The organism is Hydrogenoanaerobacterium saccharovorans (assembly GCF_003814745.1).
Classification (GTDB): domain Bacteria; phylum Bacillota; class Clostridia; order Oscillospirales; family Ruminococcaceae; genus Hydrogenoanaerobacterium; species Hydrogenoanaerobacterium saccharovorans.
On sequence record NZ_RKRD01000002.1, the window covers coordinates 57,672 to 114,461 of the forward strand.

Annotated in this window: 62 protein-coding genes, 1 tRNA gene and 1 other annotated feature (1 of these 64 cut by a window edge); of the genes, 41 read left to right on the forward strand and 22 right to left on the reverse strand. The window is 45.8% G+C overall.

The genetic code is table 11. The features are described from left to right. Positions 1-88: 88 nt before the first annotated feature. The 4 genes from EDD70_RS10320 to rpmH form a co-directional block, all read right to left on the reverse strand. On the reverse strand, positions 89-1,174 hold the full coding sequence (locus EDD70_RS10320) for a YidC/Oxa1 family membrane protein insertase (RefSeq protein WP_092754859.1): 1,086 nt from the start codon (positions 1,172-1,174) through the stop codon (positions 89-91). Between the two features lie 167 nt (positions 1,175-1,341). After that, positions 1,342-1,584, reverse strand: coding sequence for a membrane protein insertion efficiency factor YidD (gene yidD / locus EDD70_RS10325; RefSeq protein WP_092754861.1), 243 nt, complete (start codon positions 1,582-1,584; stop codon positions 1,342-1,344). Further along, positions 1,581-1,931, reverse strand: coding sequence for a ribonuclease P protein component (gene rnpA / locus EDD70_RS10330; protein ID WP_092754864.1), 351 nt, complete (start codon positions 1,929-1,931; stop codon positions 1,581-1,583). The genes yidD and rnpA overlap by 4 nt, the downstream gene beginning before the upstream one ends. Before the next feature lie 63 nt (positions 1,932-1,994). Then, positions 1,995-2,129 carry a 50S ribosomal protein L34 gene (gene rpmH, locus EDD70_RS10335; RefSeq protein ID WP_092754867.1) on the reverse strand — a complete coding sequence of 45 codons (135 nt, stop codon included), beginning with the start codon at positions 2,127-2,129 and terminating at the stop codon, positions 1,995-1,997. A gap of 469 nt (positions 2,130-2,598) precedes the next feature. Here rpmH and dnaA point away from each other — a divergent pair, with 469 nt between their 5' ends. The 9 genes from dnaA (at position 2,599) to EDD70_RS10380 (ending at position 12,987) form a co-directional block, all read left to right on the forward strand. Further along, the gene (dnaA, locus tag EDD70_RS10340) at positions 2,599-3,945 is read left to right on the forward strand and encodes a chromosomal replication initiator protein DnaA (protein ID WP_092754872.1); all 1,347 of its coding nucleotides are present in this window, start codon (positions 2,599-2,601) and stop codon (positions 3,943-3,945) included. 342 nt (positions 3,946-4,287) lie between these two features. Further along, positions 4,288-5,403 carry a DNA polymerase III subunit beta gene (dnaN, locus tag EDD70_RS10345; protein ID WP_242943148.1) on the forward strand — a complete coding sequence of 372 codons (1,116 nt, stop codon included), beginning with the start codon at positions 4,288-4,290 and terminating at the stop codon, positions 5,401-5,403. Between the two features lie 68 nt (positions 5,404-5,471). After that, the gene (gene yaaA, locus EDD70_RS10350) at positions 5,472-5,696 is read left to right on the forward strand and encodes a S4 domain-containing protein YaaA (RefSeq protein ID WP_092754878.1); all 225 of its coding nucleotides are present in this window, start codon (positions 5,472-5,474) and stop codon (positions 5,694-5,696) included. Continuing rightward, entirely contained in the window at positions 5,686-6,792 is a 1,107-nt protein-coding gene (gene recF / locus EDD70_RS10355; protein ID WP_162840890.1) for a DNA replication/repair protein RecF, read from the forward strand. Before yaaA ends, recF begins: the two co-directional genes overlap by 11 nt. A gap of 18 nt (positions 6,793-6,810) precedes the next feature. Further along, positions 6,811-7,080 carry an extracellular matrix regulator RemB gene (gene remB / locus EDD70_RS10360; protein WP_092754884.1) on the forward strand — a complete coding sequence of 90 codons (270 nt, stop codon included), beginning with the start codon at positions 6,811-6,813 and terminating at the stop codon, positions 7,078-7,080. A gap of 23 nt (positions 7,081-7,103) precedes the next feature. Next, on the forward strand, positions 7,104-9,077 hold the full coding sequence (gene gyrB / locus EDD70_RS10365) for a DNA topoisomerase (ATP-hydrolyzing) subunit B (protein ID WP_092754887.1): 1,974 nt from the start codon (positions 7,104-7,106) through the stop codon (positions 9,075-9,077). Between the two features lie 15 nt (positions 9,078-9,092). After that, positions 9,093-9,602 (forward strand): YcxB family protein, encoded by a 510-nt coding sequence (locus tag EDD70_RS10370; protein WP_092754890.1) that lies wholly within the window; start codon positions 9,093-9,095, stop codon positions 9,600-9,602. A gap of 120 nt (positions 9,603-9,722) precedes the next feature. Then, positions 9,723-12,284 (forward strand): DNA gyrase subunit A, encoded by a 2,562-nt coding sequence (gene gyrA, locus EDD70_RS10375; protein WP_092754893.1) that lies wholly within the window; start codon positions 9,723-9,725, stop codon positions 12,282-12,284. A gap of 238 nt (positions 12,285-12,522) precedes the next feature. Then, positions 12,523-12,987 (forward strand): DUF2189 domain-containing protein, encoded by a 465-nt coding sequence (locus tag EDD70_RS10380; protein WP_092754896.1) that lies wholly within the window; start codon positions 12,523-12,525, stop codon positions 12,985-12,987. A 178-nt stretch (positions 12,988-13,165) separates the two neighbouring features. Here EDD70_RS10380 and EDD70_RS10385 read toward each other — a convergent pair whose 3' ends face one another. The 3 genes from EDD70_RS10385 to EDD70_RS10395 form a co-directional block, all read right to left on the reverse strand. Beyond that, positions 13,166-13,834 carry a hypothetical protein gene (locus EDD70_RS10385; protein ID WP_092754899.1) on the reverse strand — a complete coding sequence of 223 codons (669 nt, stop codon included), beginning with the start codon at positions 13,832-13,834 and terminating at the stop codon, positions 13,166-13,168. 74 nt (positions 13,835-13,908) lie between these two features. Then, positions 13,909-14,466 (reverse strand): TetR/AcrR family transcriptional regulator, encoded by a 558-nt coding sequence (locus EDD70_RS10390; RefSeq protein WP_092754902.1) that lies wholly within the window; start codon positions 14,464-14,466, stop codon positions 13,909-13,911. A 202-nt stretch (positions 14,467-14,668) separates the two neighbouring features. Then, a complete protein-coding gene (locus EDD70_RS10395) occupies positions 14,669-15,028 on the reverse strand; it encodes a NusG domain II-containing protein (protein ID WP_162840891.1) in 360 nt (119 codons plus the stop codon). Between the two features lie 166 nt (positions 15,029-15,194). Here EDD70_RS10395 and spoVAC point away from each other — a divergent pair, with 166 nt between their 5' ends. The 3 genes from spoVAC (at position 15,195) to spoVAE (ending at position 17,127) form a co-directional block, all read left to right on the forward strand. Then, positions 15,195-15,638 carry a stage V sporulation protein AC gene (gene spoVAC / locus EDD70_RS10400; RefSeq protein WP_092754908.1) on the forward strand — a complete coding sequence of 148 codons (444 nt, stop codon included), beginning with the start codon at positions 15,195-15,197 and terminating at the stop codon, positions 15,636-15,638. Positions 15,639-15,724: 86 nt separating this feature from the next. Continuing rightward, positions 15,725-16,759: a stage V sporulation protein AD gene (spoVAD, locus tag EDD70_RS10405; RefSeq protein ID WP_092754911.1), complete on the forward strand. Its 1,035-nt coding sequence runs from the start codon at positions 15,725-15,727 to the stop codon at positions 16,757-16,759. Beyond that, the gene (gene spoVAE, locus EDD70_RS10410; RefSeq protein ID WP_092754914.1) at positions 16,759-17,127 is read left to right on the forward strand and encodes a stage V sporulation protein AE; all 369 of its coding nucleotides are present in this window, start codon (positions 16,759-16,761) and stop codon (positions 17,125-17,127) included. The genes spoVAD and spoVAE overlap by 1 nt, the downstream gene beginning before the upstream one ends. Positions 17,128-17,133: 6 nt before the next feature. On the opposite strand, the gene EDD70_RS10415 is transcribed toward spoVAE, so the two are convergent. Next, positions 17,134-17,337 carry a helix-turn-helix domain-containing protein gene (locus EDD70_RS10415; protein ID WP_092754917.1) on the reverse strand — a complete coding sequence of 68 codons (204 nt, stop codon included), beginning with the start codon at positions 17,335-17,337 and terminating at the stop codon, positions 17,134-17,136. 89 nt (positions 17,338-17,426) lie between these two features. Between EDD70_RS10415 and EDD70_RS14930 the strand changes: the two genes are divergently transcribed. After that, positions 17,427-17,576, forward strand: coding sequence for a hypothetical protein (locus EDD70_RS14930; protein ID WP_162840892.1), 150 nt, complete (start codon positions 17,427-17,429; stop codon positions 17,574-17,576). Positions 17,577-17,627: 51 nt separating this feature from the next. Here the strand turns inward: EDD70_RS14930 and EDD70_RS14935 are convergent, their stop codons facing one another. Continuing rightward, positions 17,628-17,780 carry a hypothetical protein gene (locus tag EDD70_RS14935; protein ID WP_162840893.1) on the reverse strand — a complete coding sequence of 51 codons (153 nt, stop codon included), beginning with the start codon at positions 17,778-17,780 and terminating at the stop codon, positions 17,628-17,630. A gap of 175 nt (positions 17,781-17,955) precedes the next feature. Next, a complete protein-coding gene (gene rpsT, locus EDD70_RS10420; protein WP_092754920.1) occupies positions 17,956-18,216 on the reverse strand; it encodes a 30S ribosomal protein S20 in 261 nt (86 codons plus the stop codon). Positions 18,217-18,394: 178 nt separating this feature from the next. Between rpsT and gpr the strand changes: the two genes are divergently transcribed. From gpr to hemW, 6 genes are all read left to right on the forward strand, one after another. Further along, the gene (gene gpr, locus EDD70_RS10425; protein WP_092754923.1) at positions 18,395-19,288 is read left to right on the forward strand and encodes a GPR endopeptidase; all 894 of its coding nucleotides are present in this window, start codon (positions 18,395-18,397) and stop codon (positions 19,286-19,288) included. Positions 19,289-19,385: 97 nt separating this feature from the next. Beyond that, the gene (spoIIP, locus tag EDD70_RS10430; RefSeq protein WP_092754926.1) at positions 19,386-20,540 is read left to right on the forward strand and encodes a stage II sporulation protein P; all 1,155 of its coding nucleotides are present in this window, start codon (positions 19,386-19,388) and stop codon (positions 20,538-20,540) included. Positions 20,541-20,554: 14 nt separating this feature from the next. Further along, positions 20,555-20,881: a hypothetical protein gene (locus EDD70_RS10435; protein WP_092754929.1), complete on the forward strand. Its 327-nt coding sequence runs from the start codon at positions 20,555-20,557 to the stop codon at positions 20,879-20,881. 312 nt (positions 20,882-21,193) lie between these two features. Beyond that, positions 21,194-23,002: a translation elongation factor 4 gene (gene lepA / locus EDD70_RS10440; protein WP_092754932.1), complete on the forward strand. Its 1,809-nt coding sequence runs from the start codon at positions 21,194-21,196 to the stop codon at positions 23,000-23,002. An 86-nt stretch (positions 23,003-23,088) separates the two neighbouring features. Beyond that, positions 23,089-23,607: a signal peptidase I gene (gene lepB / locus EDD70_RS10445; protein ID WP_092754935.1), complete on the forward strand. Its 519-nt coding sequence runs from the start codon at positions 23,089-23,091 to the stop codon at positions 23,605-23,607. Beyond that, a complete protein-coding gene (gene hemW / locus EDD70_RS10450; RefSeq protein WP_242943149.1) occupies positions 23,604-24,728 on the forward strand; it encodes a radical SAM family heme chaperone HemW in 1,125 nt (374 codons plus the stop codon). Before lepB ends, hemW begins: the two co-directional genes overlap by 4 nt. 148 nt (positions 24,729-24,876) lie before the next feature. Here the strand turns inward: hemW and EDD70_RS14940 are convergent, their stop codons facing one another. Next, positions 24,877-25,017 (reverse strand): hypothetical protein, encoded by a 141-nt coding sequence (locus tag EDD70_RS14940; RefSeq protein ID WP_162840894.1) that lies wholly within the window; start codon positions 25,015-25,017, stop codon positions 24,877-24,879. 114 nt (positions 25,018-25,131) lie between these two features. On the opposite strand from EDD70_RS14940, the gene EDD70_RS14945 reads away from it, so the two are divergent. The 10 genes from EDD70_RS14945 to EDD70_RS10495 all read left to right on the forward strand — a co-directional run bounded on the left by EDD70_RS14945 (position 25,132) and on the right by EDD70_RS10495 (position 33,838). Then, positions 25,132-25,296 carry a hypothetical protein gene (locus EDD70_RS14945; RefSeq protein WP_162840895.1) on the forward strand — a complete coding sequence of 55 codons (165 nt, stop codon included), beginning with the start codon at positions 25,132-25,134 and terminating at the stop codon, positions 25,294-25,296. A 22-nt stretch (positions 25,297-25,318) separates the two neighbouring features. Then, positions 25,319-25,525, forward strand: a complete 207-nt coding sequence (locus EDD70_RS10455; protein WP_341465130.1) for a helix-turn-helix domain-containing protein — start codon at positions 25,319-25,321, stop codon at positions 25,523-25,525. A 147-nt stretch (positions 25,526-25,672) separates the two neighbouring features. Next, entirely contained in the window at positions 25,673-26,704 is a 1,032-nt protein-coding gene (gene hrcA / locus EDD70_RS10460; RefSeq protein ID WP_092754940.1) for a heat-inducible transcriptional repressor HrcA, read from the forward strand. Positions 26,705-26,775: 71 nt separating this feature from the next. Beyond that, a complete protein-coding gene (gene grpE / locus EDD70_RS10465; RefSeq protein WP_092754943.1) occupies positions 26,776-27,339 on the forward strand; it encodes a nucleotide exchange factor GrpE in 564 nt (187 codons plus the stop codon). Between the two features lie 100 nt (positions 27,340-27,439). After that, positions 27,440-29,281 carry a molecular chaperone DnaK gene (gene dnaK / locus EDD70_RS10470; protein ID WP_092754946.1) on the forward strand — a complete coding sequence of 614 codons (1,842 nt, stop codon included), beginning with the start codon at positions 27,440-27,442 and terminating at the stop codon, positions 29,279-29,281. Positions 29,282-29,399: 118 nt separating this feature from the next. After that, positions 29,400-30,560, forward strand: a complete 1,161-nt coding sequence (gene dnaJ / locus EDD70_RS10475; protein WP_092754949.1) for a molecular chaperone DnaJ — start codon at positions 29,400-29,402, stop codon at positions 30,558-30,560. 3 nt (positions 30,561-30,563) lie between these two features. Then, on the forward strand, positions 30,564-31,481 hold the full coding sequence (gene prmA / locus EDD70_RS10480; RefSeq protein WP_092755743.1) for a 50S ribosomal protein L11 methyltransferase: 918 nt from the start codon (positions 30,564-30,566) through the stop codon (positions 31,479-31,481). 48 nt (positions 31,482-31,529) lie between these two features. Further along, positions 31,530-32,258 carry a 16S rRNA (uracil(1498)-N(3))-methyltransferase gene (locus EDD70_RS10485; protein ID WP_092754952.1) on the forward strand — a complete coding sequence of 243 codons (729 nt, stop codon included), beginning with the start codon at positions 31,530-31,532 and terminating at the stop codon, positions 32,256-32,258. A 102-nt stretch (positions 32,259-32,360) separates the two neighbouring features. Then, complete coding sequence (locus EDD70_RS10490; RefSeq protein ID WP_092754955.1) at positions 32,361-33,278, forward strand: M15 family metallopeptidase; 918 nt, start codon at positions 32,361-32,363, stop codon at positions 33,276-33,278. Positions 33,279-33,289: 11 nt separating this feature from the next. Continuing rightward, complete coding sequence (locus EDD70_RS10495; protein ID WP_092754958.1) at positions 33,290-33,838, forward strand: hypothetical protein; 549 nt, start codon at positions 33,290-33,292, stop codon at positions 33,836-33,838. A 125-nt stretch (positions 33,839-33,963) separates the two neighbouring features. Here EDD70_RS10495 and EDD70_RS10500 read toward each other — a convergent pair whose 3' ends face one another. Both EDD70_RS10500 and EDD70_RS10505 read right to left on the reverse strand, forming a co-directional pair. Beyond that, positions 33,964-35,340, reverse strand: a complete 1,377-nt coding sequence (locus EDD70_RS10500) for a TrkH family potassium uptake protein (protein WP_162840896.1) — start codon at positions 35,338-35,340, stop codon at positions 33,964-33,966. Between the two features lie 87 nt (positions 35,341-35,427). Further along, positions 35,428-35,841 carry a bis(5'-nucleosyl)-tetraphosphatase gene (locus EDD70_RS10505; RefSeq protein ID WP_092754964.1) on the reverse strand — a complete coding sequence of 138 codons (414 nt, stop codon included), beginning with the start codon at positions 35,839-35,841 and terminating at the stop codon, positions 35,428-35,430. Positions 35,842-36,046: 205 nt separating this feature from the next. On the opposite strand from EDD70_RS10505, the gene EDD70_RS10510 reads away from it, so the two are divergent. The 5 genes from EDD70_RS10510 (at position 36,047) to tadA (ending at position 40,091) form a co-directional block, all read left to right on the forward strand. Next, a tRNA-Arg gene (locus EDD70_RS10510) sits at positions 36,047-36,123 on the forward strand. Positions 36,124-36,211: 88 nt separating this feature from the next. Beyond that, positions 36,212-36,589: a nuclear transport factor 2 family protein gene (locus EDD70_RS10515; protein ID WP_341465126.1), complete on the forward strand. Its 378-nt coding sequence runs from the start codon at positions 36,212-36,214 to the stop codon at positions 36,587-36,589. Between the two features lie 124 nt (positions 36,590-36,713). Then, positions 36,714-36,969, forward strand: a binding site (T-box leader). 80 nt (positions 36,970-37,049) lie between these two features. Continuing rightward, positions 37,050-38,429: a TrpB-like pyridoxal phosphate-dependent enzyme gene (locus EDD70_RS10520; protein ID WP_092754969.1), complete on the forward strand. Its 1,380-nt coding sequence runs from the start codon at positions 37,050-37,052 to the stop codon at positions 38,427-38,429. Between the two features lie 143 nt (positions 38,430-38,572). Then, the gene (locus EDD70_RS10525) at positions 38,573-39,628 is read left to right on the forward strand and encodes a CPBP family intramembrane glutamic endopeptidase (protein WP_092754971.1); all 1,056 of its coding nucleotides are present in this window, start codon (positions 38,573-38,575) and stop codon (positions 39,626-39,628) included. Between the two features lie 10 nt (positions 39,629-39,638). Further along, positions 39,639-40,091 (forward strand): tRNA adenosine(34) deaminase TadA, encoded by a 453-nt coding sequence (gene tadA, locus EDD70_RS10530; RefSeq protein WP_092754973.1) that lies wholly within the window; start codon positions 39,639-39,641, stop codon positions 40,089-40,091. Between the two features lie 373 nt (positions 40,092-40,464). Here tadA and EDD70_RS10535 read toward each other — a convergent pair whose 3' ends face one another. Further along, complete coding sequence (locus tag EDD70_RS10535; RefSeq protein ID WP_092754975.1) at positions 40,465-41,010, reverse strand: NUDIX domain-containing protein; 546 nt, start codon at positions 41,008-41,010, stop codon at positions 40,465-40,467. Between the two features lie 255 nt (positions 41,011-41,265). Here EDD70_RS10535 and EDD70_RS10540 point away from each other — a divergent pair, with 255 nt between their 5' ends. Both EDD70_RS10540 and EDD70_RS10545 read left to right on the forward strand, forming a co-directional pair. Next, complete coding sequence (locus tag EDD70_RS10540; RefSeq protein WP_242943150.1) at positions 41,266-42,174, forward strand: M14 family zinc carboxypeptidase; 909 nt, start codon at positions 41,266-41,268, stop codon at positions 42,172-42,174. Positions 42,175-42,433: 259 nt separating this feature from the next. Continuing rightward, positions 42,434-43,162 carry an ABC transporter ATP-binding protein gene (locus EDD70_RS10545; RefSeq protein WP_092754977.1) on the forward strand — a complete coding sequence of 243 codons (729 nt, stop codon included), beginning with the start codon at positions 42,434-42,436 and terminating at the stop codon, positions 43,160-43,162. 50 nt (positions 43,163-43,212) lie between these two features. Here EDD70_RS10545 and EDD70_RS10550 read toward each other — a convergent pair whose 3' ends face one another. Together EDD70_RS10550 and EDD70_RS10555 are read right to left on the reverse strand one after the other, a co-directional pair. Then, positions 43,213-44,262 (reverse strand): nitrilase-related carbon-nitrogen hydrolase, encoded by a 1,050-nt coding sequence (locus EDD70_RS10550; RefSeq protein WP_092754979.1) that lies wholly within the window; start codon positions 44,260-44,262, stop codon positions 43,213-43,215. 15 nt (positions 44,263-44,277) lie between these two features. Beyond that, complete coding sequence (locus tag EDD70_RS10555) at positions 44,278-44,967, reverse strand: nitrilase-related carbon-nitrogen hydrolase (protein ID WP_092754981.1); 690 nt, start codon at positions 44,965-44,967, stop codon at positions 44,278-44,280. Between the two features lie 231 nt (positions 44,968-45,198). Between EDD70_RS10555 and EDD70_RS10560 the strand changes: the two genes are divergently transcribed. Beyond that, positions 45,199-45,726 (forward strand): QueT transporter family protein, encoded by a 528-nt coding sequence (locus EDD70_RS10560; RefSeq protein ID WP_205408612.1) that lies wholly within the window; start codon positions 45,199-45,201, stop codon positions 45,724-45,726. Positions 45,727-45,840: 114 nt separating this feature from the next. On the opposite strand, the gene EDD70_RS10565 is transcribed toward EDD70_RS10560, so the two are convergent. Then, positions 45,841-46,419, reverse strand: a complete 579-nt coding sequence (locus EDD70_RS10565) for a hypothetical protein (RefSeq protein ID WP_092754985.1) — start codon at positions 46,417-46,419, stop codon at positions 45,841-45,843. Positions 46,420-46,640: 221 nt separating this feature from the next. Between EDD70_RS10565 and EDD70_RS10570 the strand changes: the two genes are divergently transcribed. After that, a complete protein-coding gene (locus EDD70_RS10570; protein WP_092754987.1) occupies positions 46,641-47,351 on the forward strand; it encodes a Bax inhibitor-1/YccA family protein in 711 nt (236 codons plus the stop codon). Between the two features lie 99 nt (positions 47,352-47,450). Here EDD70_RS10570 and secA read toward each other — a convergent pair whose 3' ends face one another. Further along, positions 47,451-50,186 (reverse strand): preprotein translocase subunit SecA, encoded by a 2,736-nt coding sequence (gene secA, locus EDD70_RS10575; protein WP_092754989.1) that lies wholly within the window; start codon positions 50,184-50,186, stop codon positions 47,451-47,453. A 442-nt stretch (positions 50,187-50,628) separates the two neighbouring features. Here secA and EDD70_RS10580 point away from each other — a divergent pair, with 442 nt between their 5' ends. The 3 genes from EDD70_RS10580 (at position 50,629) to EDD70_RS10590 (ending at position 53,207) form a co-directional block, all read left to right on the forward strand. Next, entirely contained in the window at positions 50,629-50,895 is a 267-nt protein-coding gene (locus EDD70_RS10580; RefSeq protein WP_123811040.1) for a hypothetical protein, read from the forward strand. A 598-nt stretch (positions 50,896-51,493) separates the two neighbouring features. Further along, the gene (locus EDD70_RS10585; RefSeq protein ID WP_092754995.1) at positions 51,494-52,186 is read left to right on the forward strand and encodes an iron-sulfur cluster assembly scaffold protein; all 693 of its coding nucleotides are present in this window, start codon (positions 51,494-51,496) and stop codon (positions 52,184-52,186) included. 22 nt (positions 52,187-52,208) lie between these two features. Continuing rightward, on the forward strand, positions 52,209-53,207 hold the full coding sequence (locus EDD70_RS10590; protein WP_092754997.1) for a GGGtGRT protein: 999 nt from the start codon (positions 52,209-52,211) through the stop codon (positions 53,205-53,207). Between the two features lie 93 nt (positions 53,208-53,300). Here the strand turns inward: EDD70_RS10590 and EDD70_RS10595 are convergent, their stop codons facing one another. The 4 genes from EDD70_RS10595 to EDD70_RS10610 all read right to left on the reverse strand — a co-directional run. Further along, positions 53,301-54,017, reverse strand: a complete 717-nt coding sequence (locus EDD70_RS10595; RefSeq protein WP_092754999.1) for a DUF4352 domain-containing protein — start codon at positions 54,015-54,017, stop codon at positions 53,301-53,303. Between the two features lie 21 nt (positions 54,018-54,038). Then, positions 54,039-55,487, reverse strand: a complete 1,449-nt coding sequence (locus tag EDD70_RS10600) for a PH domain-containing protein (protein ID WP_092755001.1) — start codon at positions 55,485-55,487, stop codon at positions 54,039-54,041. Continuing rightward, the gene (locus tag EDD70_RS10605) at positions 55,484-55,933 is read right to left on the reverse strand and encodes a PH domain-containing protein (RefSeq protein ID WP_092755003.1); all 450 of its coding nucleotides are present in this window, start codon (positions 55,931-55,933) and stop codon (positions 55,484-55,486) included. Before EDD70_RS10605 ends, EDD70_RS10600 begins: the two co-directional genes overlap by 4 nt. A 72-nt stretch (positions 55,934-56,005) precedes the next feature. Continuing rightward, a protein-coding gene (locus EDD70_RS10610; protein WP_092755005.1) for a Tex family protein crosses the window boundary here: on the reverse strand, positions 56,006-56,790 show its end. Its footprint extends 1,369 nt past the window's final position; 785 of the gene's 2,154 nt are visible here — the last part of the coding sequence; its start codon lies off the right edge, out of view; its stop codon occupies positions 56,006-56,008.

The window sequence follows — 56,790 nt, forward strand, 5'->3', positions numbered from 1 at the left end:
TCCAATTGTTTGTGTTCTTTCGTTATTACATTTCGTACATTTCTAATCTAATACGCCTACAAGTATAGAGGTTTCGGCATATTCACATTTATTTGAGGTCTTCATCGGTTACTTCTTTGTATTCTTCGCCGTACTTTTCAGCATCACGGCGGCGTGCCTCTGCAAGTTTTTTGCGGTTTAACTCTTTTTGAGTCATGATTTTTTCTTTTTCGATGTTCTTGTATTCTCCGCTTGCCATTTTCTTTTTCAGTTCCGCACGCTCTGCGCGTTCTGTTTCTTTGCGCTGTTCTTCTTCTGCCTTTGCTTTTTCCAGCATTTCGGCAGGATTATACTTTTTATTTAAATACCAAGATTGAGCCATCGAAAACAGGTTGGTAAGAATCCAGTACATACCAACACCTGCAGGCACTTGGAACGCAATGACGAGCGACATAAGCGGCATCATCAGCATCATGCTTTTGCTCATACCGTTCACAGCAGCGTTGTCTCCGCCGGTTGCTGCGGTCATTTTCATCGTAATTCTTGATAACAAAAACGCAGTTATACCTGAAATAATCGGGATCAGCAGCAGCCACTCCAAGCGCAGGCTCGGAGTTTGGGAGAGGTCAAGCCCTAAGAAGGATTGATCAAACTTTGCAATTTTATCGGCAAAACCCTGCCCCCATTGTTGAGCAAATTCGGGGTAAGTTTCTAAAGCCTTAAAAATAAGGTTTTCAGCGCGTAAACCCACGTTTTGTTTTACAATGGCAGAATCGGGGCCGAAAAATTTGGTTGCAAGCTCAATACCTCTTTGGATATCAGCACTGCCAAATCTTAAAATATGAGTAAGAGGTTTATAAATTACGTCAATCAAGCCGAACAGGATTGGGAACTGGATAAGAAGGGGCAAGCAGCCGCTCATGGGGTTATAGCCCTCTTTTTCGTAGAGAGCCGCCAATTCTTCCTGTTGTTTCTGCTTGTTATTTGCATATTGTTTTGTAATAGCGTCCATTTTTGGTTTAAACAACGCCATTTTAACCGAGGATTTCTGCTGCTTGATACCCATTGGCAGCAAGATCAGCTTTGTTACCAGAGTAAAAACGATGAGTGCAAGACCATAGTTATGCAGCACCTGATAACATGCCCACATCACCCAGCCTAACGGGTAGCCGATTACGGTGTAGATAAAGTTCATCTATTCTTATCCTCCAAATCCACGCATCGGCAAGCAACACCCCACCTGCGTGGTTATATTTACTTTTTGGCTTTTACCTGTTCGTTTTCCAATTGCACGAACAGCAACAAGATAGCCGAGGTCACGGGCGATACCCGTTGCAGACACCGAGGATGCTTTTAATGTTTTTATGCTTGTCCTTTACGGCGAAGGGTAAATTGTTCGGGTACAAGATCGACACCGCCCTTATGATAAGGGTTACAACGTAAAACACGCAAAAACGCAAGTAGCCCGCCCTTCATCGCGCCGAAACGAGAAACCGCCTCAAGGGCATAAGAAGAGCAGGTTGGATAAAACCTGCAGCAAGCAGGCTTATAGGGCGATATTGCTTTTTGATAAAACCGGATTAATGCCAGAAAAATCTTCTTCATATCGTTATATTCTGGGCAAGAAAGCCGAGTTTTTTGGCATGACTTAAAAAAACAGGAAGTAAATCAGTTGATTTTGCAAGTACGGTTCTTCCGCGTGCAACCAGCACAATATCGTACCCGCAGCCCAGTTGTTTTTCCGTTTGGAAGTAAGCCTGCCTTATAATGCGCCTTGCCCTATTTCTTTTCACCGCATTGCCAATCTTCTTGCTGGCAGTAATACCAAGCCGGTTGTAGCCCAGCTTATTTTTCATTACATACGTTACAAGCAAAGGATGCGCCAGAGATTTGCCACGAGAATACATCCTGCAAAAATCTCTGTTATGGTTCAGTGGTTGTGTGTAAAGCATTCGTTTGCCTTCCAATTTCATCGTAAAAAAGAAAGGCCACAATGCAAATTGTGGCCGTCAATTTTAGTAGCTCAGGCTCTTTCTACCCTTTGCTCTTCTGCGAGCTAATACCTTACGTCCATTTTTTGTAGCCATTCTTTTACGAAAGCCATGTTCCTTTTGTCTGTGGATTTTCTTAGGCTGATAAGTTCTAATCATTCCAAACCCTCCCTTCGAGGTAAACCTTGCAAGGATACAGTATACCGTAAAAACGGCGAAACTGTCAAGCTTTTTTACGTTTTTTGCAGGCTGCCAACTTTTTAGTATATGCTTGCCTGAATTTTGTTTTTATTATACTACAAAAAAAATATTTTCTCAACCGCTACATCTTGGTGTCGGCCAGAGTGGCACACACAAAAGTACCTTTTATTACCATATTATTGCAGCTAATTATTATTTATAAACACCTGCTTGCTGAAAAAATACAACTTAAAAAATTTATCAACAACTCTTTTGCCTATACTATATATTAATATATCCCCTTTCATCTGTGGAAAACCTTGAAAAGTGGAGAAAAATTTGTTAGAATAAGACTTGTGAAAAAATGTTGAAAACTTTTCTTTCAACATCAAAATACGTAGTTTTCCACCGATTCAACAAGTTTTCCACATATGGAGGTTAAAATAACATGGAGTCATTCCGCGAAGTGTTCAGTTTGGTGAGCGAATACTGCAAGAAAGAGATCTCGCAGGTCGCTCATTCTTTATGGATTAAGGACATTGAACCTGTCAAATTGGAGGATTCTACCGCTTATTTGGCGGTACGTTCCGAGTTTAAACAAAAAATACTGGAAGAGAAATATTACGACCTGCTCTCACGTGCTTTCGAGGAGGTTATGGGGTTTCACGTCGATATTGTTATCTCTTCACTTGAACCCACCAAAGCACAAGCGGAAGAAGCCGTAGTAAAACTGTCTCACTGCTCACCCGAAGAACTTGAAAAAACAACAGCAGGCGGCGACTACGAGTACACCTTCAACACCTTTATTGTGGGGCCATCCAACAAATTTGCGCATGCCGCTTCGCTGGCGGTTGCCACAAACCCGGCAGGCGCATACAACCCGTTGTTCATCTACGGCGGCTCGGGGCTGGGTAAAACCCATCTTTTGTACGCCATCTGCAACGAAATATTAAAAACATCCCCCCAGTCCAATATTATTTATGTAAAAGGCGAAGATTTTACAAACGAGCTGATTGAAGCGATCCGCTCGGAAACCACCAAAGAATTCCACAGCAAATACCGCCAGGCAGAAGTTCTTCTCGTGGACGATATTCAGTTTATCGGCGGTAAAGAAAGTACACAAGAAGAATTCTTCCATACCTTTAACAGCCTGTACGAAGCAGGCAAACAAATTGTTCTTACATCGGACCGGCCCCCAAAAGAAATTAAAACCCTTGAAGATCGTTTGAGAACACGCTTTGAATGGGGCTTACTGGCAGACGTTCAGCCGCCGGACTTTGAAACCCGTATCGCGATTATCCGCCGCAAAGCAGAACTGCTCGACATCAATATCCCCGATGACGTTGCCGAGTATATGGCAAATAAACTTAAAACCAATATCCGTCAGCTGGAAGGCGCAGTGAAAAAGCTCAAAGCATACAAACTGCTGGCAGGTACCCCCCCTTCCATCCTCATTGCACAAAATGCCATCCGCGATATTCTTAACGACCATCAGCCGGTACCGGTCACCATCGAGCGCATTATCTCAGAGGTTGCCCGTACATACAACGGCGTTTCCCCGCAGGATATCCGCTCGAGCAAACGCTCGGCAAACATATCCTCTGCGCGCCAGGTCTCCATTTACATCGTTCGCGAAATCACCCAGATGTCTATGTCCGCCATTGGTGAAGAATTTGGTGGAAGAGACCATTCCACGATTGTTTACGCCATCCAACAGGTTGAGAAAAACATGGATGTTGACCCCCGTTACAAAGAACTGATCGAAGATATTATTAAGAATGTGCGCAATTCTTAACAATAAAAAGTTTTCCACAATCCACAGTTTAAACACGGTGTGGAAAGCGAAAATCTCACCCCTCCCCTTTTCAACCATGTTGTGCACATGTTCTTCACAATCCACAGCCTTTTTGCACAGCCTTGTGGATAAATATTATGTTTCATCACATTTCAACAAATCTGTCACGAAGTTGTGCTTAAAAAAAGTTGTTCGTTTTCCGCATCGTTATCCCGTTTTTTCCACTTATCCACAAAATCACAACCCCTACTACTACTACTAAAAATTATAATTACTTTATCTATATATTTATCTTACTTTTATCTATGTGAATAACTTAACTTTCGAAAATATAAATTTGAGGTGATAAAATTGAAAATTATCTGCGATAGAAATCAATTGTTTGAAGTAATTTCAAATGTCTCACGCGCAGTATCTCCAAAAAGCACCCTTGCAGCACTCGAAGGTATTTTGCTAAAAGCACATGCAGGCAGGCTGTATCTTTCAGGCTACGATTTGGATATGGGAATGTCCGCATCGATTGGTGCAAAAGTAATGGAAGAAGGCGAAATTGTACTAACGGCAAAACTTTTTGTGGATATGATCCGCAGAATGGCAAGCGAATCGATTAGTATCGAAGCCGACGAAAAATTGCTTACTGTCATCAAAGGGGGCTTTACCGAATTTACCATTCTTGGTATTCCCGCTGAGGAGTTCCCTGAAATGCCGTCGGTAACCGATACCGCAGAACTGAAAATACCGCAGAATATGCTGAAAAGCATGATAGACCAAACTTTGTTCGCCATTGCTACCAACGATTCAAAGCCCGTACACACCGGCTCACTGTTCGAAATCAGCGATAATGTGCTGACGGTAGTATCGGTGGATGGTTTTCGCCTTGCGATGCGTAAAGAGCATTTGCGCGACTGTGAGGACATCTCTTTTGTTGTACCCGGCAAAACACTGTCTGAAATATCAAAACTTTTGGCAGATGATTCGGACGACATGGTGGATGTTTATCTGTCGAACAAGCACATTATTTTTAATGTGGCCGGTTATTCCGTGGTATCTCGTTTGCTTGAGGGCGAATTTTTGGATTACAAAGCAGCAATTCCGCCAAGCTCAGCGACTGTTATTACAGTAAACAAACGCGAATTTATGGATAGTATTGAGCGTACCTCTTTGCTGATTTCAGACCGTTTGAAAAGCCCGCTGCGCATAAAATTCGATGAAGATACCATCAAAATGTCCTGCTCTACCGCAATTGGTAAAGCTTACGATGAGTTGAGCTGCCGTATAAACGGAACAGGGGTAGAAATGGGCTTTAACAACCGTTATCTCATTGATGCACTGCGTGCGTCCGATTGTGATGAAGTAAACCTCATCATCAACGGTGCGCTTTCTCCGATGAAGATTGTTCCGCTGAAAGATGAAAGCTTTCTATTCTTGGTTTTGCCCGTTCGTTTAAAAGCGGAGTAACAAAAGGTAATAAATAGTTTTTACAGTTTGAAATCTAAGTAACAGATTTCAAGAAAGGTTGGGATTTGATGGAGAAAATGCAAATCACCATTCATACAGAATTTATTAAGCTCGACCAGTTTTTAAAATTTTCTGGGCTTGTGGAGACCGGCGGACATGCTAAGGAAATCGTTGCGGAAGGTGCAGTTAAAGTGAACGGAGAAATTTGCACGATGCGTGGCAAAAAAATTCGCCCCGGTGACACGGTTGAGCTGGATGACACTTGTTTAGAGGTTGTGGCGGGTGAAAATTGATGCACTGAAACTCACAAATTTCCGCAATATCGCATCTTTAGAGTTACAGCCTGTCGAACGTGTCAATATTATCTATGGGAATAATGCCCAAGGCAAAACCAATTTGATTGAAGCACTCTGGCTGCTTACCGGCGCAAAAAGCTTTCGCGGTGCAAAAGACGCAGAGCTATTGTTGTTTGGTAGTGATTATGCCAAAATAGAAGCAGATTTTTATAAAGAAGGGCGCGTACAGACAGCTCAGATACTGTTTGCGGCAAAAAAACAAGCACAACTGAATGAAATCAATCTGTCTTCGGTGACAGGGCTTGCAGGTATATTTTGTGCGGTGGTGTTTTCGCCTTCGCACCTTGGCCTCATACAAGACGGACCGAGTGCCAGACGGCGGTTTGCCGATACCTGCATCTGCCAGATATCACCGAAGTTTATTGCCTTAATGAGTGATTACAACCGTACCTTGCTGCAGCGAAACAGCCTGCTCAAAGACATCTCGTATTCTGCTTACTTGCTGGATACGCTGGATGTGTGGGATGACAGGCTTGCCGCCCTTTCTGCACTGATTGTTAAAAACCGCAAGCAATATTTGCAGCGGCTCGCCGTACATGCCGGCGAAATTTACAGCGGTATTTCCTCGGAAAAAGAAACCCTGCATATGCGCTATGCCGCTTCGGCAGGGCTTACCGATGACATCCCCGCCGAGCAATATAAGCAATGGTTTTTGCAGGTACTGGCAAAAGCGCGGGCAGAGGACATTAAAACGGGCTGTACCTCGGTAGGCCCGCACCGCGATGATATTGATTTTGAAATCAACGGGGTGGATGTGCGCAGTTTTGGCTCGCAGGGGCAGCAGCGCAGCAGCGTTTTGGCACTTAAGCTTGCCGAAAGCCGCCTGATTTCGGAACTGCTGCACGATGAACCGATTATATTGCTCGACGATGTGATGAGCGAATTGGATAAAAACAGGCAGGATTACCTGCTGAATCATCTCAGTGGGAATCAGGTATTTATTACCTGCTGCGACAAAGCTTGTTTTGATAACTTGCAAAACGGCAAAGCGTTCCACATGGTAAACGGCGGTTTGCAAAACACGCAGAGCTGATGAGAAAGGAGAGTTTTTATGTACCTGCATCTAGGCCAGGATACCGTGGTGCGCACGAGCGATATCATTGGTATTTTTGACATCGAAAACACCTCGCTTTCGCGTTCCACCCGCGGTTATCTGGCGCAGGCAGAAAAAAACAAGCTGGTGGTAAATGTCTCTTACGAAATGCCAAAAAGTTTTGTAGTATGCTGCGAAAAAGGCAAGCAGCGTGTTTATATTTCGCAAATATCTTCCGCAACGCTGAAAAAACGTTCCGGTTATATAGACGATATCTCAAATGTATAAAAATCAACGGGGAACTTCCCCTAATGGAGGTCATAGCATTGGAAAATACACCTCACACAATGCACGAAAACAACTACAGCGCAGATGATATTCAGGTACTCGAAGGGCTTGAAGCGGTTCGCAAACGCCCGGGTATGTACATCGGTTCTACCGGGCCGAAAGGTCTGCATCACCTTGTGTATGAGGTAGTGGACAACGCCATCGATGAGGCTCTTGCCGGCTACTGTACACAAATTACGGTAGAAATTATGCAAGGCGATATCATTAAGGTTACCGACAACGGCCGTGGTATTCCCGTCGGCGTCAATGCCAAAACAGGGCTACCTGCAGTTACCGTGGTATTTACTATCCTGCATGCGGGCGGTAAATTCGGCGGCAGCGGTTACAAAGTTTCAGGCGGTTTGCACGGTGTAGGTGCATCGGTTGTAAATGCGTTGTCAGAATATCTCGAGGTTGAGGTTTGCGACGGTGAGCACCGCTATTATCAGCGGTTCGAGCGCGGCAACCTGGTTGCGCCGCTAAAAATTGTGGGCGATACCACCGAGACCGGCACCACCGTTTTATTTAAACCCGACCCCGAGATATTTTCGGAGACAACCACATATGAATACGATATTTTACTGAACCGCCTGCGTGAGCAAGCATTTTTGAATGCAGGCGTGAATATTTTGCTCACCGATACGCGCGATTTACTCAACCCGCGCGAAGACAAACTGCATTACGAGGGTGGTATCCGCAGTTTTGTAGAGCATATTCACATCAAAAAAGCCCAAGAAACGCTGCACGATGAGGTTATTTATCTTTCTGCCGCCGAGGGGAACACCACAGCCGAAGTTGCCATGCAGTACAATGACAGCTTTAACGAAGTTTTACTGAGTTTTGCCAACAACATCCATACCACCGATGGCGGTACCCACGAAACAGGCTTTAAAAATGCACTTACCCGTGTGTTTAACGACTATGCACGTAAAAACAATATTCTTAAAGAAGCCGATAAAAACTTCGTGGGCGAGGATGTACGCGAAGGGCTTACCGCAATTATTTCGGTTAAGCTGACCGATGCACAGTTTGAAGGCCAGACAAAAGCCAAGCTTGGCAACACCGATATCCGCTCGATTGTGGAGGGTTTGGTGTACAACAAGCTGATGACCTATTTTGAAGAAAACCCGGCTACCGCAAGGGCGATTTTAGAAAAAGCTACCACCGCTGCAAAAGCGCGTGAAGCTGCCCGCCGTGCAAGAGACCTCACCCGCCGTAAATCGGCTTTAGAAACGGCGAGCCTGCCCGGCAAACTTGCCGACTGCTCCGAACGCGGCAGCGAGGGTACCGAGATTTACATCGTCGAGGGTGACTCGGCAGGCGGCTCTGCCAAGATGGGCAGAGACAGGCGCTTTCAGGCGATTCTGCCGCTGTGGGGCAAAATGCTCAATGTAGAAAAAGCAAGGCTTGAGCGTGTTTACGGCAACGAAAAGCTGATGCCTGTTGTCACCGCACTGGGCACCGGAATCGGGGACGAGTTCGACATCACAAAATTGCGCTACGGTAAAATTATTATCATGGCGGATGCCGATGTCGATGGTTCTCATATTCGTACCCTGCTTCTCACTTTCTTCTTCCGTTTTATGCGGCCGTTAATAGAGGATGGACATATTTACCTCGCACAACCCCCGCTGTTTAAAGTGGCACGCGGCAAAAAGGTGCGCTATGCTTACTCCGAGGAGGAGAGAGACCAGTATACTATCGAACTTTACCCCGATGCCGTCGAAAACCCAAATATTAAAAAAGACATCCAGCGCTACAAAGGTCTCGGTGAGATGGACCCGGTGCAGCTGTGGGAAACCACAATGGACCCCGAGACTCGTACGATGATTAAAGTGGATATGGAAGATGCGGCAACAGCGGATGAAATATTTACAATTCTGATGGGTGACAAAGTTGCCCCGCGCCGTGAGTTTATAGAGAAAAATGCGCGTTATGTACGAAATCTCGACATTTAAATTTGAGGTGGAACGATGGAACAAACCGACGATTGTGCCGTACAGATTGAATACCAAACAAACTACGACGACCTGATGCTTGCACTGAAACTTGCAGAACGTGCCGACACCAAAAACAAACGCTGGGTAGTGCTGATAACCTGGTGCGCATTTGCCGCCGGTATGCTGCCGATTTCCCCGCTGTTCAGTGCGGTATTTGCAGCAGCAGCGGTTTATACCCTGTATATGCGGTGGATTCGCCCGCACAGTAACCGGCATAAACTTGCAAAGCAGATTGCCGAAAAAGGTGCAACCTACTGCCTGCGCGTATTTGCAAAGGGTATTGCAATAACCGAAGGGGAGCAAACCCACCGTTTGTTTTACAGTGAGATGCGTACAATCGAAAGTGACAGCCTGTTTTTGCTGTTTCATAAACAATATGCGCTGATGGTAATTCCCAAACGGTATTTCGGCGAACAGCTGGAAGCCGCAAAGCAGCTTTTTATCAGCGGGATGGCTGAGAATTACCGAAAAATTTCTGAATGATAAACACACAAACCTTGCCCCGCAGGGTATCAGAAAAATACAGCAGGTTTTAGCCCGATTAACACCGATGAATTGTAACGTTTTTATGGGTGCTACCTGCAGAAGAATGGTGATTAATAGATGTATAATGAGGATTCAAAGCTCATTGTTGTAGACATTGAGCAGGAGATGAAAAAGTCTTTCCTCGACTATTCCATGTCCGTCATTGTGGCGCGTGCTCTGCCGGATGTGCGCGATGGCTTAAAGCCCGTACACAGAAGAATTTTGTACACAATGTATGAAAATGGATTGTACCCCGAAAAAGCATACCGTAAATGCGCGGATACCGTAGGTACCGTACTGGGTCGTTATCATCCGCATGGTGACGCCTCGGTTTACGATGCTTTGGTACGTTTGGCGCAGGATTTCTCCCTGCGTTATCCGCTTGTGGACGGCCACGGAAACTTTGGTTCGGTTGACGGCGACCCAGCGGCTGCTTACCGATACACCGAGAGCAGAATGGCGAAAATGGCAATGCCACTGCTTACCGATATTGATAAAGAAACTGTGGATTTTACACCCAACTACGATGACCGTATTTTGGAACCCTCTGTTTTGCCCTCGCGCTACCCCAACCTTTTGGTAAACGGTTCAACGGGTATTGCTGTTGGTATGGCAACCAATATTCCTCCGCACAACCTGCGCGAGGTAATTGATGCTGCCTGCTGCCTGATTGACAACCCCGATGCCACACTGGACGATTTGATGGAGCATGTCAAAGGCCCCGACTTCCCCACTGCGGGCATTATTATGGGGCGCAAAGGCATCCGCAGTGCTTATGCCACAGGGCGCGGGCGCATTATTCTGCGTGCCCGTGCAGAAATCGAAGAGCTTAAAAACGGCAGAGAGCGCATAGTTGTAACCGAAATTCCGTACATGGTAAACAAATCGCGTTTGATTGAAAACATGGCGGAACTTGTAAAAGACAAACGGATTGAAATGATCAGCGACCTGCGCGACGAATCGGACCGCGACGGTATGCGGATTGTGGTAGAGCTGAAAAAAGAAGCGAACGCACAAATTGTGCTGAACCAACTGTATAGTTATACCCAAATGCAAGAAACCGTGGGTGTGATTATGCTTTGCATTGTAGATGGTGTACCAAAAGAACTCACCTTGAAAGAAATGCTGCATGAATACATCAAGTTTCAAGAAGAGGTTATCGTTCGCAGAACAAAATTCGACCTGCGCAAAGCGCAAGATCGTGAACATATTTTACAGGGCTTAAAAATTGCACAGGATAATATTGATGAGGTTATCTCCATCATTCGTTCTTCGCGCGATAATAACGAGAGTAAGCCCCGATTGATGGAACGCTTCGGTCTTACCGAAATTCAGGCATCCGCAATTATTGCAATGCGTTTAGGGCAGCTTGCCGGTTTGGAACGCGAGAAAATTGAAAACGAGCTGGCTGAGATTATGGCTAAAATCGCCGAATACGAAGCAATTCTTTCGGATGAAAACAAAGTTTTGCAAATTATCAAGGAAGAGATTACCGCAATAAAAGATAAATTTGGTGATGAACGCCGCACCGAGATTATGGCAGTAAGCGGTGAGGTTGATATTGAGGATTTAATACCGGTTGAGGATTGCGTTATTACGCTCACCCACTTTGGATACCTCAAACGTATGGCGATGGATGTTTATAAAACACAGCGCCGCGGCGGCAGAGGTATTTCGGGCATGACGCGCCGTGATGAAGATTTTGTGGAGGAGCTGTTTATCTGTTCTACACACGATTACGTGATGTTCTTCTCCAACATGGGGCGTGTATACCGCTTGAAAGGCTACGAGATTGCCGAATGCAGCCGTACCTCAAGAGGCACCAACATCATCAATCTTCTGCCGCTTGAGCAGGGTGAAAAAATCACCTCGATGATCAAGGTAGGCGAGTACGATGATGATAAATATCTTGTTATGGTTACTCGTCAGGGTACTGTAAAGCGCAGCCAGCTTTCGCTGTATAAAAATGTGCGCAAAGGCGGTCTTATCGCTATCAGCCTAGACGAGGGTGACGAGCTTGCCTGGGTTCGCGAAACAAACGGCGAAAACGAAATGATTATCGCAACCAGAATGGGTATGGCGATCCGCTTTAAAGAGACCGACCTTCGCCCGTTGGGCAGAAATACACGCGGTGTACGTGCAATCAGTCTCAAAGAGGGTGACGAGGTTGTAGGCATGGCAAGAACCCGCGAGGGTGCTACCATCCTCACCATTACCGAAAAAGGTTCGGGTAGACGTACAGAAATTGACGAGTATCGCCTGCAAAACCGCGGCGGTAAGGGCATCCTCAACTACAAGTGCAATGAGGAAAAAGGTTTGGTTGCAGGCATTAAGGTAGTTGATGACGACGATGATGTCATTATGATTACCGATGACGGCGTTATCATCCGTATCTCGGTAGACGAAATCAACAAGCAGTCTCGTTACGCAGGCGGTGTGCGTGTTATGCGTGTTGCCGACGGCGGACGCATTGTTACCCTCGCCCGTGCGCCCAAAGAGGACGTTGATGACGACGAGATTGAAGACGAACTTGACGGTGAAACCGGAGAGGCACAACAGAATGAGCCGGAAAATATCGGTGAGGACGCAACTGAGGCAGCCGAAGAGATTGCTGACGTGGACGAAGAGCCTGAAGAATAAAGTAAAATATAAAAAAAGAACCGGACATTAGACTGTACGGGATAGGCATACTTTCTAAAAGCGGTAATTACAAAATGCTGTAATTACCGCTTTTATGTTATGAGGGTTCGCGAAATCTCCCTACAAGAAAGTCGTAAATAACGTATCTCGGCTTAGCCATGTTGTGGTTGAAGTTACATTTTATACAGTATATGAAGATATAAAAATCATTTGTATTTTGCGAAAAGGAGAGGATTTTGTGAGAAACCCTAAATATGTCAGCAAACCTTTTTCTCAAATATTTCTCATTCTTGCGGTCCTATTTTTGCTTATGGGCATATTGTTATTTTTCGGTGTTATGAGCCCGAGTAAAAATTCAATGGTGCAAGATGCAAGTATCATGGGCACTGTCTTTAGTACCATTGGCGGCTTGTTTGCCATTGCTGCATTTATACTTAGTTGGATAAGTGTTTTGAAGAATAAATTGCATAATACTTTGCACAGCGAAGGTATTAATATAAAAGGATATGTCGAAAGTGTTAAGCGTATAAAATCGATTTCTTACCGAAGACAGTCGCCATACAGAATTTATTACGCATACTCATTTGATGGTAATACGTTTAACAAAAAGAGCTATTTATTATGGGATAAGCCCCGCCAAAATAAAGGCGATGAGATTGATGTTTATGTAGACAAAATGGGTCATTCGACAATATGTATTTAAGTTGGAGATTATAAGCATAACACGCAAAAAAAGAGCCATCGTTTTTAAACGAGCTCTTTTAAAACACGCCTATGACGTAAAGCATTTTGTCCGGTTTCTTAGTGGAGTTTAAAATGTAATGAAAGAGGTTAAATTGGCAGACAGTAATATTTACTGCCTGCCAATTGCGTTTTTGAGCTTATTTATGAATGCTTCTTTTCATATCGCTATACCCAATCCAAACCGTCCAAACGTAGGCACAGGTTTTCGGTATCATTAATATACCAACAAGGGGGAAGGTATCTGCCCATAAAACAACCGGGATATAAAAAGCAAAGCTTAGCACAATGGTCAGCCACATAAAACCAAAAGAGCGGTCATTGTGTTGCTTTGCACTTTGGTAGAACAACACGATAATCAGCAGCCCTAAAAGCGCAAAGGGAATGTTGCGGTAAATCCCCCACGATAAGGGCGCATTTGCACTCGTCCATGCGTTTTGGGGGAAGAAGCACAGTGCAATTCGAACAATAGCCAAAAGATAAACTGCGAAAGTAACCCCTTGTTTGCCCTGTATATCGTAGCGTTTGCGCCAAATGTAGTACAAAAGAATATAAAACAAAGTCATGGTGATGGAAGTGATAAATTTACCGATTCCCAGTGCCGCAGTGTAATTTTCAAGCCCTGTTGTAGATAAAGCGACAGCACGCGGAACAAGGTGGAAGGCATCGCCCGAGCCAAGCACAATCGCCATAATACCAAATAGTAAGTATTGTTTATTGCCTTTGGCGTTTTTAACCATAAGGATACCCAGGGTAACCACAGTGGTGAGATAAACTACATCAAATATCGTTTCCATAATTGATTGCATTGTAAAACCTCCTATTATGAACATTGTTCAGTTAGATATCTATTGAAACCCACCTGTTTGGTGGGTAAATTTGCTTAATAAATTGTACGCTTAATAACTTCCAATAAACAGTTACAAGAAGCTTCTTCTCTCATAAGCAATGTAAGGATGTTGGAGAATACAAAATCTACAAATTCAGTTTTTGTAAAGTTATCTGAGAACGTATTTTTTCGAACGGCCTGGTCTTTTTCTAACGCCTCTAACAAGGCGCGCTTGATATGACTAAAATATTGCTTCATCACTTCTCGAGCTTTGCTTTTATCTACGTTCGCAAAACTCATGGAATGCAAACTGAAGAAAGAGGGGTATTTTTTGCAGCCTTTTTGAACACTCTCGAACAAAGACAAAACGCTTTGGACGAAACCGGATTGGCTGCAGCAACCTTTTGAATCGTGCATAATTTCTCGCCAAACAGATTCTACCGTTGCCAGAACCAAATCGCTTTTTGATGGAAAGTAGTTGTATATTGAGCCTACCGATACACCGCATTTAAGAGCAACATCTCTCATATTCAAGGCTTGTATGCCCGATTGCGACACTACCTCTTTGCCGACAGAAAGAATTGCCTCCCGCGATGTCAAAGTTTTATTCATAACAAACCTCCAAACTGAACAATGTTCATTTTAGCATATCACTTCAAATTTGTCAACTAAAAAAGTATATATTGCGCTGATTTAAATAAGCATTTTTTGTAAATTAATTTTTAGGTAAAAGAAAAGCCGTCCGGCGGTAAAACCCTACGGCAAATCTTAAAAAGCAAAAAATAATTTTGAAAATTACCATTTCTGCAATTGTTTAGCGGATAACCAATGCGGTTTTATTGGGTAAGCACACTGCACTTTCGCCCGACCTGCTGATAAAACCTACGTTTTCGCAAACATGGTCGGGGCAATTTACGTCTACAAAACGTATTTTGTGGTCTCTTATCTCAAAACTTACAGGTAGACCGCTTTTTTTATCAAGCGAGAAGGTCTTGTCCTCTGCTTTCGCAAGGTCTACTTTCATAATATTTTTACCGTCAACACTAATAACGGCAATGGGATGATCGTTATTTGAACCAATAAAATAAAATGCAGCGACTGCTAATGCCGCAACCAATAGAACCCCCAATAAAATAAAATCGTTTTTTTTGAACTTCAATTTTTTTTCAGGCAAATTTTTCACAGCTCCAAACCAAATTGTTACTCCAAGTATTATAACATAAACTCATAAAAGAGTCACATACTACGATAGAAAGAAATTTTAAACATTTTTGCCAGCGTGCGGATTATATAATCCGGCTTGGCAGTGGTAGTACCTTAAATTGGAGGAGTGATGAACCATGGCATTAACGCCAAAAGAATACGAAAATCTTAGCAATAAAGCTGCGCCAAATTCGAATCTCGGCAAAAATATGGCGTTGGCGTTTTTAATAGGCGGGTTGATTTGTACACTGGGGCAGTTTTTTGTAAACCTTTATACAAAGCTGGGGCTCGATAAAGATATGGCGAGCGGAACGGCATCGGTTACTTTGGTGTTTTTAAGCGTACTGTTTACGGGGCTGAATTTATACGATAACCTTGCACGTTACGGCGGCGCAGGTACGTTGGTGCCCATTACGGGTTTTGCAAATGCGGTCGCATCCCCTGCACTTGAGTTTAAAAGCGAAGGCTTGATTATGGGTATTGGTGTAAAAATGTTTACCATTGCAGGGCCTGTGATTGTTTACGGTGTTTCTGCCAGCGTCATTTACGGGCTGATTTTATATTTATTTAAGCTGATTTAAACATTCGAAAATACAAAATTGCAATCAATTAGATACAGGCTTATTGCCTGCGCAATAAAAACAACAAACTGAAAGGTTTTGATAAAATGCCAACCAAGTTAGGCGCACATACCGTGCGGTTGGACAGTATGCCATCCATCCTGTCCTTTGCAGCGGTGGCAAGCAAAAAAGAGGGGCAAGGCCCGTTGGGTGGAAAATTCGATATTTTAAACGACGATACTTCGTTTGGCCAGCAAAGCTGGGAAAAAGCCGAAAGCCAAATGCAAAAGCTGTGTGTGGGCAAAGCGTTGGAGAAGGCAAACCTTTCGCCCGAAGCGATTGATTTTATGTTTGCGGGTGATTTGCTCAACCAATGCATCGGTTCCACTTACGGCCTGCGCGATTTTTCAATCCCTTTTTTTGGTTTATTCGGCGCCTGTTCTACCATGTCAGAGTCTCTTACGCTTGCATCGATGTTTGTGGATTCGGGGCTGGCAAACCGATGCATTGCAGTGACGTCATCTCACTTCTGCTCGGCAGAGCGGCAATTTCGGTTCCCGCTGGAATACGGTGGGCAGCGCCCCCCCACAGCACAGTGGACAGTAACCGGTTCGGGCAGTGTGGTTGTGGGCAAAAACGTAAAACCGCCCTATGTTAAGGCGGTGTGTGTGGGTACCATAGAAGATTTGGGCATTAAAGACTCCAACAACATGGGGGCGGCTATGGCGCCGGCAGCGGCAAAAACCATTCAAACATTTTTTGAAGATACTTGCACCAATGCCGATAACTACGATTTGATTGTCACCGGCGACCTCGGCGAAGTGGGCAGCAACCTAATGGAGCAACTGCTTGCACGCGAAGGCATCAGCCTGGGTACAAAGCACAACGATTGCGGTTTGATTATTTACGACCGCGAGAATCAGCAGGATGTAAATGCGGGAGGCTCGGGCTGCGGATGCAGTGCCTCGGTGCTCTGTGCCGATATTCTGCCCAAAATACAAAACGGCGAGCTCAACGACGTACTGTTTATTGCAACCGGTGCACTCATGAGCCCCACATCGGTGCAGCAGGGCGAAAGTATACCGGGCATTGCCCACCTCGTTTACCTTTCTTCTCAATCCGTGCGGAAAGGGGTATTGTAATGGAAGTTTTTTTAACTTATTTAAAAGCATTTGTTGTCGGCGGTATTTTGTGTGCCGTAGGGCAGATTTTTATTGATAAAACCAAGTTGACCCCTGCACGAATTTTGGTAGGTTATGTGGTATTGGGCGTAATTCTTTCGGGCTTGGGGCTGTACCAGCCGCTGATTGATTTTGCCGGTGCGGGTGCATCGGTTCCGCTTACCGGCTTTGGGCATACCCTGGCAAAAGGTGTGCGCGAAGGGCTTGCAGAAAAGGGCTTGTTCGGTATCCTGTCGGGCGGGCTTACGGCTACATCGGCGGGCATTGCGGCGGCAATTATTTTTGCACTGATAGTTGCTCTTATTTTTAAACCCGGCGATAAAACTTAACCCCCACTATTTTTGGTTGGTTCTTCCTAAGATATAATCGGTACTGGTTTGATAAAAATCAGCCAATTTGATGAGTGCCCAAACAGGTATTTCGCGAATACCCTTTTCATATCTGCGGTAAACCTCGCGTTTACAGTTCAGCATTGTTGCAACTTGTTCTTGCGTTAAGTCAGCATCCAGCCTTAAATCTTCCAATCGTTGAAAATACATGACATCACCTCTTGACTATGCTACCATTTTGTGGCATTATCAAGAATAATATGCAACCATACAGTAGCATTTTTATAGGGGGTGAAAGTATGCCGGAATATCAAAAAATGTACAGCAGTTTATTTAATGAAATTACAGATACAATTGAACGTCTGAAAAAAATACAGCAAGATGTAGAAGAACTATATATCAGTACAGATGAACCGATTCAGCTTGCTGACTATGCAAAAGATAAATAAGTAAAAAAGAACCATCCGCTGTGCAGCAGATGGTTCTTTGCTTTTGTTAAACTAAATTAGCCCGCAATCTTCATAGTCCTTCCATTTTTCACGGTAGCTGCGTTCATTCAGCAGACGAAAAACAATATACCCAACCGAGCCCATCAGCAGGACAATGGGAACAACAACCGACAACATTTTTTTTAAAGCAGAATCTTGCTTCATTGCAGCAACCCTCATTTCTGTTTATTGTAGGATTCTAAAAATATCATACCCTAAACAGGACAGGTTCGTCAACGTTGTGTTAAAAAATTTGCATAATGTTTAAAAAAGGCAAACAAAAAAGCAGACGCGTTGTATAGCATCTGCTTGTTTTTGCCGTTTTGTTTAGCGTTAAAACTTAGCCAACTGCATTCAGTTTGCTTGCAAGGTGAGATTTCTTTCTCGCTGCACAGTTTTTGTGAAGAATATTTTTAGCGGCAGCTTGGTCAATTTTCTTAACTGCAAGCTTTACAACCTCTACTTTATTCTCGTCGTTGTTAGCAACAGCCAACTCCGCGTTTTTAATTACTGTTTTGAGATTCGTTTTTACTGCTTTATTCTCAGCAGATTTTGCAGCAATCACTCTAACTCTTTTCTTAGCAGATTTAATGTTAGGCATATTCACACCTCCTTCATTACACATGACAGTACAAGTTATATTAGCATTTTTGAGGCAAAATTGCAACTATTTTTCAAGAAAAAATCGCTTACAGCCAATATTTTTCTGAAAAAAGCCCATAATGACATTGAAACATGCAAATAACAGCCCGAATCAGGGCATTTGAGGAGGATTTACCATGATTTTTCGTACCGACTTGGCAATGGAGCTGGAAGAACAGCATCGCTCCGAACAGATCCCCGGCATCGTCTCGCAGGATGAAACCGTAGGCAACCTTACCATTAATAAAATCCAAATTACAAGCGAAGAAGCAGCGCAAAAAATCGGCAAACCCATTGGGGAATATGTTACCGTTACGGTACCGCCTTTTTCAGATGATGTCACTTCGGCAAATGAAGAAATCGAGGCGATGGCGCAACAAATTCAGCGGCTGATAAACGATGACAAAGGGTTGGTACTGGTAGCGGGTTTGGGCAATCATCAAATCACGCCCGATGCACTTGGCCCCAAGGTGATTGAAGGTATCATTGCCACCCGTCACATCAAAGGCGAGGTTGCCGAGGCAGCAGGGCTGTCGCACCTGCGCCCCGTGGCGGCGATTGCGCCGGGCGTACTGGGGCAAACCGGTATAGAAACGGGCGAGGTGGTATCTTCCATCGTAAAAGACATTCAGCCGAGCTGTGTTGTTGCGGTGGATGCGCTTGCCTCGCGCAGCCTGGACCGTTTGGGCTGCACAGTGCAGATATCCAACACCGGTATCTCCCCCGGCTCGGGTGTTGCCAATACACGCAAAGAGCTTTCGAAAAATTCGCTCGGTGTACCGGTGGTGTCGATTGGTGTGCCCACCGTAGTGGATGGAACCACACTGGCGGGCGACTTGCTGCAAGCAAAAGAAATGATGAGCGACGAACAAATTCGCGAGCGCTTTGAGCCGCGCGGCGCTATGATGATGGTAACCCCGCGTGAAATTGACCTTGTCATTCAGCGGGCGGCTAAGGCAATTTCGCTCGCCATCAATCGCGCACTTCAGCCCAAAATGAGCCTGGATGATATTGTCTATCTGAGCGAATAATAATCTTTAAAAGTATAAAAACCCCATTTTATGCATATCCATTGATAGTGGAGCGAGTTGAATCTACTCGCAAAGTGCAAGCATGGGGGAATTATAAGTGGGCAGACGAAGAAACAGGCTACAGGTAAAAAAAGCGTTGTCGCTAATGCTACTCTTGCCGTTTGCGGTGTGGGGCTTGATTAAGTGCCTGCCGCTGCTGGGCAATTTGGCGGCGCGCGCCGCAATGCTTTCTGCCGCTATGAATATGCCCGAGGGCAGTATTGCCATGCTGGAGGAACGGTTTAATTCGGAACTGTTTGAAAACGGTGAAAAAGAAGATGCCGTGGTATCCGAATCGCCCCCGCCTGTTTCTTCGTCCGAGCCCGAGTCATCGTCACTGCCGCCGAGTGAATCGTCGGAAGAAGAAAAACAAAAACCCGAACTCCCCTCCCCCGATGACATCCCCGACGAATACCGCGGAACCATACGCGAGCTGCAATACGGGGCAGACCGCAGCCCCATCTACATTCCGCTGAAAGCGGGCTATCTCAAAAACTCGACCAAACTCACCGCTGCGGATGTAAAAAAAGAGCTGAATAAGCCGCTTGAGATGAAACTAAAGCAAACGGACGAGCCGCAGGTGCTGATCATACACACCCATGCTACCGAAAGCTACGAGCCTTTTGCCGTAGATTTTTACGATAAACGCGGAACATGGCGCAGTACCGATAATGAGTGCAACATGGTGCAGGTGGGCAACCGCATTGCCGAAGAACTGAAAAATGCGGGCATTGGGGTAATTCATGATACCACACAGCACGATTACCCCTCTTATAATGGCTCGTACGAGCGCAGTGCCGAAACAGTAAAGAGTTACCTAAAAAAATATCCCACCATCAAAGCCGTACTGGATGTTCACCGCGATGCCATCCAGCCCGAGGACAACGTGATTGTAAAGGCAACGGCAGACATTGACGGGAAAAAAGCCGCACAGGTAATGATTATTACAGGGTGTGAAGACGGCACAATGGGTGTGCCGAACTGGAGTAGCAACCTGCGTTTTGCGGCAGCGCTGCAAAGCAATGCAGAAGAAATGTACGCGGGGCTGATGCGGCCAATCTTCTTTTGTTACCGCAAATACAATATGGATTTGACCAAGGGCTCTATTTTACTGGAAGTGGGCAGCCACGGCAATACGCTGGAAGAAGCCGAATACAGCGGTGAATTGTTAGGCAAAGCATTGGTAAAGACGCTGAATGATACTAAAAAATAAGTTGGATGTGAAACATGAAAAACAAAATAAGGATATTTGGGCTGTCGTTTTTTAGCACAATGGTACTGATGGTATTGTTATGCGGTTTTGCTGTAGCAGACAACAACACGCGGCAAACAGGATACGGAGACTTTGTGCCTTTATTGCAGGCAGCCCAAACAGACGCGCTGCATTATAATGTATCTGTTATGGGTGAGCAATATGAGGTAAATGTAGGCTGTCTAAACACCGCAGCGGGATATTTGCAGAAAATGAGCCCTTATATGCCGGTAAAAGGCAGGCTTGCCGTTAAACTAGCAGCACTGGGTGTACGCGCAGTTGAGGAAAACCTCATCCTATAGCAAAACAGAACAGTTTTAAGCAACCACCATGCTCTTACCAGACATGGTGGATTTTTGCGCTCTGCCGCAAATACACCAAAAGCTGTGAACATCTTGTAAAACTAATTTATAAGGCAACATGCGCTATTGCTGAAAGCTTTTCTTATGTGATATAATAACCGCAATGTGGTTATTATACTTTTATTGAACTGCCTTTGGTTGCCCATTTCCCGGGTAACTGGCAAAACGGTAAAATATATCGTAACATCAACGCTTTTATGCTATAATAAAATGTAATTGCTATGCGCGGCAAGTGCCGCACAGGAGGTTTATATGGATAATATTCGCGAAAGAACCAGAAACTTTTGCATCATTGCACACATCGACCACGGTAAATCCACGCTGGCAGACCGTCTGCTTGAAAAAACAAGCGCTGTTGCACTGCGGGATATGTCAGAGCAGCTTCTTGACAATATGGATATTGAACGAGAGCGCGGTATTACCATCAAAGCACGCGCTGTCACCGTTAAATATAAGGCAAATGACGGTAAAGAATATATTTTAAACCTGATTGATACCCCGGGACATGTGGACTTTAACTACGAAGTATCGCGCTCGCTTGCGGCATGCGAGGGGGCAATTTTGGTTGTCGACGCATCGCAGGGCATTGAGGCGCAAACACTTGCAAACACGTACCTTGCAATCGAGCATGACCTAGAAGTGGTTCCCGTTGTCAATAAAATCGATTTGCCTGCCGCAGACCCCGACCGTGTTTGTCATGAGATTGAAAATGTCATCGGCATCCCCGCTATGGATGCACCGAAAATATCTGCAAAGCAGGGTATTGGCATAGATGAGGTGCTGGAGCGTATTGTCACCGATATACCCGCACCCAAAGGCGATGAAGATGCCCCGCTAAAAGCACTGATTTTTGACAGTTACTACGACAGTTACAAAGGCGTTATTGTTTACGTCCGCGTAATGGAGGGGAAATTGACCCCCGACATGACCGTTAAAATGATGCAAACAGGCGCCGAGTTTGATGTGGTAGATGTTGGTACAATGGGTGCAACCCGTCTCAACTCCGAAAAAGAGTTGGTAGCAGGCGAGGTTGGCTATTTTACGGCGTCTATCAAGAATGTAAAAGACACCAGAGTGGGCGATACCGTCACCGATGCGGACAACCTGTGTGATAAAGCCTTACCCGGCTACCGCAAGGTAAACCCTATGGTGTTCTCGGGTATCTACCCCACCGACAGTGCGCGTTACCCCGACCTGCGCGATGCACTGGAAAAATTGCAGCTCAACGATGCTTCCCTCAGCTTTGAACCCGAAACCTCAATTGCACTGGGGTTTGGCTTCCGCTGCGGTTTTTTGGGGCTGCTGCATATGGAGATTATTCAAGAGCGCATTGAGCGCGAGTTTAATATCGATATCATCACCACCGCGCCCAGCGTTGTTTATAAACTGACGCTGACAAGCGGAGAAACCATTCAAATCGATAACCCCACCAACTACCCCGACCCCGGCACCATTGTTTCTGCCGAGGAGCCGTTTGTGCGCGCATCCATCTTTACCCCCAGCCAGTTTATCGGCAATATTATGGAGCTGTGCCAAAGCCGCCGCGGCGAGTACAAAGATACAAAATATCTCGATGAAGACCGTGTAGAGCTGCACTACGAGTTGCCGCTGAACGAAATTATCTACGACTTCTTTGATGCGCTGAAAAGCCGCACCAGGGGCTATGCGTCGTTCGACTACGAGCTTACGGGCTACCGCAGCTCAAAACTGGTGAAGCTGGATATCTTGCTCAACGGCGAAGTTGTGGATGCGCTCTCGTTTATTGTATTTGCAGACAGTGCCTACACACGCGGTAGAAAGCTTACCGAAAAACTCAAGGAGAACATCCCCCGCCAAATGTTCGAAGTGCCTATTCAGGCGGCAATCGGCGGTAAGATTATTGCACGAGAAACGGTAAAAGCAATGCGCAAAGACGTACTTGCCAAATGCTATGGCGGTGATATTACCCGTAAAAAGAAATTACTTGAAAAACAAAAAGAAGGCAAGAAGAAAATGCGCCAGCTCGGCTCGGTAGAGGTACCGCAAGAAGCATTTATGGCGGTTCTAAAGTTGGACGAATAAAATATCTTACCGCGTACCGTGCCTCCGGCTTACAGCCAACTTGCTGTTCGGTTGCCGGGGGGTGCTGCCCGCAGAGAGGACAAGAAATGGATACATTTAAGAGAGTACTCAAAGAGTGGGTTATTCCATTTGCACTGGAAATTCTGGTCATTGTACTGATTGTTAAGTTTATATGTTTTTTTGCGGTGGTGCCTACCGGCTCGATGATCCCCACTGTGGACGAACATAGTTGGCTGTTTGCCACCCGCATGTACAACCCCGAAAAGAATGTAAAGCGCGGCGATATTTTGGTATTCCGCAGCGACGAAATGGACCAGACCCTGCTCAAACGCTGCATAGGTTTGCCGGGTGAAGAAATTACCCTCGACGAGGAAGGCAAACTTTATATTAACGGCGAATATTACGAAGAACCCTATGTGGTTAACAAGCTGGCAGAGCCCGCCAAATTCCGTATACCGCAGGGGCACTACCTGTTTTTGGGTGACAACCGCAGCGGCTCGCTGGATGCACGTTATTGGGATGAACCCTATATCTCTGCAGATAAAATTATGGGCAAAGCGCGCTTTACCATTTGGCCGTTTAAAAACTTCGGTCCGCTCAAATGATGGAAAAGGTTTCAAAGAAAATCGGGCTCTATATCCATGTTCCGTTTTGTGTAAGCAAATGCCCTTATTGCGATTTTTATTCGCTCAAAGCGGATGACGATACAATGGACGCGTACACATCCGCTGTGTGTACCTGCATCGACCGTATGTCAGCCCGTTACCCCTACCCTGCCGATACGCTGTATTTCGGCGGAGGAACGCCTGTTTTATTAGGTGCGTCACGTCTTGCAAACATCTTAAACCACGCCAATGCAGGCTTTGGGCTGCATAACGCCGAAATTACTTTAGAGGCAAACCCCCATTCCACTCTGCTGCAAACGCTTGCCGATTTGCATAAAGCAGGCGTAAACCGCCTTTCAATGGGTCTGCAAAGTGCGGTGCCGGAGGAGCTGGCGTTTTTGGGCAGGGGGCATACCCCTGACGAGGCAAGGCGCGCGGTGGAGGATGCCCGTACTGCGGGTTTTGATAACATCAGCCTAGATATTATGATGGGCATTCCGCGCCAGACAGCACATTCGGTGGAGCGCTCGATCGACTTTTGCGCTGACCTCGGCATTGAGCATATTTCGTCGTATCTGCTCAAAGTAGAAGAGGGTACGCCGTTTTACGCAAACAATATTCTTTCCATCTGCCCCGACAGCGACGAGCAGGCAGAAATTTACCTGCACGCGGTAGAATACCTTGCAAACAAGGGCTACAGCCAATATGAAATTTCGAATTTTGCACGAGATGAAAAAACAAGCCGACACAATTTAAAATACTGGAATTGTGAGGAGTACATCGGCATAGGCCCCAGTGCCCACAGCTTTATTGACGGCGAGCGCCGCTACTACGAGCGTGATTTGCAGGGCTTTGTTGCCAGTAACGGCGAACAAGGTTGGAAGTTTGATGCCATCGGCGGTGACTTTGAGGAATACGCTATGCTCAAGTTGCGCTTGACCAGCGGATTGCACTTTGATGATATACAACAACGATATCCCACTGTGGACACGGCCGCAATGATAAAAAAGGCGAAACCGATGAGAAAAGCGGGGTTACTCCATCTTACAGATAAGGGAATTGCCCTTACACCGCAGGGCTTTTTGCTTTCCAATTCCGTAATTGCAGAGTTGATACTATAAAGAACGCTTCGGCGTTCTTTTTTCTTTGCAGATTTGTATGCGGTCAAATAGGCAGATGCACCCCGCATAATAGATGCACTGATGTGGAACAATGCATTTTGTATGGCGAAACGCCCTTACAATAATATAAACAAAAAAGAGGACGGTTTTATCCGTCCTCTTTTTCTTCGGTCTGCTCACTGGTGCCAACATAAATTTCTTCTGTAACCTGCTGTGCTGCCTGTAATTGTTCAATTACATTGGTTATCTTGTTAAACAGCACGTTGTACATTTTTTCGTAGTTTGGCATATACTATCACCTCAATTCGAATATTGTATACATAATACTATATAATATATTGCAATGCAATATAAGGTTTGAAATTGTAATACATTGTAATATATAGTAGAGATGGTGATAAAGATGGGAATTGAAAAAAAGAACTTTACATTTCGTTTAAACGAAGAACTTGTAGATAAGTTAAGACTTTGTGCAAAAAATGAAAACAGAAACCTTTCTAATATGGTTGAGACGATTCTTATAAACTATATAGAACAAAAATTTCCTGACGATAATGGAAAGAACTAATAATTATGATTATGCACACAGAATGCGAGCTTTGCGTGAAGATAAAGATCTAAAGCAAATACAAATTGCAGAGTTGCTCCATGTTGGTCAAAAAACCTACTCTGATTATGAGACACGCAAAATACGTATTCCTTTAGAAAGCATGATAAAATTAGCAAAGTTCTATAACGTAGATTTAAATTATATCTGCGGAATCAGCAGCGAAAAAAGAAACTACCCCTTAGAATAATAATTGGATTAGCAGTCAGATGAATGACTGCTATTTTTTTGTAAATAATTTATGAAGTCGCTTGACAAAAGCAGATTTCCGTGTAAAATAATAGTTGTTAGCACTCGAAAGATAAGAGTGCTAAAACCAATTCAGAGGTGATAAGCTGTGGAGATTGACCAAAGAAAATTGAAGATACTTGCAGCTATCGTCGAGAACTACATTCGTACCGGCGAACCAATCGGCAGCAAAACATTGGCGCAGATGCTTGAATTTCAGGTATCTCCCGCCACCATCCGCAACGAGATGTCTGCGCTGTTCGATATGGGGCTGCTTGAACAGCCGCATACTTCTGCGGGCAGAGTCCCTTCGCACCTTGGCTACAGGGTGTATATCAATCAGCTAATGCACTGTAAGCCCCTGACAGAAGAAGAGCGTGACGAAATTGATGCACTGTTTAATGTAAAAGACCCTGACCCCGACCGCTTGCTAGAGGATGCAGCCAATGCGTTGGCGCATTTTACCAACTGTGCTACCATCTCCACTACCATTACACCCAAGCATGTCACCGTACGCCGTATCGAGATTGTGCCTGTAGACCGCCGTACCGTGGTTATGTTGGTGGTGGCGTCCAACGGCGTGATTAAAAATAAGGTGTCGCGCGTAGACTATAATTTGAACCGCGAAATCATCGAGTTCTTTAACAAGTTTGCAAACAACCGTTTTGGCGGGCGCTCGATGGACGAAATTTCTACGATGTATGTCAGTTCGGTAGCGGTTGCGCTGGGCGAATACTCCCGTGTGTTTACCCCGCTGCTGGCAGGTATTTACGAGCTTTGCAAGGCGATTAATGACGGCCAGTATTTTGCAAGCGGCGAAACAAATCTTCTAGGCTATAAAGAATTTGACGCTGTGGCACACGATTTACTTACTACCATAGGCGACCGTGATAAAATTACCGAGATACTCCCCTTTCAAAAAGAGGGTGTTCAGATTTCGATCGGTAAAGAAAACCCGATTTCGGAGCTCACCGATTCTTCGGTGGTGGTTGCTACCTACAAAATAGGCAAAGACAGCTGTGGTGCAATTGGTGTGGTCGGCCCTGTTCGGCTGAACTATCAAAAGTTAATACCGCATCTGGAATACTTTGCGAAGACATTAGGAAAACTGTTATCAGATACCCTTGAAAACGAAGATTAATGGCATAAAAACAGCGGGGCATCCCGCTGAATACCAAAAGCGGAAACCCGCTGCTGAGAGGAGACAAAAAAGTGTCTGCAAAAAAAGCAAAAGAAACTGCACCGCAGGCTGAAGAGGTTCAGGCGGACGAAGTAAAAACAGAGGCAGTTAACACAGAAGAAGCTGTTGCGGAAGAAACTGCTGCTCAACAAGAAGTAAGTGAGGTTGATTTGCTGAAAACGCAGCTGGAAGAAATGAGCGACAAGCTGATGCGAACCCTTGCCGAGTACGACAACTACCGCAAACGTTCGCAAAAAGAACGCCTTGAGATTTACCCCGAGGCGGTTGCACAAACGGTAACCAAATTTTTACCGATATTGGATAACTTCGACCGCGCTATGGAAAGCGAATGCGCCGATGCAGAGTTTAAAAAAGGCGTAGAAATGATACTGACATCATTTAAAGAATGCCTGAAAGCGCTGAATGTAGAAGAAATTGAGGCGGAAGGCAAAGAGTTCGACCCCAACCTGCACAATGCCGTAATGCATATCGAGAGTGAAACCCTCGGTGAAAACATAATTGCGGCAGTATTCCAAAAAGGCTATAAAATTGGCGACAAGGTATTGCGCCACGCCATGGTTCAGGTAGCCAACTAACAAAGAGCTTTGCTCATAAGTATAAATAATTACGAAACACCGGCGGTGTATACCGCATTAAAACTTGGGCGCACAGCGCCGACTATTGGAGGAATCATTTATGGGAAAAATCATTGGCATTGACTTAGGTACAACAAACTCTTGCGTAGCCGTTATGGAAGGCGGCGAGGCGGTTGTTATTGCAAACGCCGAGGGCGCACGCACCACGCCGTCTGTAGTGGCATTTGCAAAAACCGGCGAAAGAATGATTGGTCAGGTTGCAAAACGTCAGGCTGTTACCAACCACGAGCGCACCATCAGTTCGATTAAAAGACATATGGGCTCCGACTACAAAGTACACATCGACGATAAAACTTACACCCCGCAAGAAATTTCTGCAATGATTCTGCAAAAATTAAAGGCAGATGCAGAGGCTTATCTGGGCGAAAAGGTAACCGAGGCAGTTATCACTGTTCCCGCATACTTTACCGATGCGCAGAGACAGGCAACCAAAGACGCAGGCAAAATTGCAGGCCTTGATGTAAAACGTATCATCAACGAGCCTACCGCTGCGGCACTGGCTTACGGTGTAGATAAAGAAAATGATCAAAAAATAATGGTATACGACCTTGGCGGCGGTACTTTCGACGTTTCCATCATCGAGATGGGCGACGGTGTACAAGAGGTTCTTGCTACCGCAGGCAACAACAAGCTGGGCGGTGACGACTTTGACGAGCGCGTGATCAACTACCTTGCTTCCGAATTCAAAAAAGATACCGGCATTGACCTTTCGAGCGATAAAATGGCAATGCAGAGACTGAAAGAAGCGGCAGAAAAAGCAAAAATTGAGCTTTCGGGTATGACCACCGCAAGCATCAACCTGCCGTTTATCACCGCAGATGCAACCGGTCCCAAACATCTTGATATCACTCTCACCAGGGCAAAATTCAACGAGCTTACCGCAGACCTTGTTGAGAAAACCATGGGCCCTGTTCGTCAGGCTCTGTCCGATAGCGGCTTGCAGCCTTCGCAGTTGGATAAAATCCTGCTGGTCGGCGGTTCTTCCAGAATCCCCGCAGTACAAGATGCAGTAAAAGGCATTACAGGCAAAGAGCCGTTTAAGGGCATCAACCCCGATGAATGCGTTGCAATTGGTGCGGCAATTCAGGGCGGCGTACTCGGCGGCGATGTAAAAGGCTTGCTGCTGCTCGACGTTACTCCCCTGTCCCTTGGCTTGGAGACACTGGGCGGCGTGTTCACCAAAATTATTGAGAGAAACACCACCATCCCAACCAAAAAATCGCAGATTTTCTCCACTGCTGCCGACGGCCAAACCTCGGTTGAGGTACACGTGCTGCAGGGCGAGCGTGAGATGGCAAAAGACAACAAAACTTTGGGTAACTTCCGCCTGGACGGCATCCCCGCTGCACCCCGCGGTGTGCCGCAAATCGAAGTAACCTTTGATATTGATGCCAACGGCATCGTACACGTTTCTGCAAAAGACCTGGGCACAGGCAAAGAGCAGAACATCACCATTACCTCATCTACCAATATGTCTAAAGATGACGTCGAAAAGGCTGTGAAAGACGCAGAGGCATTTGCCGCTGAGGATAAGAAACGCCGCGAAGAAATCGACGTAAGAAACGGCGCAGACCAAATGGTTTACCAGTCTGAAAAAACAATCACCGACCTTGGTGATAAAATTGCTGCCGATGATAAAACCGACCTTGAGGCGAAGATTGCAGCACTCAAAGAGGCACTGAAAGGTACCGACGTTGAGGCAATCAAAGCAAAACAAGAGGAACTGCAGAAGAAATTCTACGAAGTTTCTTCGAAAGTATACGAGAAAACGCAGGCAGCAGGCGAGGCGGCACCGGGCGCTGATACCGCAAATGCGGGGTCTGCCCCCAACGACGGCGATTATGTCGATGCAGACTACAAAGACGCTGAGGATAACAAATAGTTCGTTTGATGTCAGAGTAGGGGCACGGCATGCCGTGCCCCTATAAATGCGTTTTACAATTAAAATGCTTTGTGATAAACTAAGTAAGCATATTTGAAATAGATAAAGGGTGGTACATTTGCCTGACAAAAGAGATTATTACGAAGTGCTCGGCGTTCAAAAGGGATGTTCTGACGACGAGCTGAAAAAAGCATACAGACGTCTTGCGAAAAAATATCACCCGGATTTAAATCCAGGCGATAAAGAAGCCGAGACGAAATTTAAAGAAGCAAATGAAGCTTACGAAGTCCTCTCTGACGCGCAAAAACGCCAAAAGTACGACCAGTTCGGCTTTGCAGGTGTTGATCCCAGTTATGGTGCAGGTGCGGGCGGTGCAGGCTTTGGCGGCTTTGGCGATATGGATTTTGATTTGGGCGACATTTTCGGCAGCTTTTTTGGCGGCGGTTTTGGCGGCAGTACCAGAACCCGCAACCCCAATGGGCCCATTCGCGGTAACGATGTAAATACACAGCTGAACCTTTCGTTTATCGAGGCGGCGCTGGGTTGCCAAAAAGAAGTTACCATTCAGCGCTTGGAGCGCTGCGAAACTTGCGATGGCACAGGTGCGGCAAAAGGCACTTCGCCCGAATCTTGCTCCGATTGCGGCGGTACCGGCCAAGTACGTGTACAGCAGCGCACCCCGTTTGGTGTAATCCAAACCAGCAGAACCTGCCCCAAGTGCAACGGCAAAGGTAAGGTTATCAAAAGCCCGTGCAGCGATTGCCGCGGTATGGGGCGTGTTCGCCATACCAAAAAAATAAATGTGAACGTGCCTGCGGGTATCGATAACGGGCAGACTTTTGTTATGAGCGGTCAGGGCGACCACGGCGTCAATGCCGGCCCTGCAGGGGATCTCAACATCACGGTGGGTATCCGCCCCGACCCGATTTTCTCACGCGACGGGTTTAATGTTTGGTGCGAAATTCCCATCACCTTTACACAAGCGGCTCTCGGCGACGAAATCACCGTCCCTACAATCGACGGTAAAGTGACCTATGAGGTGCCTGAGGGTACACAGCCGGGTACAACCTTCCGCCTGCGCAACAAGGGTATCCCGTTTGTAAACGGGCGCGGCAGGGGTGACCAGTACGTTAAGGTGACCATTGAAGTACCCCAAAATTTAAACAACAAACAAAAACAAGCGCTGAAAGATTTTGAAGCACTTGCAAACGATAAAAACTACGAAAAGCGCAAAGGCTTTTTTGATAAACTCAAGGATGCGATGAAGGGAGAGGATTAATTGGTGGAGTGGAGTGAAGTAACCGTAAAGGTACCCGCAGCAAAAGTGGACGATGCTGCGGCAATTACCCAAATGGTGGTGCCCTACGGGATTTATATCGAGGATTATTCCGATCTTGTTACAGAAGCACCCAAAATTGCACACATCGACCTGATCGATGAAGAGCTGCTCGCCAGAGACCGCACGCATGCGCTCATTCATCTTTACATCAAGCCCACCGAGAACCCCAACGAAGCCGTTTCGTTCCTCACTGAACGTTTTACATCCGAGCAAATCCCTTTCGAAATTTCTACCGTAAAGGTGAAAGAAGAGGATTGGGCAACCGAGTGGAAGAAATACTATCATCCCATTAAGGTGGGCAAACGCCTTGTGGTTTGCCCCTCGTGGGAGCATTACGACCTTGCCGAGGATGAGGTGATGATTTCGCTGGACCCCGGTATGGCATTTGGCACCGGTACGCACGATACCACCAGATTGTGCATGCAGCTTTTGGAAGAGCACGTCACCGCCCAAACAACCGTACTTGATATGGGCTGCGGCAGCGGCATACTCTCGATTGCGGCGATGCTGCTGGGCGGTAAATCGGCAGTTGGTGTTGATATTGACGATACCGCGGTGCGTGTTGCCAACGAAAACGCCGCGATGAATAATGTAACAGAGAAAACCACATTTCTCTGCGGCGACCTCACCGACAAGGTGAGCGGCACGTTTGACCTGATTTGTGCCAACATCGTCGCGGATGTGATTATCCGTCTCTCCCCCGTCATCCCCCAATTCTTAAAGCAGGATGGCGTGTTTATCGCATCGGGCATTATTGCAGAACGTGCCGACGAAGTGGTTTCGGCTTTAGAAGCAATTGGGCTGCATATTGTTAAGCGTGCCGAAAGCGGCGGATGGGTAGCGTTAGATTGTAAGTTTTAATTTTAAAACAGCATAACTTGTATTTTATTTACCAACCGGAGGTTACCTATGCCGCGTTTTTTTGTAGAGCGTGCAAACGGAGATAACATCACCATCACAGGCGACGATGCGGCACATATCAGCCGCGTATTGCGCATGGGTATCGGCGATGATCTCATCGTATGCGAAAACAGCACGGATATCGAACACTTTTGCAAAATTGCAGAGATTCAGGCTGGGGCGGTATCCCTTTTGATTGACCGTTCGCAGCACAGCGCAGCCGAGCCGGATGTGAAGGTGCACCTTTATCAGGCACTGCCCAAGGCGGATAAAATGGAACTGATTATTCAAAAAGCGGTGGAGCTTGGTGTGTGCGAAATTACCCCGATGCTCACCCGCCGCTGTGTTTCGCGCCCCGATGCCAAAAGCCTTGCCAAAAAGCAGGAGCGCTGGCAGAAAATTGCCTACGAAGCCGCCAAGCAGAGCGGACGCGCCAGAATACCGGAGGTGCACCCTGTGCTGGAATACAAACAAGCGGTGCAACAGATGAGTGAAAGCCCGCTTACCGTTCTTTTTTACGAACTGGGCGGCGAAAAATTAAGAACTTTGCTGCAAAATTACCCCCCAAATATATCCATCGTGGTTGGCGCAGAGGGCGGTTTTGACGAAAGCGAGGTTGCGTATGCCATAGAACATGGCATACGTACAGCAACGCTTGGCAAGCGCATTCTTCGCTGCGAAACCGCGCCTTTATGTGCGCTTTCAGCCATCATGTTTGATACTGGAAATTTAAATTAGCAATGTAAACCGAACGTTCTGTTCGGTTTTTTTGTTCATTTTTTTGTGTTATAATAAATTTATCTTTAAATTCGACAGGATATTTGAAAGGATAATGATACAATGGCGAATGCACCCCAAAACTACAGCGGTCACCACCGCAGACGCCGCAGGCGCCGCAAATCCCCCATGCCGGCAATCATGATGATTGCAGTGCTTATGCTTGCAATCATCATTGGTGTGGCGGCGTGCAATCATAAAAAAAACAAAGAAGAAAGTTCAATACAATCCGACAGCATCGTATCAGAAAGCGATGCCCTGCAAGAAAGCGGAAGGGAAGAAACCACCAGTGAAGAATCTTCTAGCAAAAGCGAAATGACATCAAGCAGCAAGGAGAGCGAATCCTCGATGAGCAGTGAAAGCAGTTCGGTCTCGTCCGGTTCTGCACAAAATGTTGCCAATCAAGCCGATGACTGGAGCCTTGTACTGGTGAATGCAAAAAACCGCCTCAGCGGTGATTACAACGTAAAACTTGCAAATGTTAACGCCAACTACCAGTTGGACGAACGCATTGTGGAAGATATGAAAGCCATGATAGCAGCCGCAAAAGCAGACGGATATTCTTTGCAGATTTGTTCAGCTTACCGCTCTACCGAGCGCAGTGCGGTTCTTTACAAAAACAAAATAAATCAACTTAAAAACAACGGGCTTTCCGACCAGGATGCGGCGGTAGAAGCGGCGAAATGGGTGGCACCTCCGGGAACCAGCGAGCACAACACAGGGCTTGCTGCCGATATTGTATCGGGAGATTATTTTACCAAATACTCCGACCTTGAGCATGACTTTGAAAAGTTTGATGAGTTCAAATGGCTGTACGAAAACTGTGCTGATTATGGCTTTGTACTGCGTTACCCCAAAGATAAACAGGAGGCTACCGGAATTACCTACGAACCGTGGCATTACCGCTATGTGGGCAAAGAACATGCCCGTAAGATTATGGACCAGAAAATTTGCTTGGAGGAATACTTGAATCAATTTTAGGAGTGACTACCTTGACATCATTTGGCACGTCACAACAGAACACGCAAAAAAGCAGCACGTCTGCGCTTACCGCAGCGGTAGGTGTATTGCTTGCTGTAGCTATTCTTGTTACCGGTACCTCTCTTGCCGGCGCACTAAAAGATAAGGGTGGGGAACTTGTTGCCGCACAGGTGTTTCAGCAAGAAAAAATGCAGCTGAGCGGCTCGAAAAACAAACTGCTGCGCCGTAAAACCGTCAGTTTACTGGAACATTATGTGTTTGCGTTTGCCGATGCCGCCATCAATTTTGATACCGTGCCCCAGTTGAACAGTAAGGTGTTTTTTAAAATTGCAACCTCTATGCCCGACGATGTGGAGCCATTGGGCATTGTGTTTGACCATTATGATATTATACTTACCTGCCGCGCACAAAAAGCGGAATCACCTGAGATGTTCTTTCGGCGGCTTCAAGCGGTGGAGCTGTTTGAAAGTGTAATACAATACCCTGTTACGCAACAAGAACAAGGGTATGTGTTTCAAATTACTTGTTCCCCACATAGCAGTGAGGGCAGCTTAATTTAACAATTACAGCAAACAAAAAGAGGCGCATTTGCACCTCTTTTTTAATACGAATTTTACCCCAGGTATTTGTGAAGATGCGATGTGAAGTCATCGTGTTTTCTAGCTTTATCGTTAGATGGATTGGGCTAGCCAACCATAATTTTACCGTCCGGCATAATCTGGTTTTTCTTAATACCGTTGTTGGCAGCAAGAGAAAGTACAAACGAAATGGGGCCCACACGGCCGGTAAACATTGTTAAAGTGAGCACCAGCTTGGACGGAATATTGGCAAGTGCCGTTACCCCCGAGGACAGCCCCACCGTTGCAAACGCCGATACTGCTTCAAACATAGAATCAATGCCTGTTTCCAGCGTACTCAACGGCATAGAAAAGTAGACGACACTGCCTGCGATAATTACCAACAATCCCGCCAGCATTACAATCGCAAGCGATTTGTAAACGGTATTTTTGGCAACTTTGCGCTTCATAATAATGGTATCTTCCCTGCCGCGTATCACCGAAATTACCGTCGCTACCACTACCGAAATGGTAGTAACTTTAATTCCGCCGCCGGTAGAGCCGGGTGCTGCACCGATAAACATGAGCACCATGGTAAACGTTTTGGTTACAGGGAACATTTGAGTAATATCAATGGTGTTAAAACCTGCGGTTCGCGTAGAAACCGACTGGAAGTATGCCGCAGACAGCTTTTCGCCGAGAGGCATGTCCAACAGGGTGGCGGGGTTATACCATTCGCAAACCAAAAACATCACTGTGCCCGATACAATCAGCAGGGCTGTCATTAAAAGCACAACACGGCTGTGCAGCATCAGCTTTTTTGTTTTGCGGTAATCCAGTAAATCTGCCCACACAATAAAGCCCAACCCGCCAATGATAATCAGGAAGGTGATGACGATAATTACTATCGGGCTGCCGTTGTAATTGGTGAGTGAAATGAATTTTTCTTCAAAGCCTAAAATATCGAAACCTGCGTTGCAAAACGCCGAAATTGCTAAAAATATAGAGATAAAAATGCCGTGTACCCCGTACTTTGGCACAAACACCAGCATTAGTATGGCGGCGCCGATGCCCTCCACCGCGAAAGATGCCTTTACTACGATGCGTATCATTTTATCAATATCCATAACACCGTCGACGTTGATGGACTCTTGCGCACGCTGCATGGAGCGAAAACCAAGCCGTTTGCCAATGGCAATGTTAAAAAATGTGGTTATGGTGAGCAAGCCAAGCCCGCCGATTTGAATTAGCGCAATGATGGTAACCTGCCCGAAGACCGACCATTTGGTAGCGGTATCAAACACAACCAAGCCCGTTACGCAAGTAGCACTGGTAGCGGTGAACAAAGCGTCCACAACGTTGGTAAACTGCCCGTCCTGCGACGAATACGGCAGCGTCAGCAACAATGTACCAACCGCAATGACGGCAAAAAAACTTAGGCAGATAGCGCGCGCCGGTGAGGTGGAAAGCGATGAACGCTTTTTTTCGGGTAAATTTAGGGACACTATGGATAGCACTCCTTTAATTTTTCATCACAATTCTATTTGTTGCATGAAAGAAAGGCGAGGCATCGAATTCCCCGCCCTTTTCTGTCAAAGTTCAAGCAAAAAACTTTTTGCACGGCAGATTAAATTTTTATCGTTTTTAAAAGTGACTGCATTCAGTGCTTCGTCAATATCCAGCCACTTAACTTCGCTGACTTCTTCATCCTGCTTGTGAACCTGATCGTTTTCGGCATAGCCTAAAAAATAAACCACTTGTTTTTTTACATTGGGTTTCGGGTAGTATTCCACACACTCTCGAAAACCGTCCAGCAAATCAATGGTAAGCCCGGTTTCTTCGTTTACTTCGCGCAAAGCGGTTTGTACTTCGTTTTCGCCAGCCTCCACATGCCCTTTGGGGAACGACCAATGCCCGCCGTAACGGTGCTTAATCAGAAGCAATTCGGGCTTTTTATCGTCTTTTTTACGGTACACAAGTGCACCGCATGACTTTTCACGTCTCATTCTGCTTATCCTCCACTTAAACTCGTAGCACAATCAACATCCTGTGCGACACACTGCGCGCACGATACTCTATCTACCTAATATAACACTTTTTTGCTTTTTAGAAAAGCCCTTAGGGCAAAAAATGCATTGTTCAACCGATATTTGATTGACTTTGTTTTTTCTATGGTATAAAATAAAGAATACGGGTTTCATTCGCCGTTATGTGCCTATAGCTCAGTTGGATAGAGCGGTCGCCTCCTAAGCGACAGGCCGTTGGTTCGAATCCAATTAGGCACGCCAACTAAACGCCTCTGCATGCTTTTTGCGTGTGTGAGGCTTTATTTATATGGTATAACCAAAAATGGTACACCTATGTTTGGGAGCGCGTATGATGGCAGAAAAAGAGAAAATGATCAAATTATATTTTGAATCGTGGTTAAAAAAAGATGCCGCTATTTTAGAAAATATATTTGATAAGGATATTGTTTACAGCGAATGTTATGGCCCCAAATACCATGGCATCGGGCAGATCAAAAGCTGGTTTGCTGATTGGAACAGGCGCGGAACAGTTTTGCAGTGGGATATAAAGCAGTTTGTCCATCAAGAGAATAAAATTGCAGTGGAATGGTATTTTCAATGCGAATATGATGGAGTTACCGACTGTTTTGACGGGGTGTCGTTGGTTTTATTTAACGATACGGGGAAAATAGTTCACCTCAAAGAATTTCAGTCGAAAGCAGAACATATTTATCCGTACGGCAAATGATGAACGTTGCCTTGAATGAGAGCGTGTTTCATTAAAATGGTTCTCTTTTGATTTTTTGCAGTTTTATACAGAAAATACCTTGACAAAACAAAAACGCTTTTATATAATAAGAAAAATTAAATGATTAAAACCGATGAATAAGAAGAGTACGCATAAAAACTCCCTTTGCAGAGAGCCGCCGTGTGGTGTAAGTGTGGTAAGTGAGATTATGCCGAATGGACTTATGAGGGCAGGACGAAAAGTAATTTTGCTTAGTAGTGCCTGACGGGATCTTCCCCCGTTACCAAAGAAGCATATATGTATGTATATGGATAAGCGGGTATGCTTTGCATACCAATTTGGGTGGTACCGCAGAAGTTTTTAAGGCTTTTGTCCCAGCAGAAATGCTGAGACAAAGGCCTTTTTTGTTTATGATAGTTTACGAAGCCAAATAAAATAAAAATAGAAAGAGGGTACCATGATGAAAAAAATACCGCACAGAATATATTTAACCGAGGAGCAGATGCCAAAGCAGTGGTATAATCTCAGGGCGGATATGAAAGAACTGCCCGCCCCCATGATGAACCCTGCCACCCTGCGCCCTGCAACAGAAGAAGATTTATATCCTGTATTCTGCAAAGAACTGGCACATCAAGAGATGGACGACAAAACGCGCTATGTACCAATTCCAGATGAAATCCTCGAGTTTTACAAAATGTACCGTCCCTCTCCGCTCATTCGTGCGTACAACTTAGAAAAGGCACTGGGTACGCCCGCAAAAATCTACTATAAATTTGAGGGCAACAACACCTCAGGCAGCCATAAGCTGAATTCTGCCGTTGCACAGGCGTATTACGCAAAAAAACAGGGGCTTAAAAGCCTTACCACCGAAACAGGCGCAGGCCAATGGGGCACCGCACTTGCCGAAGCTTGTTCGTTTTTTGGTATTCCCCTCACCGTTTTTATGGTAAAAGCCTCTTACGAGCAAAAGCCTTTTCGTAAAGCCATCATACAAACTTTTGACGCAAATGTAATTGCAAGCCCCAGCAATACCACGGATGCGGGCAGAAAAATATTGCAAGAAAACCCCGAAACAAGCGGCAGTTTGGGCTGTGCCATCTCCGAAGCCGTGGAAAAAGCAGTTACAACACCCGATTGCCGTTATGTGCTCGGCTCTGTGCTCAACCAAGTTTTGTTGCACCAGTCCATCATCGGGTTAGAATCGAAAATCGCGATGGAATCTATCGGAGAATACCCCGATGTCATCATTGGCTGTGCGGGCGGCGGCTCCAACCTCGGTGGGTTGATTGCACCGTTTATGCAGGATAAACTCACAGGGAAGGCAAACCCCAGAATGGTGGCGGTAGAGCCGGCGTCCTGCCCGTCGCTTACCCGCGGCAAATATGCTTACGATTTTTGCGATACGGGTAAAATCACGCCAATGGCAAAAATGTATACACTCGGATGCGAATTTATCCCTGCGCCCAATCATGCAGGCGGTTTGCGTTATCACGGGATGTCCCCTGTTTTGTCAAAACTGTATCATGACGGATACATGGAGGCTGTGGCAGTGCAGCAGACAAAGGTATTTAATGCCGCAACCTTGTTTGCAAAGCAAGAGACGATTCTTCCTGCGCCGGAGTCGGCACATGCCATTTATGCTGCAATCGAAGAAGCGCTGAAGTGCAAAGAAACCGGCGAAGAAAAAACGATTTTGTTTGGCCTTACAGGTACCGGTTATTTTGATATGACCGCTTACACCTCTTATTTGGAAGGGAAGATGAATGATTTCATCCCTACCGACGAAGATTTACAAAAAGGCTTTGATAAGCTGCCGAAAATCCCCGGAATTCAGGGGTAGTTTGCAGCTAAACAGTACACCCGCAGGCAGTAAATGCGGGTGTATTTTTCTGCCTGATAAAATGTTTACAAAAAGGCGGTATATTCAAGCAGTCCTTTTGTGATATGCTTATAACATTAGAAAATACAATTTAAGGTGATTGGATGAATTACAACAATAATTTTGACCAAGACAGACAGCCTGAATCCGGGTATACATATGTACAGGGTTTGGGCTTTGTTCCGTTTGGGCCTGCTTATAAAGAGCGCACCTCGCTCATCACCTGTGCAAACGCGATAGGGCTTGCGGTGCTGCTTTATTTGTTCTTGCGCGTTGCCATACCCGATTATGTTGTAAGAGTTCTGATGCTGTTTGTACCTGAGATTCGTTATTTTAATTCGCACTTAATGGCACCTGAGTGGATTACGCAGATAATTGACGGTACTTGCTTTTTACTAAGTAATTTTATTGCCTATGGTCTTTATATGCTTTTTATCCGCATCCCTGTAAAAGTAGCGTTGCCGCTTAAACGTCCTCAGGCATCGGTCACGGTTGCTTCGGTGCTGATTGCGCTTGCGGTGTCGGTGCTGGGCTCCATTTTAACTTCAGCCATCGGCCGTGTATTCGGTTTTGTCGGTTTGATACCGATTATGCCCGATATATCGGTTTCGCTTACCCCTACGGGGCTGATAGCCGCCTTGGTTAATATTTGTATACTGCCTGCATTTGTAGAGGAGTTTGTATTCCGCGGTGTACTGTTGCAAAGCCTGCGCCGGTTTGGCGATGGGTTTGCACTGGCGATATCCTCCATTATTTTTAGTATGCTTCACCTTAACTTTATTCAGGCACCTGTTGCTCTTCTGACAGGGTTTGTCATAGGATATTTTGTTATTCGCACCGGCTCTGTTTTAACCGGGGTTATCATACACTTTATCAATAATTTTCTGGCATTGATCCAGCAAATCATTATGCCATTGCTTTCGCAGCATCTGGCGGATATTGTGAACCTGCTGGTAGTTTTGGTTTACCTGATATTGGGGCTTGTTGCTATGGTTTTGCTTGCACGCAGCAGCGATAATCTGTTTGAGCTCAAAACAATACCGTCCTCTTTCTCGGTGCGCAAGCGTGCAAAAATGTTCTTCTCGTGCCCTGCAATGGTGATTGCAATTGTGCTGATCGCATCGCTTTCGCTGCATAGTATTCAAAGATTGCCGAGGTAACCTTATTATTATGGAAAATCAATACGAACTGTATATGAGGCAGGCGCTGGAGCTTGCAGCACAGGCGGCGCGGCTTGGCGAGGTACCGGTAGGTGCACTGGTGGTAAAAAATGGGCGCATTGTAGGGCGAGGTTTTAACCGCCGAGAGGGCAGTAAAAATGCGCTTTCTCATGCCGAGTTGATAGCCATTGATCAAGCGTGTAGAACACTTGGCGGTTGGCGGCTGTTTGGCTGCGATTTGTATGTTACGCTTGAGCCTTGCCCAATGTGTGCGGGTGCCATCATCAACAGCCGTATAGACCATGTTGTTTTTGGCGCATACGATAAAAAGGCGGGCTCTTGCGGCTCGGTTATCAACCTTTTTGAACTGCCCTACAATCATTTTCCCACCGCAATGGGCGGTATTTTGCAGCAAGAATGTGCCGGTATGCTTAGCGACTTTTTTAAGCAATTGCGCAAGTAAAAACACAAGCCCCGACTGTTTTTTCAGTCGGGGCTGATTTTATGCCATTTTTCAGCGTCATGTTGAAAGTCTGTTGAAACGGGGGAAAACTATTTGCCCATAACTGCAATTTGCGGTGAAACGCGACATTGGGCAGGGGTTTTCCACAGGAAAAAACCACGGTTTTAAACTATTTCCACGACTTTTCCAACTTTTTCTGTTGAAAACTCGGTTGAAAGTGTGGAAAGATATAATTTTTTGCATCAAATTTACAAAGTGTAATACAAAAAAATGTCAAGGCCAAAATATAGAATCATGTCGAAAGGCAGACACAATATATAGAAAAAACAAGAATTTCTTTTCCACACCAATGGGATAATACTGTTGAAACATATTATAGCACATTGCGCTCGCGAAAAAGCTTGGTTTTTAGTATGGCAATTTGCGTTTTTGCATCGCGGATTTCGTTGTTAAGTACCATTTCAACTGCTTTTTCGAAAGGTATTTTTTCTACGTATAGAAATTCATCGGCATCCAAATGTTGTTTGGTTTTTGATAAATCTTTTGCAAAATACAAATGGATGATCTCATTATCGTAAGCAGGCGTTGGCAAAAGCTGCCCCAGTGAACAATAGGTTTCTGCAACATAGCCGGTTTCCTCCTCCAGCTCACGCTTGCCGCAGGCAAAAGCATCTTCACCGTATTCCAGTTTGCCTGCAGGTATTTCAAGCAAAGCCTGTGCAAACGGGTAGCGGAACTGCCTTACCATCAAAAGCTTGCCTCCGTCATCGATTGCCGCAACGGCAACACCGCCCGGGTGCTCAATCACTTCACGGCTGGTGACATTGCCGTTTTCCAGTTCGACCATATCTTTACGCAGAGTAATCACTCTGCCTTTGAACAGTTGTTCGGTGCTCAGCGGTTTTTCAAATAGTTTCATAAAATTTCCTCCAACCAAATTAAAATCTATTGCTAAGGGGTGCATACACAAAGTTGTCTCACTCATAAGATAGTTTCGAGGTGATTGCAATGCATTTGTGGCAGCAGGTCAATCCATGCAGGCCTGCGCGTTTTTGCAGGATTTGGAATGCACGAAACGCGGTAATTTGCCGTGATGTCAAGCGCAACAAGCCTGCATTCTTATGCAGACGATGCAATCTATTAGAAACGGCATTTTGCCGCACGAGGTGATAGAATGCTGCTGGAACAGTATTATGAACAGCCGCCGATACACAATCAAGTGAAAGGAGGCCTGTTTGCACTAAAGGGGCAGTATCCCGGGTTGTGTAAAGTGTTTTCCATCGGGCGCAGTGTACTGGGGCGCGAGTTGTACGCTGTATCGGTGGGGCAAACCAAATGCGCTACACTGTTTATGGGCGGCACGCATGGTTTAGAATGGCTTACCACGCTGATGCTGATGCGATTTTTAGATGATTTACTGTATAGTATAGCACAAAACAAACCGCTTGCAGAGATTGACGTAAAAAAATCGATGGAGCGGCGCGGTGTTATTATTTTGCCGGCACTCAACCCGGACGGCATTGAGATTGCGCTGCGGGGCAGTGCAGGCGCAATGAGTATGGGCGATAAGGTGCAAGAGATTTGCGACGGCAACTACGCGCTGTGGCAGGCAAATGCACGGGGGGTGGATATCAACCATAATTTTGACGCCGGCTGGGATATTCTGCACCAAATGGAGCAGGAGGCGGGCATAACGAGCCCTGCCCCTACCCGCTTTGGCGGGTACCGCCATACCAGCGAGCCCGAAACACGCGCTATTTGTGGTTTTTGCAAAGGGTTTCAGGTGCGGCAGGCGTATGCAGTTCACTCACAGGGGGAGGAAATCTATTATAAATACGGTGAACATACGCCATCTCGTTCGCGCCTGATGGCACAGCTGCTTGCTACCAGCAGCGGTTATAAGCTGATGACACAGGAGGGGCTTGCCTCGCACGGCGGTTTTAAAGACTGGTTTATAGATAAACTGCACCGCCCTGCGTTTACCATTGAAATTGGCAAAGGCAAAAACCCGCTGCCGATTACCGACTTGATACCTGTGTACAACAAGCTGCAAGAAATGCTGGTACTGGCACTGCTGCTTTAAAACCAAGTAGAAAACAAGAGGTGATGCATACCGATTAAAGCAGTTTTTGTAAAGGAATGGAGTGATTTTACAGCGTAAAGAAAAGTTTGCCATATTGTTTACAGTTTCGTAATTGACATATTCCTTCTTGGGGCATACTATTAAAAACAGGGTTATTGACCGGCGAGCCGCCGGCGGCAGGCACCGTTTTTGCTTGCTTAGGCGAGGGGGCAAAGCTCCCGCCTTCAATCGGAGGTATTATGTACTTGGAGGAATTTCAATGGAGAAGCTGGTTGACATCAGAAAGGTGTACAAAATCTACAACCCCGGCGAGAACGAGGTGCGCGCGCTTGACGGCGTAACACTGGGTATCGATCACGGGGAGTTTATCGCCATCGTAGGGCATTCGGGTTCCGGTAAATCTACATTAATGAATATGCTGGGCTGTTTGGACACGCCGAGCGAGGGCAGTTATTTTCTCGACGGTGAGGACGTTTCCACTCTTTCGGATGATGAGTTATCGGAAATTCGCAATAAAGAGATTGGCTTTGTGTTTCAGGGCTTTAACCTGATCCCCAGTCTGGATGCAATTGAGAATGTGGAGCTGCCACTCATTTATCGCGGGCTTTCTAAAGATGAGCGCCGCCGCCTTGCCACCGAGGCATTGGAGCGTGTGGGCTTGGGTAACCGTTTGCGTCACCGCCCCATGCAAATGTCGGGCGGGCAGCAGCAGCGTGTGGCAATTGCCCGGGCAATTGCAGCAAAGCCTCCTGTAATTTTAGCCGATGAGCCGACAGGAAACCTTGACAGTAAGTCGGGCAAAGATGTTATGCGTATCCTCAACGAGTTATGGCATGAGGGGCGCACGGTCATCCTCATCACCCATGATAACGAGATTGCGAACAGTGCACGCCGTATTGTTAAAATCATTGACGGCAAAATTGTTTCAGATGTCATCAATGATAAGGTGCCCGAATCACCTGCCAGATTGGCAAACCATACCTTGTAATAACGCAAAAAGGAACGCTTTAAGCGTTCCTTTTTTATATGCAAAATCAATTATACTTCCAAGCTGGATGCCGTGGCGGATTGTGTTTCACCAAAATGACGCTGCGCAAAATCTTGCGAAAACTCTTCGTTGATATCGCAGGCATAGGGGTTAAAAACATTATCAAGCTTGGTAAGGTTAATTCGTGAAACCACCGGTTTTTCTGCATCGTTGTCGCTGCTTGCCAAAATCCCCTGCTTTTCTGCAGCGATAACAGAGGGGCAGTAAATACCGCATACTCCGCCGAAACGGCGCTGAAGGATGTCGCCTACCATCGTTGACTTTACCGCAAACAGCGCGGTCTCTTGTACGCGCAGGTAAACATCTGCCACATTTGGGTAGCGGCAGCCGTAGTTGATGTTGCAGGTGGGGCATAGCATCACCTGTGCGCCCAACCCCTTTGCGATACGGTACACCTCAAAATAGCAACTGTCTTGCCCGATAGAAACACAAAACTTACCTATTTTCGTGTCAAACAGAGTAAGAGTGTTGCCCGGGGTTACGCCGATTTGAACTTCATCTTCGGCTAGATGCGTTTTATTCTGATAACCGAGGACATCACCGTCAGGGTCGAACAGGTACGAGCGGTTATACAGGTTGTCGCCGTCAAACAAGTAGATGCTCCCAGCCAAAACATAAACACCGTATTGGCAAGCAAGCTCAGAAAAAGTGGTAAAGTAAACCTCTTGCAAAAAATCGTAATATGTATAAAGCACATCGTTGGTAAAGTTGCCGCGCTCGCCCGATTCACATAGTTTGTAATCCGAAACAATGCGGTCGTATTTAGGCACGATCGATAAAGGTGCGAATCCAATCAGTTCAGGGAAGCACACCATCTGTGCGCCGCCCTCTACGGCAAGTGCCATCTTTTCAGAAAGGTGCTCAACATAATCATCCAGCTTTTTGTAGGGGCGAAGTTTTACGGGGATTGCTGCAACCTTAACCGCAGCAGGGTCTGTGAAAGACAGGTTCTCGCTGCGGTTGATGTCCAGCCGGTCGATAACCTTAATAATTTTTTTCTCGCTTCCCTTAAGAGAAAACGGATTAGGAAATGAAATCATGTTGTTTCCCCTCTCTTAAAGCAGATGGCGGTGTTCTGCAAACAAGTTTTTGTTGAAATGAGAACTGTGATAATCACTGTGAATATCGTATAAGCGGCTTACGTTAAACGCAGCAGATGCCGTTTGAGCGGGTTTGGATATATAACCGGTGTTGTCCATTGTAGCAAGAAACGGCGCGCTGATGGATGCCGTGTTATTATTTGCCGACAATACCAGCAAGTTGTTGGTTTGTGCAGCGCCCCAGCCGCCTGTAAACAATTTTTGTTCGCTGTATTCATCGGGGGCAATCCACTGCGAATTCACCAAAATATCGCAGCCGCCCAAGCGTGCATGCCGCTGTACCTCGGGGTTATAGATGTCTGCATCCACACAAAGAAATATTTTGCCGTAAGGTGTGTCAAATAAAGCGAGGTTACTAGCTTTTTTGTATAGATTGCGGTTGTCTCTGTTAAAAAACAACCCCCGCTGTGCACCTGCTATTTTACCGGCAGGGTTAAACATACATAGGCACATATAGTCTGCAATGTTCATCAGCCCTGTTACTACATAGGTGTTGTGTTCTTTTGCGTATTTTTTACACTTTTTAAAATAGCTGCCGCCCTCTTTCATCGGGATGACAGGAACGTTATTTTTAAATACTACGAAATTGCTTTGCTGCGCAGGTGGTTCAAATGCGTCAACGATGCTGAGAAATATATCCTGCATGGGATCCCCCCTCAAAATTTGTAGAATTATATGTACTACCCAATGGGTATAGATCTTGAAAAATCTTTACAAAATACATTATATATAAAAAATTCCTTTAATTCAACATCAAACCCTGCGGTATTGCAAAATGGCGGTAAATACGTTAAAATAGTTGTTGCCTGATAGAGTGTATTCAGGCAGTCAGTCGCAAGTTCCTGACTTAAAACCACACTACGAAAGGAAAATTGAATGATGAGAAACACAAACGTCAGAAAGCTGACGATGTGCGCAATGCTTGCTGCCATTTATGTGGTGCTGAGCCTGGCTTTTGCGCCCATTTCGTTTGGCGCGGTGCAGTTTCGGGTTTCGGAGGCACTTACCCTGCTGCCGGTATTTTCGCCTTATGCAGTGATTGGTGTCACTGTGGGCTGCTTAATCACCAACATAGCGGGGGTGGCAATGGGCATAACCATGCCAATGGATATCTTGTTCGGCACGCTTGCCACGCTGATTGCAGCGGTTTTAACCTACCTGCTGCGTAATGTTTGCATCAAAGGCATTCCGGTACTGGCAGCGCTGCCACCGGTGCTCGTTAATGCACTGGTGATCGGATGGGAAATTACTTTTTTCTTTTTGCCCGAGGGCGCATCCTTGCCAGGCTTTATCACTTCGGCGGTCAGTGTAGGCACAGGCGAAATGGTTGCATGCGGCGTGCTTGGCATGCTGCTGGTGTATACTTTAAAGAAAACCAAGTTGGATAAAAAATTATTTGAATAGCAATATAATTGAAACTTGCAAAAAACTCGACGATAAGCCATCGCCGAGTTTTTATTTTGCTGATATCTGCTAAAGAGCTGGGATTATCTATAACGGTACCGTGTTTTATGCAAGCTAATAGGCAACCAGCTCAAAATCACCAAAGTATTTGTCGGTGTAAGCATTCTTATCTAAAAAATCCACGTTGTAAAAACAACCGTAATGTTCGCTGCAATCGCTTTTATCCACTTTATAAAGGTTGCCCTTTACCAATTTGCCGGGCGCCAGTTCGCTGCTGCCGTAAACTTTGGTAAGCAAGGTGCGGGGCAGTTCAAATACAATCCCCCAGTAAATCCCCTGCAAATCCTCTGACTGAAACGATTTTACCCGCGGAAGTACCAAATACTCTGCCATAGGGATATGCTGTTCGCCGCAAACCTCGTTGAGGAGCAGCCCCCCATAGCTTGCCGACATGGATAGATACTTGTCCGACAGCTCGGGAAATAGGTTGAGGTTTACCATAAGCGTGCTGGTTTCAGACGGAAGAGCTTCGAATGCCCACATACGCACCCATACGCTTTGTTCGCTGATGCACAGGCGCGCCTGCACAAACGGCTTGTAATCGCGTTTTTCCAGCGGGTAGTTTACTATTTTTGCAACGGGCAGCGAATCCCACACGGGCAGCCCATTGATCAGACTAATTTTAAAAGACATAGCGTGCCTCCGTAACTGTCGAATTGTAGAGAATATACTTATTATTATAACACGTTTTGCTGCGAAAAAACAATGAATAATCGTTTGAAATGCTTTTATCATCAATGAGTTTAAATTACGATACTGCATCGATGTATATTGCATACTGTACATATTGACTTTGAGTTTTTTAGTATATATAATGAAGTGGCTACTGACAGAAATGGGAAAGGATGACTTGAATGTACAACAACAGCAATGCAGACCCTTGGATAAATACGGAGGAACGGGCAAAAACCCCCTTATATAAGCACATTGCAAAAACCTATGCTTGGATGTTTTTGGGCCTTATGGTTACATTCGCAACGGCTTATTCGCTTTACAGTACAGGGCTGGTGTGGTTTGTGTTTTATTTTAGCTGGATGCCGATTGCGCTATTAATTGCCAAACTGGCACTGGTATGGTTTTTAACCTCTAAGATGTATTCGTTTCAGGTAAATACCGTAAGAACTATTTTTCTAGCCTATTCGTTTTTAACGGGTGTAGTGTTTTCTACTCTGTTTATAATGTATGATGCTACCGATTCGATTCTTTTATTCGGCGTTACGGCATTGTTTTTCGGCTTGATGGCGGGGATTGGTCTTATCACAAAAAAAGATGTTTCGCGCTACGGGTCGATTATCGTATTCGGTTTGGTTGCCCTTTTGATAATGAGCCTTATCAGTTATTTTCTCAACCTGTATATGCTGGATATCATCCTTTGCTTTGTGGGGCTTTTTGTTTTCTTGGGTGTTACTACCTACGATTCAAAAAAGGCGAAAGATTTTTACTACCAGTTTGAAGGCGATTCCGAAATGCTGGAGAAAATCTCTGTTTACTCTGCACTCAACCTCTATCTCGATTTTATCAATGTATTTCTGTACCTGCTGCGTTTGTTCGGCAAAAAAAGATAAAGCAAGATATTGTTTCGCATTTCATAAAAACATGTGGAAACCCCGTTGCAGACTAGTCTGCAACGGGGTTTTTTATCTGCAATCAGTAAAAGTTAGATATTACTGCCCACAGCATTTTTTGTATTTTTTGCCGCTCCCGCAGGGGCAAGGGTCGTTTCTGCCAACCTTTTCGGCTGCGGATTTATGGACAGGCTGTTGTTTTACGCTGCCGTCACCGCCTGCAGTGTAGCTGGGTTTGGCTACCTGCTCACGCTCCGGCTCCGTCTCGTTGCGGATTTGTACGGTCATCATCATTTTAACTGTGTTTTCGCGGATGGATTCAATCATCTGGTCGAACATATCAAAGCCCTCGATGCGGTATTCCACGACAGGGTCTTTCTGTGCATAGCTGCGCAGGTAAATGCCCTTGCGCAGGTCGTCCATGGCATCAATATGGTCAATCCAGTGGCGGTCAACATTTTTCAGCAAGATGACGCGTTCCAACTCGCGGGTAAGTTCTTCGCCGAACTGTGCCTCACGTGCTGCATATTTATCATCGGCTTTTTTCTGTATAAATGCTCTTATTTCATCTTTGGGGGTGTTTTCCAACGTTTTCATGTCGTACTTCAAATCGCCCTCATCCAAAATCCAGCCGAGGAAGTGATAACGCAGACCGTCGATGTTCCACTCCTCGCGGATATCGCTGTTGCCGAGGTATTGCACCATGGCACTGTCGATGGAATCGGAGATCATCTTTTGGATGTAATCGCGGATGTTTTCACCGTCCAACACTTTGCAGCGCTGACCGTAGATAATTTCACGCTGTTTGTTCATAACGTCGTCGAATTGCAGCACGTTTTTACGGATGCCGAAGTTGCGCCCCTCTACCTTTGCCTGTGCATTTTCAATCGAACTCGAGAGGATGCGGTTTTCGATGGGGGTGTCCTCGTCAACGCCGAGGGTATCCATCATATTCTGAATGCGCTCGCCGCCGAACAGACGCATCAAGTCGTCCTCAAGCGATATGAAGAAGCGGGTATCGCCGGGGTCGCCCTGACGGCCGGAACGTCCGCGCAGCTGGTTATCAATACGGCGCGACTCGTGGCGCTCGGTGCCGATGATGAACAAACCGCCTGCATCTTTGGCGTTTTGTGCTTCAGGTGCAATTTCATCTTTATATTTGGCGTTCAGCTCTTGGAACAGACGGCGCGCTGTAAGAACTTCTTCGTCTTCGGTGTCGCCGTAGCTGGTAGCTTCATGAATCATATCTTCGCTGTAACCTTGGCGGCGCATCTCATATTTTGCCATAAATTCGGCGTTACCGCCCAGCATAATATCGGTACCGCGCCCTGCCATGTTGGTGGCAATGGTAACCGCACCGGGTTTGCCTGCCTGTGCAACAATTTCTGCCTCTTTTTCGTGGTACTTCGCGTTGAGTACCTCGTGCTTGATGCCGCGTTTTTTCAGCATGGACGAAAGCAGTTCGGAACGCTCAATGGAAATGGTACCCACCAGAACGGGCTGCTGTTTTTCATGGCAAGCCGCTATTTGATCGATAATCGCTTTGTATTTGCCATTTTCGGTTTTGTATACCACATCGGGGAAATCGTGACGGACAATGGGTTTGTTGGTGGGTATTTCAATCACATCGAGGTTGTAAATCTCGCGGAACTCACCCTCCTCCGTCATGGCAGTACCTGTCATACCCGAAAGTTTGCTGTACATACGGAAGTAATTTTGGAAGGTGATGGTCGCAAGCGTCTGCGACTCTTTTTCTACCTTAACGCCCTCTTTTGCCTCAATTGCCTGATGAAGCCCCTCGTTGTAACGGCGCCCAATCATCAAACGGCCGGTAAATTCATCAACGATGAGAACTTCGCCGTCTTTTACCACGTAGTCGATATCGCGGTGCATAATACCGTTTGCGCGAATTGCTTGGTTGATATGATGCAGCAGGGTGTTGTTATCGGGGTCGTTAAGGTTTTCAATGTTAAATGCCTTTTCGGCTTTTTTTACACCACGGGGGGTAAGGGTTGCGGTTTTTGCCTTTTCATCCACAATAAAGTCGGCATCCACGTCGTCGTGGTCTTCTTTGGCATCCAACTCTTTTACCTTTACCATATGCAGGGTTTTAGCGAACTTGTCGGCAAGCCCGTAAAGCTCGGTAGATTTGTCGCCGGGGCCCGAAATGATGAGCGGGGTTCTCGCCTCATCAATCAAGATGGAGTCCACCTCATCGACGATGGCAAAGTTATGGCCGCGCTGTACCTGGCGGTCTTTGTAAACCACCATGTTGTCGCGCAGGTAGTCGAAGCCAAATTCGTTGTTGGTACCGTAAGTAATGTCGCAATTGTATGCCGCTTTGCGGTCGTCAGGGTCGATATCGTGCACGATAAGCCCGACCGAAAGCCCAAGGAAGCGGTGCAGCTTGCCCATCCACTCAGAGTCACGTTTTGCAAGGTAATCGTTGACGGTGACAATGTGCACGCCTTTGCCGGTAAGTGCGTTGAGGTAAGACGGCAGGGTTGCAACGAGGGTTTTACCCTCACCGGTTTTCATCTCGGCAATTCTGCCTTGGTGCAGTACAATGCCGCCGATGACCTGTACAGGGAACGGGCGCATACCCAAAACACGGTCGGATGCTTCGCGGCATACCGCAAAAGCATCCGGCAATATATCGTCAAGCGTTTTGCCATTGGCAAGCTCTTGTTTCAGTTTTGGTGTCATCGCTTTGAGCTCCTCATCGCTCATTGCGCGGTATTTCTCCTCCAGTGCCAACACCTTATCCATTACTGGGGTGATGTTTTTGAGTTCACGTTGGGAGTAAGTACCGAATAGTTTATCGAATAATCCCATGGAACAGTCTCCTCTCGTAGTTCCTATATTTTAACAAAATTGGTTTTACTGCCAGTTACATACAACTTCTATTTTACAAGCCGCGAACCCGCATGTCAAACACATTTATACTAAGATTGTATTAAGAAACTCTAAACATTTAAAATTATAGTCGATACGCCTTTTTGCTATACCAAAATGCAGCAGAAGTTGTAGTGAAATGTTGAATTTTTGAGTAATTAAGTTAATAATGCATGAATTATCCAGATGTAAACTGGAATTTGTAAGCAAACCATGCTACTATAAAAATACAACAAGTTACTTGTATAGAAAATAATGTTAAAAATTGTTGGTTATGAGATGATAATATATTTAATGAGAAAGGGATGCGCTTATGAAAAGTTGGAAAAGTATTCAGAGCTATTTTCAAAAGCAGTATCCCTTCTTATTAGCGGTGGTTATCATGTTAAACATGCTTATCATGCGTTCCCTGCGGTTTCCTCAGCACATGGAGCTTGAATTTGAAAAGCAGTTATCGCGTAGCTACGGTACCATGGTTAGCTTTGCTCTTCTTTTGTATCTTACGAAAAGTGACTCTGCAAACCATATGGAAGACCAAAAAGAAAAAGCCGTGTTACCGTATTACAAAATTGCAAAGTGGGTAGGATTCATTGTTGTGGGCGGAATTTACATATATCAAACCGCACAATGTTACCTGCTTGCGATGTAAAACAAAGATCAAATAGATTGAGGTGTAAAACCGTAATTATGTTGTTTATTTATACTGCTTTGCTTGTGATCATTTTGTATCAACTTTTATGCAAACGTTACCCATGGTTTTTGGATTGGTTTTATAAAGGCAGTAAGAGAAGTAAAGAGCAATATGTAAAGCAAGAAATTATTTTTACTTATATCGAATGGATTTTATTTTTTGCTTTGCTGCCGATACAATACCGATTCAACTTCTCAATAAAAGTGATATTCTTAATATCATTATCGTTTTTATTGTTAGGGCGGTTGGCTGCTTACTTATTCGTTTTATATAAATCAAAATAGTTTGCAATACGATAGTTTCTTAAATAAAAGCACAGGGCATACGCCCTGCGCTTTTGTTGTTTTATGGGTAAAATATTGCCAAATTGGGGCGATGAACAAGTATAAAAATACATAAAAATCCCGATTTTTATAGAAATGGCACGGTTGACACATTTTTAACAGCTCGGCATCTTGAACTCTCGGCGCAGAACCATTATAATAAAGAGCAGGTATGCGGTATTATGGTTTACCGACATATGGAGGTACAAATTGAACCGAAAGGAGTTACCAATATGAACTATTCTCATGAAGTTGAGAGAATGTGCACACTTACCAAAGGGCCGAAACATGGTCCGGCTCCAATCCCAGAAGAGGGCAAATGGGTAAAGGCTTACGAAGTTACCGATATTTCCGGTCTTTCTCACGGTATTGGCTGGTGCGCACCTCAGCAGGGCGCTTGCAAGCTGACACTGAATGTTAAAAACGGTATTATCGAGGAGGCTCTGGTTGAAACACTGGGCTGCTCCGGTATGACTCACTCCGCTGCTATGGCAGGCGAAATTCTGCCCGGCAAAACAATTTTGGAAGCTTTGAACACCGACCTCGTATGCGATGCAATCAACGTTGCAATGCGCGAGATTTTTAAACAGCTGGTATACGGCAGAACACAAACTGCGTTCTCCGAAGGCGGTCTCCCCATCGGTGCAGGCCTTGAGGATTTGGGCAAAGGCCTTCGTTCTCAGGTTGGTACCATCTTCTCTACCGGTGCAAAAGGCGTTCGCTACCTCGAAATGGCAGAGGGCTACATTATGTCCGTTGCTGTAGATGAGAACGGTGAGGCAATCGGCTACAAATTCTGCAAACTCGGCAAAATGATGGAGGATATCCGCCATGGTGTTGCCCCTGCAGAGGCGTTTGAGAAAAACGTTGGTACATACGGCCGTTACGCAAATGCGCCCAAGTACATCGACCCGAGAGAAGAATAATTGTTAGAAGGAGGGAAATAACATGGTACAATTTGAAAGTAAAGAGAGAAGAATGCCTAAAATCGAGGCATGTCTGAAAGAATACGGTATTGCATCGCTGGAAGATGCAAAAGACCTTTGCCTAAAACATGGCATTGATGTTGATAAAATCGTCAAAGGCGTACAGCCCATCGCGTTTGAAAACGCAGTTTGGGCATATACACTGGGTACCGCAATCGCACTGAAAACAGGCAAAAAAGTTGCCGCTGAGGCTTCCGAAGCGATTGGTATCGGTTTGCAGGCATTCTGCATCCCCGGTTCTGTTGCAGAGCAGAGAAACGTTGGTATCGGCCACGGTAACCTCGGCGCAATGCTGCTTCGCGACGAAACAAAATGCTTCTGCTTCCTTGCAGGCCATGAGTCTTTTGCTGCTGCTGAAGGCGCTATCGGTATTGCAAGAACCGCAAACAAAGCAAGAAAAGAACCCCTCAGAGTTATTCTGAACGGTTTGGGTAAAGATGCTGCTTACATCATCTCCCGAATCAACGGCTTTACCTATGTTGAAACCAACTATGTGTTCGAAACCGGCGAGCTGCAGGTTGTCAGAACCGTTGCTTTCTCAGACGGAGAAAAAGCTGCTGTTAAAGTTTACGGCGCAAACGACGTTCTTGAGGGCGTTGCTATCATGAAGGCAGAGGGCGTTGACGTTTCCATCACCGGTAACTCCACCAACCCCACCCGCTTCCAGCATCTGGTTGCAGGTACCTACAAAAAATGGTCTTACGAGAACAATGTAAAATACTTCTCCGTTGCATCCGGCGGCGGCACAGGCCGTACTCTGCATCCCGATAACATGGGTGCAGGCCCTGCTTCTTACGGTTTGACCGACTCGATGGGCAGAATGCACGGTGATGCTCAGTTTGCAGGTTCTTCTTCTGTTCCTGCTCACGTTGAGATGATGGGCCTGATCGGTATGGGCAACAACCCGATGGTTGGTGCTACCGTTGCATGCGCAGTTGCCGCAAGCGAGGCTCTGAAATAAGCTGTATTTAAAGATACAAGCTTACAGCTAAGTTGTAATAAAAAGACCTGCTCGAAAGAGCAGGTCTTTTTTTGCATGCCAAATATTTTTAGGTTATATGATAGGGAAACTGATGGTGCTTTCGTAGTCGTTCATATACAGTACCAAGTTGAGCTCGCCTTTGGGGATTAGAAACACCACGCTGCCTTCGACTGCGCCTCTGGGGAGCAGCCTGCCGTGACCAAGGGCGGTGGGCGCATCAATATTGGTGTATTGCGCAGGCACCAAATTGCCGCTGCTGTTGCACAGTTCAAAATCGGCGGTATCGTAAGAAATGATGTTGTCGCCGATATTGGTGATGCGTAAATTCACGATAAGGTATTCTTTGCCCTCGGGTGCAATGGTGTCAATGCTGCCCGGGCTGCGGGCTGTGTTGAGTACATCTACGCGGGAGTATTTTGTTTCGTTGGAATACCCAAAATCAAAGCTGAAATCATCGCTTGGTGGGGCATCAAATGGTTCTTGGACACTTGGTTCAAAAGTACCTGCACGGTCGGCAAAGATAAACAGTGCCGAGCACCCGCCCACAAGCAAAGCAATCCCCACCACAATTGCAAGTACAATCAGCACAATGGTAGAGGTTTTGAGCTTTTTCTTCTGCGGCGCTACGGGTATGTATTGCGGAGGCGGTGTGGCATCCTCCGCCAACCCGCACAGGCTGCAAAAACGGCCGTGCAAAGCCGCCCCGCAGCGAACACAATGTTTGGGCGGTTGTTGAGATGATTGGTTGTTGGGTACAATTTGGTTATCTTGGTTGTTTTCTTGGTCCATAGTTATATGCCTCCCCAAGGGCTAATCCCCGTAATCTTTTAGCTGAATATCCAGTATTTGTATTGCCTGTGTTTTATCAATATTACGAATGTGATGCTTTTTTCTTTTTTCAGAAATAGAATAAATCAGCACATCGCATTTGTTGTCCATCTTTTGAAAAATACTTTGCCGTAGGGTAATGCTTGCCACCTTATCACACGGCATCATTACGGTATGCAGGTAAAAGCCGCTGGAGTAGCGCAATGTATAACTGCCCCCGTGCCGCCCCATCCCCGATGTTAAAAAATCGATAATACGCACCGTCAAAAAAAGATATGCGGGCAGGCAGCTCATAAATCCAACCCAAAGGGTAAATTCTTTCCATGACGGAAACCATTTTATCATAATATACGTCAACAGCGGTAGGAGCAAGCACAACCAAAATGCATCGTTGAGAAAACGGAACAAAGCACCCAAGTTTGGTTTTGCCTGCCGTTTGGTGAGCTTAAACTCGGGTAAAAGCAAATCGAGATGATGCATCAAATCGTGCGAATTGGATGCGGGAATAAGTGCCGAAACATCGTCTTTTGCCTTACCGAACCCCACCGCATGAATAAAAACGGAATACAACCCCAGCATTTTTGTCAGGACACTTTGCCGAATGTCCACATAGTTAACCGCATCGATTGCAACGGAATATTTGCGGTTGGTAAAAATGCCGCCAGTAATGCTCAATGAGTTTTCGTCTCTGCGTGCACAAAAATTTTTATGGCGGATAAGGTTGCGTAAAAACGTATACAGCCAGCCGAACATCACCAAATAGGCGATGGCTGCCGCCGCTGGAGGGATACCGAATGCCATCATTTTTGTAAATTTTTCAAATGTACCAAAAATACGGTTACTAAACTCTTCGCCCAGTAAGTTACCTGTTTGCTTAATAAATGTGGCAAAAAACAGTACTCCTGTCAAGGAGTTTGATAGAATAGCCGAAAGTGCTGCAATATAAATGCCGCGCGGGCTGTATTCACGGGTGAGGTAGCTCTCCCCTGTATAACGCTGCTCGCGGTCTTCAAACATTGCCTGTGCATCGCGGCGCCATAAGGTCAGCTTTACATCGGCTTTTTTAAAGTTACCTGCTTTGGTATCAACACGCAGGCGCGCGGCACTGAAAGGTTTGAGGTAAAACGGATAGGTGACAGCGAGTGTGTCAATACGATCTTGCGGGATAAAACTTTTGGAGTGCCAAACGATTCCGCCTCTTAAATAATATCCGTCAGGCAAACGCTGGCAGGTGATAAAGCACCAACGCAAAACCGCAAGCAGCAAAATGACAAACAGCACCAGCAAATCGAGCCACGCGCCCCGTAGCCAACCTTTAAAGTTGTTTTGCCACCCTGCAATAATACCGCGGCTAAGCGGGATGATGAGCAGATACCCGTAACGCCATAAGTGTTCTAATATCATAATGGGGTGAGCACGAAACGGTTTCATTCGCAGTCCTCCCCCATAATTGTTGGGGTAAGCATCTCCCGTAGCAGCAGAGCATCGCTGATGCGAACGCCCGGCAGATACACATTGCCGCCTGCAACGTGGAAAAATACCATGCAAAGGCCAAAAAGATTATCCAGAGGCAGTGTTACCAAAGAGATATACTGTATGTTTTTAACATACACAGATTTACGTCTGGTATATATTACGCCGCAGTTGATAACCAAAACTTCGCTGTTTGCTGCATAGCTGAGCTTGCGGTATTTCAGTGGATAATACCATAGAAACATAACGAGAAAAGCGGTTAACCACAAAGCTGTGATAAGCAGCCAAAGAACCCTGGTTGGTGAAAAAAACAGTGCTGTAAGAAAGGAGGGAACCAGTGCAGCCACACACAGCCGCATACGCCAAACCAGTAAGGCGTACCTATCTATTTTACGAAGATTCATCTAAGCGGCTGTCTCCTTTCTTATCGTGCTTTTAAATAATAAAGTAACGGTGCTCAATTTAGAAAAACTTTATCAACCCACAGCTTGCTTGATGCTTAAAGAAATACGTTTGCGTTTTAAATCTACCCCAAGCACGCGAACCTTGACGATGTCGCCTACCTTTACCGCCTCGGATGGGTGCTTGATGTAGCGGTCGGCTATTTCAGAAATGTGTACCAGCCCGTCTTCGTGTACGCCGATATCTACAAAGCACCCAAAATCGATGACATTGCGGACGGTGCCGTCCAGCAGCATGCCCTCTTTTAAATCTTCCAAGGACATTACGTCGGTGCGCAGCAGCGGTTTGGGCAGTTCGTCACGCGGGTCGCGCCCGGGCTTGAGCAGCTCTGAGATGATATCGTTAAGGGTAGGCACACCTACACCCGTTTGTTCGGCAAGCTTTGGCATACCAATTTTTTCGGCACGCTCGCGGAGTTCACTTATTTGAGTGTTTTTTACCTCGGTGAGTGTATAGCCGCAAAGCTCCAGCAGCTTTTTAGCCGCATCATAGCTTTCGGGGTGAACCGAGGTGTTATCCAAAATATTCTTCCCGCTGATTACGCGTAAAAACCCTGCACACTGCTCAAAAGCTTTTTTGCCCAGTTTGGGTACTTTTAACAGCTGTTTCCGCTCGGTAAACTCGCCGTTTTCTTCGCGGAAAGCGACGATGTTTTTTGCTACGCCGCTGTTGACACCTGCGACATGTGCCAGCAGTGCAAACGAGGCGGTGTTAACATCTACGCCAACCGAGTTTACACAGCTTTCCACCACGCCGTTCAGGCTCTCATCCAGCCGAGCTTTGGGCATATCGTGCTGGT

Bases quoted from the DNA above. Each gene is read 5' to 3' on its own strand.
- EDD70_RS10485 (WP_092754952.1), top strand. From the start codon at position 31,530: ATGCCGCGTTTTTTTGTAGAGCGTGCAAACGGAGATAACATCACCATC.
- EDD70_RS10590 (WP_092754997.1), top strand. From the start codon at position 52,209: ATGGTACAATTTGAAAGTAAAGAGAGAAGAATGCCTAAAATCGAGGCA.
- gyrB (WP_092754887.1), top strand. From the start codon at position 7,104: ATGGAGGTCATAGCATTGGAAAATACACCTCACACAATGCACGAAAAC.
- EDD70_RS10595 (WP_092754999.1), bottom strand. From the start codon at position 54,017: ATGGACCAAGAAAACAACCAAGATAACCAAATTGTACCCAACAACCAA.
- EDD70_RS10540 (WP_242943150.1), top strand. From the start codon at position 41,266: ATGCTGCTGGAACAGTATTATGAACAGCCGCCGATACACAATCAAGTG.
- hemW (WP_242943149.1), top strand. From the start codon at position 23,604: ATGATGGAAAAGGTTTCAAAGAAAATCGGGCTCTATATCCATGTTCCG.
- rpsT (WP_092754920.1), bottom strand. From the start codon at position 18,216: ATGCCTAACATTAAATCTGCTAAGAAAAGAGTTAGAGTGATTGCTGCA.
- rnpA (WP_092754864.1), bottom strand. From the start codon at position 1,931: ATGCTTTACACACAACCACTGAACCATAACAGAGATTTTTGCAGGATG.
- EDD70_RS10535 (WP_092754975.1), bottom strand. From the start codon at position 41,010: ATGAAACTATTTGAAAAACCGCTGAGCACCGAACAACTGTTCAAAGGC.
- EDD70_RS10320 (WP_092754859.1), bottom strand. From the start codon at position 1,174: ATGAACTTTATCTACACCGTAATCGGCTACCCGTTAGGCTGGGTGATG.
- lepB (WP_092754935.1), top strand. From the start codon at position 23,089: ATGGATACATTTAAGAGAGTACTCAAAGAGTGGGTTATTCCATTTGCA.
- EDD70_RS10455 (WP_341465130.1), top strand. From the start codon at position 25,319: ATGCGAGCTTTGCGTGAAGATAAAGATCTAAAGCAAATACAAATTGCA.
- EDD70_RS10370 (WP_092754890.1), top strand. From the start codon at position 9,093: ATGGAACAAACCGACGATTGTGCCGTACAGATTGAATACCAAACAAAC.
- spoVAC (WP_092754908.1), top strand. From the start codon at position 15,195: ATGGCATTAACGCCAAAAGAATACGAAAATCTTAGCAATAAAGCTGCG.
- EDD70_RS10550 (WP_092754979.1), bottom strand. From the start codon at position 44,262: ATGATTTCATTTCCTAATCCGTTTTCTCTTAAGGGAAGCGAGAAAAAA.
- dnaA (WP_092754872.1), top strand. From the start codon at position 2,599: ATGGAGTCATTCCGCGAAGTGTTCAGTTTGGTGAGCGAATACTGCAAG.
- EDD70_RS14940 (WP_162840894.1), bottom strand. From the start codon at position 25,017: ATGCCAAACTACGAAAAAATGTACAACGTGCTGTTTAACAAGATAACC.
- remB (WP_092754884.1), top strand. From the start codon at position 6,811: ATGTACCTGCATCTAGGCCAGGATACCGTGGTGCGCACGAGCGATATC.
- tadA (WP_092754973.1), top strand. From the start codon at position 39,639: ATGGAAAATCAATACGAACTGTATATGAGGCAGGCGCTGGAGCTTGCA.
- EDD70_RS10435 (WP_092754929.1), top strand. From the start codon at position 20,555: ATGAAAAACAAAATAAGGATATTTGGGCTGTCGTTTTTTAGCACAATG.
- EDD70_RS10490 (WP_092754955.1), top strand. From the start codon at position 32,361: ATGGCGAATGCACCCCAAAACTACAGCGGTCACCACCGCAGACGCCGC.
- spoVAD (WP_092754911.1), top strand. From the start codon at position 15,725: ATGCCAACCAAGTTAGGCGCACATACCGTGCGGTTGGACAGTATGCCA.
- gpr (WP_092754923.1), top strand. From the start codon at position 18,395: ATGATTTTTCGTACCGACTTGGCAATGGAGCTGGAAGAACAGCATCGC.
- dnaK (WP_092754946.1), top strand. From the start codon at position 27,440: ATGGGAAAAATCATTGGCATTGACTTAGGTACAACAAACTCTTGCGTA.
- EDD70_RS10385 (WP_092754899.1), bottom strand. From the start codon at position 13,834: ATGCAATCAATTATGGAAACGATATTTGATGTAGTTTATCTCACCACT.
- lepA (WP_092754932.1), top strand. From the start codon at position 21,194: ATGGATAATATTCGCGAAAGAACCAGAAACTTTTGCATCATTGCACAC.
- spoVAE (WP_092754914.1), top strand. From the start codon at position 16,759: ATGGAAGTTTTTTTAACTTATTTAAAAGCATTTGTTGTCGGCGGTATT.
- EDD70_RS14930 (WP_162840892.1), top strand. From the start codon at position 17,427: ATGCCGGAATATCAAAAAATGTACAGCAGTTTATTTAATGAAATTACA.
- EDD70_RS10600 (WP_092755001.1), bottom strand. From the start codon at position 55,487: ATGAAACCGTTTCGTGCTCACCCCATTATGATATTAGAACACTTATGG.
- EDD70_RS10555 (WP_092754981.1), bottom strand. From the start codon at position 44,967: ATGCAGGATATATTTCTCAGCATCGTTGACGCATTTGAACCACCTGCG.
- secA (WP_092754989.1), bottom strand. From the start codon at position 50,186: ATGGGATTATTCGATAAACTATTCGGTACTTACTCCCAACGTGAACTC.
- EDD70_RS10580 (WP_123811040.1), top strand. From the start codon at position 50,629: ATGTTAAACATGCTTATCATGCGTTCCCTGCGGTTTCCTCAGCACATG.
- EDD70_RS10585 (WP_092754995.1), top strand. From the start codon at position 51,494: ATGAACTATTCTCATGAAGTTGAGAGAATGTGCACACTTACCAAAGGG.
- EDD70_RS10520 (WP_092754969.1), top strand. From the start codon at position 37,050: ATGAAAAAAATACCGCACAGAATATATTTAACCGAGGAGCAGATGCCA.
- EDD70_RS10415 (WP_092754917.1), bottom strand. From the start codon at position 17,337: ATGTATTTTCAACGATTGGAAGATTTAAGGCTGGATGCTGACTTAACG.
- EDD70_RS10545 (WP_092754977.1), top strand. From the start codon at position 42,434: ATGGAGAAGCTGGTTGACATCAGAAAGGTGTACAAAATCTACAACCCC.
- EDD70_RS14935 (WP_162840893.1), bottom strand. From the start codon at position 17,780: ATGAAGCAAGATTCTGCTTTAAAAAAAATGTTGTCGGTTGTTGTTCCC.
- EDD70_RS10505 (WP_092754964.1), bottom strand. From the start codon at position 35,841: ATGAGACGTGAAAAGTCATGCGGTGCACTTGTGTACCGTAAAAAAGAC.
- EDD70_RS10560 (WP_205408612.1), top strand. From the start codon at position 45,199: ATGATGAGAAACACAAACGTCAGAAAGCTGACGATGTGCGCAATGCTT.
- gyrA (WP_092754893.1), top strand. From the start codon at position 9,723: ATGTATAATGAGGATTCAAAGCTCATTGTTGTAGACATTGAGCAGGAG.
- EDD70_RS10515 (WP_341465126.1), top strand. From the start codon at position 36,212: ATGATGGCAGAAAAAGAGAAAATGATCAAATTATATTTTGAATCGTGG.
- EDD70_RS10390 (WP_092754902.1), bottom strand. From the start codon at position 14,466: ATGAATAAAACTTTGACATCGCGGGAGGCAATTCTTTCTGTCGGCAAA.
- yidD (WP_092754861.1), bottom strand. From the start codon at position 1,584: ATGAAGAAGATTTTTCTGGCATTAATCCGGTTTTATCAAAAAGCAATA.
- EDD70_RS10605 (WP_092755003.1), bottom strand. From the start codon at position 55,933: ATGAATCTTCGTAAAATAGATAGGTACGCCTTACTGGTTTGGCGTATG.
- EDD70_RS14945 (WP_162840895.1), top strand. From the start codon at position 25,132: ATGGGAATTGAAAAAAAGAACTTTACATTTCGTTTAAACGAAGAACTT.
- yaaA (WP_092754878.1), top strand. From the start codon at position 5,472: ATGGAGAAAATGCAAATCACCATTCATACAGAATTTATTAAGCTCGAC.
- EDD70_RS10525 (WP_092754971.1), top strand. From the start codon at position 38,573: ATGAATTACAACAATAATTTTGACCAAGACAGACAGCCTGAATCCGGG.
- EDD70_RS10570 (WP_092754987.1), top strand. From the start codon at position 46,641: ATGTACAACAACAGCAATGCAGACCCTTGGATAAATACGGAGGAACGG.
- rpmH (WP_092754867.1), bottom strand. From the start codon at position 2,129: ATGATTAGAACTTATCAGCCTAAGAAAATCCACAGACAAAAGGAACAT.
- EDD70_RS10565 (WP_092754985.1), bottom strand. From the start codon at position 46,419: ATGTCTTTTAAAATTAGTCTGATCAATGGGCTGCCCGTGTGGGATTCG.